This is a genomic window from Pseudomonas caspiana, from assembly GCF_002158995.1.
In the GTDB taxonomy this organism is placed as follows: Bacteria; Pseudomonadota; Gammaproteobacteria; order Pseudomonadales; family Pseudomonadaceae; genus Aquipseudomonas; species Aquipseudomonas caspiana.
The window spans coordinates 1-57671 of the sequence record NZ_LOHF01000003.1 but is presented as its reverse complement, the minus strand read 5'-3'; the positions used below and the strand labels follow the sequence as shown (position 1 = coordinate 57671).

At 57.0% G+C, this 57671-nt stretch carries 53 protein-coding genes and 1 tRNA gene (1 of these 54 running past the window's edge); 40 read left to right on the top strand and 14 right to left on the bottom strand.

Going from position 1 to position 57671, the window contains the following annotated elements:
* The 15 genes from thrS to AUC60_RS04995 form a co-directional block, all read left to right on the top strand.
* Positions 1–252, top strand: the 3' end of a protein-coding gene (gene thrS / locus AUC60_RS05075) for a threonine--tRNA ligase (protein ID WP_087265011.1). It extends 1671 nt beyond the left edge of the window; 252 of the gene's 1923 nt are visible here — the last part of the coding sequence; its start codon lies off the left edge, out of view; the stop codon is at positions 250–252.
* Positions 252–803: a translation initiation factor IF-3 gene (gene infC / locus AUC60_RS05070; protein WP_169857083.1), complete on the top strand. Its 552-nt coding sequence runs from the start codon at positions 252–254 to the stop codon at positions 801–803. Before thrS ends, infC begins: the two co-directional genes overlap by 1 nt.
* Positions 804–863: 60 nt before the next feature.
* Positions 864–1058: a 50S ribosomal protein L35 gene (rpmI, locus tag AUC60_RS05065; protein ID WP_002553160.1), complete on the top strand. Its 195-nt coding sequence runs from the start codon at positions 864–866 to the stop codon at positions 1056–1058.
* A gap of 28 nt (positions 1059–1086) precedes the next feature.
* Entirely contained in the window at positions 1087–1443 is a 357-nt protein-coding gene (gene rplT / locus AUC60_RS05060) for a 50S ribosomal protein L20 (protein ID WP_007905879.1), read from the top strand.
* 107 nt (positions 1444–1550) lie between these two features.
* On the top strand, positions 1551–2567 hold the full coding sequence (gene pheS / locus AUC60_RS05055) for a phenylalanine--tRNA ligase subunit alpha (RefSeq protein ID WP_087265010.1): 1017 nt from the start codon (positions 1551–1553) through the stop codon (positions 2565–2567).
* 79 nt (positions 2568–2646) lie between these two features.
* A complete protein-coding gene (gene pheT / locus AUC60_RS05050; RefSeq protein WP_087265009.1) occupies positions 2647–5025 on the top strand; it encodes a phenylalanine--tRNA ligase subunit beta in 2379 nt (792 codons plus the stop codon).
* A 3-nt stretch (positions 5026–5028) separates the two neighbouring features.
* The gene (ihfA, locus tag AUC60_RS05045; RefSeq protein ID WP_002553164.1) at positions 5029–5331 is read left to right on the top strand and encodes an integration host factor subunit alpha; all 303 of its coding nucleotides are present in this window, start codon (positions 5029–5031) and stop codon (positions 5329–5331) included.
* Positions 5312–5668: a MerR family transcriptional regulator gene (locus AUC60_RS05040; protein ID WP_087265008.1), complete on the top strand. Its 357-nt coding sequence runs from the start codon at positions 5312–5314 to the stop codon at positions 5666–5668. Before ihfA ends, AUC60_RS05040 begins: the two co-directional genes overlap by 20 nt.
* Positions 5669–5754: 86 nt before the next feature.
* Positions 5755–5831 (top strand) — tRNA-Pro (locus AUC60_RS05035).
* 538 nt (positions 5832–6369) lie between these two features.
* Entirely contained in the window at positions 6370–6594 is a 225-nt protein-coding gene (locus tag AUC60_RS05030; protein ID WP_087265007.1) for a hypothetical protein, read from the top strand.
* A gap of 3 nt (positions 6595–6597) precedes the next feature.
* Positions 6598–7197, top strand: coding sequence for an alpha/beta hydrolase (locus AUC60_RS05025; protein ID WP_087265006.1), 600 nt, complete (start codon positions 6598–6600; stop codon positions 7195–7197).
* A 102-nt stretch (positions 7198–7299) separates the two neighbouring features.
* The gene (locus tag AUC60_RS05020; protein WP_087265005.1) at positions 7300–9297 is read left to right on the top strand and encodes an acyltransferase family protein; all 1998 of its coding nucleotides are present in this window, start codon (positions 7300–7302) and stop codon (positions 9295–9297) included.
* A gap of 81 nt (positions 9298–9378) precedes the next feature.
* Positions 9379–10194 carry a hypothetical protein gene (locus AUC60_RS05015; protein ID WP_087265004.1) on the top strand — a complete coding sequence of 272 codons (816 nt, stop codon included), beginning with the start codon at positions 9379–9381 and terminating at the stop codon, positions 10192–10194.
* A 1104-nt stretch (positions 10195–11298) separates the two neighbouring features.
* Positions 11299–12540 (top strand): PrpF domain-containing protein, encoded by a 1242-nt coding sequence (locus AUC60_RS05005; RefSeq protein WP_087265002.1) that lies wholly within the window; start codon positions 11299–11301, stop codon positions 12538–12540.
* Between the two features lie 548 nt (positions 12541–13088).
* Complete coding sequence (locus tag AUC60_RS04995) at positions 13089–14168, top strand: polyamine ABC transporter substrate-binding protein (protein ID WP_087265000.1); 1080 nt, start codon at positions 13089–13091, stop codon at positions 14166–14168.
* A 9-nt stretch (positions 14169–14177) separates the two neighbouring features.
* On the opposite strand, the gene AUC60_RS04990 is transcribed toward AUC60_RS04995, so the two are convergent.
* Complete coding sequence (locus AUC60_RS04990) at positions 14178–15074, bottom strand: LysR substrate-binding domain-containing protein (protein ID WP_087264999.1); 897 nt, start codon at positions 15072–15074, stop codon at positions 14178–14180.
* A 366-nt stretch (positions 15075–15440) separates the two neighbouring features.
* Between AUC60_RS04990 and AUC60_RS04985 the strand changes: the two genes are divergently transcribed.
* The 7 genes from AUC60_RS04985 to AUC60_RS04955 all read left to right on the top strand — a co-directional run bounded on the left by AUC60_RS04985 (position 15441) and on the right by AUC60_RS04955 (position 22754).
* On the top strand, positions 15441–16274 hold the full coding sequence (locus AUC60_RS04985) for a transporter substrate-binding domain-containing protein (protein ID WP_087264998.1): 834 nt from the start codon (positions 15441–15443) through the stop codon (positions 16272–16274).
* A 71-nt stretch (positions 16275–16345) separates the two neighbouring features.
* Positions 16346–17008 carry an amino acid ABC transporter permease gene (locus AUC60_RS04980; RefSeq protein WP_087264997.1) on the top strand — a complete coding sequence of 221 codons (663 nt, stop codon included), beginning with the start codon at positions 16346–16348 and terminating at the stop codon, positions 17006–17008.
* The gene (locus tag AUC60_RS04975) at positions 17008–17784 is read left to right on the top strand and encodes an amino acid ABC transporter ATP-binding protein (protein WP_087264996.1); all 777 of its coding nucleotides are present in this window, start codon (positions 17008–17010) and stop codon (positions 17782–17784) included. The genes AUC60_RS04980 and AUC60_RS04975 overlap by 1 nt, the downstream gene beginning before the upstream one ends.
* A gap of 79 nt (positions 17785–17863) precedes the next feature.
* Positions 17864–18997, top strand: a complete 1134-nt coding sequence (locus AUC60_RS04970) for an enolase C-terminal domain-like protein (RefSeq protein WP_202973064.1) — start codon at positions 17864–17866, stop codon at positions 18995–18997.
* The gene (locus tag AUC60_RS04965) at positions 18994–20292 is read left to right on the top strand and encodes an NAD(P)/FAD-dependent oxidoreductase (RefSeq protein ID WP_202973063.1); all 1299 of its coding nucleotides are present in this window, start codon (positions 18994–18996) and stop codon (positions 20290–20292) included. Before AUC60_RS04970 ends, AUC60_RS04965 begins: the two co-directional genes overlap by 4 nt.
* A 159-nt stretch (positions 20293–20451) precedes the next feature.
* Positions 20452–21393, top strand: coding sequence for an aliphatic sulfonate ABC transporter substrate-binding protein (locus AUC60_RS04960; RefSeq protein ID WP_087264994.1), 942 nt, complete (start codon positions 20452–20454; stop codon positions 21391–21393).
* A gap of 32 nt (positions 21394–21425) precedes the next feature.
* Positions 21426–22754: an LLM class flavin-dependent oxidoreductase gene (locus AUC60_RS04955; RefSeq protein ID WP_087264993.1), complete on the top strand. Its 1329-nt coding sequence runs from the start codon at positions 21426–21428 to the stop codon at positions 22752–22754.
* A 98-nt stretch (positions 22755–22852) separates the two neighbouring features.
* On the opposite strand, the gene AUC60_RS04950 is transcribed toward AUC60_RS04955, so the two are convergent.
* From AUC60_RS04950 to AUC60_RS04940, 3 genes are all read right to left on the bottom strand, one after another.
* Entirely contained in the window at positions 22853–23599 is a 747-nt protein-coding gene (locus tag AUC60_RS04950; protein ID WP_087264992.1) for a FadR/GntR family transcriptional regulator, read from the bottom strand.
* Positions 23600–23716: 117 nt separating this feature from the next.
* Complete coding sequence (locus AUC60_RS04945; RefSeq protein WP_087264991.1) at positions 23717–25300, bottom strand: aldehyde dehydrogenase (NADP(+)); 1584 nt, start codon at positions 25298–25300, stop codon at positions 23717–23719.
* A 345-nt stretch (positions 25301–25645) separates the two neighbouring features.
* Positions 25646–26563 carry a LysR family transcriptional regulator gene (locus AUC60_RS04940; RefSeq protein ID WP_087264990.1) on the bottom strand — a complete coding sequence of 306 codons (918 nt, stop codon included), beginning with the start codon at positions 26561–26563 and terminating at the stop codon, positions 25646–25648.
* A gap of 100 nt (positions 26564–26663) precedes the next feature.
* Between AUC60_RS04940 and AUC60_RS04935 the strand changes: the two genes are divergently transcribed.
* From AUC60_RS04935 to AUC60_RS04920, 4 genes are all read left to right on the top strand, one after another.
* On the top strand, positions 26664–27200 hold the full coding sequence (locus tag AUC60_RS04935; protein ID WP_087264989.1) for a GNAT family N-acetyltransferase: 537 nt from the start codon (positions 26664–26666) through the stop codon (positions 27198–27200).
* 171 nt (positions 27201–27371) lie between these two features.
* Positions 27372–28445 (top strand): ABC transporter substrate-binding protein, encoded by a 1074-nt coding sequence (locus AUC60_RS04930; RefSeq protein WP_087264988.1) that lies wholly within the window; start codon positions 27372–27374, stop codon positions 28443–28445.
* Positions 28432–29430 carry an ABC transporter permease gene (locus tag AUC60_RS04925; RefSeq protein WP_087264987.1) on the top strand — a complete coding sequence of 333 codons (999 nt, stop codon included), beginning with the start codon at positions 28432–28434 and terminating at the stop codon, positions 29428–29430. The genes AUC60_RS04930 and AUC60_RS04925 overlap by 14 nt, the downstream gene beginning before the upstream one ends.
* The gene (locus AUC60_RS04920) at positions 29424–30218 is read left to right on the top strand and encodes an ABC transporter ATP-binding protein (protein WP_087264986.1); all 795 of its coding nucleotides are present in this window, start codon (positions 29424–29426) and stop codon (positions 30216–30218) included. Before AUC60_RS04925 ends, AUC60_RS04920 begins: the two co-directional genes overlap by 7 nt.
* 6 nt (positions 30219–30224) lie before the next feature.
* On the opposite strand, the gene AUC60_RS04915 is transcribed toward AUC60_RS04920, so the two are convergent.
* The 9 genes from AUC60_RS04915 to AUC60_RS04875 all read right to left on the bottom strand — a co-directional run bounded on the left by AUC60_RS04915 (position 30225) and on the right by AUC60_RS04875 (position 42154).
* Positions 30225–31817 (bottom strand): ABC transporter ATP-binding protein, encoded by a 1593-nt coding sequence (locus AUC60_RS04915; protein ID WP_087264985.1) that lies wholly within the window; start codon positions 31815–31817, stop codon positions 30225–30227.
* Between the two features lie 27 nt (positions 31818–31844).
* Positions 31845–32867: an ABC transporter permease gene (locus tag AUC60_RS04910; protein WP_087264984.1), complete on the bottom strand. Its 1023-nt coding sequence runs from the start codon at positions 32865–32867 to the stop codon at positions 31845–31847.
* Positions 32867–33934, bottom strand: coding sequence for a microcin C ABC transporter permease YejB (locus tag AUC60_RS04905; RefSeq protein WP_087264983.1), 1068 nt, complete (start codon positions 33932–33934; stop codon positions 32867–32869). The genes AUC60_RS04910 and AUC60_RS04905 overlap by 1 nt, the downstream gene beginning before the upstream one ends.
* A gap of 1 nt (position 33935) precedes the next feature.
* Positions 33936–35822 carry an extracellular solute-binding protein gene (locus AUC60_RS04900; protein ID WP_405623114.1) on the bottom strand — a complete coding sequence of 629 codons (1887 nt, stop codon included), beginning with the start codon at positions 35820–35822 and terminating at the stop codon, positions 33936–33938.
* A gap of 137 nt (positions 35823–35959) precedes the next feature.
* The gene (locus AUC60_RS04895) at positions 35960–38701 is read right to left on the bottom strand and encodes a TonB-dependent receptor (RefSeq protein ID WP_167384313.1); all 2742 of its coding nucleotides are present in this window, start codon (positions 38699–38701) and stop codon (positions 35960–35962) included.
* A gap of 185 nt (positions 38702–38886) precedes the next feature.
* Positions 38887–39288, bottom strand: a complete 402-nt coding sequence (locus AUC60_RS04890) for an ExbD/TolR family protein (protein WP_087264981.1) — start codon at positions 39286–39288, stop codon at positions 38887–38889.
* The gene (locus AUC60_RS04885; RefSeq protein ID WP_087264980.1) at positions 39288–39995 is read right to left on the bottom strand and encodes a MotA/TolQ/ExbB proton channel family protein; all 708 of its coding nucleotides are present in this window, start codon (positions 39993–39995) and stop codon (positions 39288–39290) included. The genes AUC60_RS04890 and AUC60_RS04885 overlap by 1 nt, the downstream gene beginning before the upstream one ends.
* Positions 39996–40046: 51 nt before the next feature.
* On the bottom strand, positions 40047–40874 hold the full coding sequence (locus tag AUC60_RS04880) for a TonB family protein (protein WP_087264979.1): 828 nt from the start codon (positions 40872–40874) through the stop codon (positions 40047–40049).
* A 944-nt stretch (positions 40875–41818) separates the two neighbouring features.
* Positions 41819–42154: a hypothetical protein gene (locus AUC60_RS04875; RefSeq protein ID WP_144443229.1), complete on the bottom strand. Its 336-nt coding sequence runs from the start codon at positions 42152–42154 to the stop codon at positions 41819–41821.
* A gap of 255 nt (positions 42155–42409) precedes the next feature.
* On the opposite strand from AUC60_RS04875, the gene AUC60_RS04870 reads away from it, so the two are divergent.
* Positions 42410–43063, top strand: coding sequence for a TetR/AcrR family transcriptional regulator (locus AUC60_RS04870; RefSeq protein WP_087264977.1), 654 nt, complete (start codon positions 42410–42412; stop codon positions 43061–43063).
* A gap of 49 nt (positions 43064–43112) precedes the next feature.
* On the opposite strand, the gene AUC60_RS04865 is transcribed toward AUC60_RS04870, so the two are convergent.
* Entirely contained in the window at positions 43113–45878 is a 2766-nt protein-coding gene (locus AUC60_RS04865) for a beta-glucosidase (RefSeq protein ID WP_087264976.1), read from the bottom strand.
* Positions 45879–46360: 482 nt separating this feature from the next.
* On the opposite strand from AUC60_RS04865, the gene AUC60_RS04860 reads away from it, so the two are divergent.
* The 13 genes from AUC60_RS04860 to AUC60_RS04800 all read left to right on the top strand — a co-directional run bounded on the left by AUC60_RS04860 (position 46361) and on the right by AUC60_RS04800 (position 57619).
* Positions 46361–46588, top strand: a complete 228-nt coding sequence (locus AUC60_RS04860; RefSeq protein ID WP_087264975.1) for a hypothetical protein — start codon at positions 46361–46363, stop codon at positions 46586–46588.
* A gap of 97 nt (positions 46589–46685) precedes the next feature.
* The gene (gspE, locus tag AUC60_RS04855; protein ID WP_167384319.1) at positions 46686–48422 is read left to right on the top strand and encodes a type II secretion system ATPase GspE; all 1737 of its coding nucleotides are present in this window, start codon (positions 46686–46688) and stop codon (positions 48420–48422) included.
* On the top strand, positions 48419–49621 hold the full coding sequence (gene gspF / locus AUC60_RS04850; protein WP_087264973.1) for a type II secretion system inner membrane protein GspF: 1203 nt from the start codon (positions 48419–48421) through the stop codon (positions 49619–49621). The genes gspE and gspF overlap by 4 nt, the downstream gene beginning before the upstream one ends.
* A 24-nt stretch (positions 49622–49645) precedes the next feature.
* Positions 49646–50077 carry a type II secretion system major pseudopilin GspG gene (gene gspG / locus AUC60_RS04845; protein ID WP_027900819.1) on the top strand — a complete coding sequence of 144 codons (432 nt, stop codon included), beginning with the start codon at positions 49646–49648 and terminating at the stop codon, positions 50075–50077.
* A gap of 9 nt (positions 50078–50086) precedes the next feature.
* On the top strand, positions 50087–50524 hold the full coding sequence (locus AUC60_RS04840) for a GspH/FimT family pseudopilin (protein ID WP_080238180.1): 438 nt from the start codon (positions 50087–50089) through the stop codon (positions 50522–50524).
* Positions 50521–50898 (top strand): type II secretion system protein, encoded by a 378-nt coding sequence (locus AUC60_RS04835; protein WP_087264972.1) that lies wholly within the window; start codon positions 50521–50523, stop codon positions 50896–50898. The genes AUC60_RS04840 and AUC60_RS04835 overlap by 4 nt, the downstream gene beginning before the upstream one ends.
* Positions 50895–51515: a prepilin-type N-terminal cleavage/methylation domain-containing protein gene (locus AUC60_RS04830; protein ID WP_087264971.1), complete on the top strand. Its 621-nt coding sequence runs from the start codon at positions 50895–50897 to the stop codon at positions 51513–51515. The genes AUC60_RS04835 and AUC60_RS04830 overlap by 4 nt, the downstream gene beginning before the upstream one ends.
* Positions 51512–52246, top strand: a complete 735-nt coding sequence (locus AUC60_RS04825; RefSeq protein WP_087264970.1) for a type II secretion system protein GspK — start codon at positions 51512–51514, stop codon at positions 52244–52246. Before AUC60_RS04830 ends, AUC60_RS04825 begins: the two co-directional genes overlap by 4 nt.
* Positions 52243–53316 carry a PilN domain-containing protein gene (locus AUC60_RS04820; protein ID WP_087264969.1) on the top strand — a complete coding sequence of 358 codons (1074 nt, stop codon included), beginning with the start codon at positions 52243–52245 and terminating at the stop codon, positions 53314–53316. The genes AUC60_RS04825 and AUC60_RS04820 overlap by 4 nt, the downstream gene beginning before the upstream one ends.
* Positions 53291–53956, top strand: a complete 666-nt coding sequence (gspM, locus tag AUC60_RS04815; RefSeq protein WP_087264968.1) for a type II secretion system protein GspM — start codon at positions 53291–53293, stop codon at positions 53954–53956. Before AUC60_RS04820 ends, gspM begins: the two co-directional genes overlap by 26 nt.
* Entirely contained in the window at positions 53953–54477 is a 525-nt protein-coding gene (locus AUC60_RS04810) for a general secretion pathway protein GspN (protein ID WP_087264967.1), read from the top strand. The genes gspM and AUC60_RS04810 overlap by 4 nt, the downstream gene beginning before the upstream one ends.
* Positions 54478–56829, top strand: coding sequence for a type II secretion system secretin GspD (gene gspD / locus AUC60_RS04805; RefSeq protein ID WP_158099098.1), 2352 nt, complete (start codon positions 54478–54480; stop codon positions 56827–56829).
* Positions 56830–56890: 61 nt separating this feature from the next.
* Positions 56891–57619: an alpha/beta hydrolase gene (locus tag AUC60_RS04800; protein ID WP_087264965.1), complete on the top strand. Its 729-nt coding sequence runs from the start codon at positions 56891–56893 to the stop codon at positions 57617–57619.
* Positions 57620–57671 lie beyond the last annotated feature (52 nt).

Sequence of the window (57671 nt, the reverse complement as noted above, 5' to 3'; positions counted from 1 at the left end):
GAAAAAATTCTTGCCGAAAGCGGGTTTCGTGCCAAGTCCGACTTGAGAAATGAAAAGATCGGCTTTAAAATCCGTGAGCATACTTTGCTCAAGGTCCCTTATCTCCTCGTGATTGGAGATCGGGAAGTTGAAATGCAAACTGTCGCTGTGCGTACACGCGAAGGTGCAGACCTCGGCTCGATGCCGGTCGCCCAGTTCGCTGAATTCCTCGCACAAGCGGTTTCCCGGCGTGGTCGCCAAGATTCGGAGTAATTACTATTAAGCGTGAAATGAGACAAGATAAACGAGCTGCACCGAAAGCCCCGATCAACGAGAATATCTCGGCACGCGAGGTTCGGTTAATTGGAGCTGAAGGCGAGCAGCTTGGGATTGTGTCAATTGAAGACGCGCTTCTTAAGGCTGAAGAGGCCAAACTGGATCTGGTGGAAATTTCCGCCGATGCAGTACCCCCTGTTTGCAAGCTGATGGACTACGGCAAATCGATCTTCGAAAAGAAGAAGCAGATTGCTGCCGCGAAGAAAAACCAGAAGCAGATTCAGGTTAAAGAAATCAAGTTTCGTCCAGGGACGGAGGAAGGGGATTACCAGGTAAAACTACGCAACCTGGTACGTTTCCTGAGTGACGGGGACAGGGCCAAGGTATCGTTAAGATTCCGCGGTCGTGAGATGGCCCACCAGGAGCTGGGCATGGAACTGTTGAAGCGGGTTGAAGGTGACCTTCTTGAATACGGTTCCGTTGAGCAGCATCCTAAGATGGAAGGACGCCAGCTGATTATGGTCATCGCCCCGAAAAAGAAGAAATAACCACCAGGGCACGGCAGGCCTTGCGGTTATGTTTATCAACTGAATGCGGAGTATCCGAACATGCCAAAGATGAAGACTAAAAGTGGTGCAGCTAAGCGGTTTTTGAAAACTGCTAACGGCATCAAGCACAAACACGCTTTCAAGAGCCACATCCTGACCAAAATGTCGACCAAGCGTAAGCGTCAACTGCGCGGTAGCAGCTTGCTGCATCCGTCTGACGTGGCAAAAGTCGAGCGCATGCTGCGCCTTCGTTAATTTTGATCAAGAATAGAGGAAGTAACTCATGGCTCGTGTAAAGCGTGGCGTCATTGCCCGTAAGCGTCACAAAAAAATTCTGAAACTTGCTAAAGGCTACTACGGCGCGCGTTCACGCGTATTCCGTGTTGCCAAGCAAGCGGTAATCAAGGCAGGCCAATACGCCTACCGTGACCGTCGTCAGAAAAAACGTCAGTTCCGCGCTCTGTGGATCGCTCGTATCAACGCTGGTGCTCGTATCAACGGTCTGTCCTACAGCCGTTTCATCGCCGGCCTGAAAAAAGCGTCCATCGAGATCGACCGTAAGGTTCTGGCTGATCTGGCAGTGAACGAAAAAGCGGCGTTTGCTGCGATTGTCGAGAAAGCTAAAGCCACTTTGGCCTAAGTCCCCGACAATCACTGGGCTCCAGTTTCTGGGGTTCGGTGTTAAACGTCATAAATAGGGGAAGAGCCTTAAAAGCTCTTCCCCTATTTCGTATCTGGAGTCTGTACATGGAAAACCTGGACGCGCTGGTCTCGCAAGCTCTTGAGGCTGTGCAGAGCGCTGAAGATATCAATGCCCTGGAGCAAATCCGGGTTCAATACCTTGGCAAGAAAGGTGAGTTGACTCAGGTGATGAAGACCCTGGGGAATTTGCCTGCAGAAGAGCGTCCGCAAGTTGGCGCCCTGATCAACGTCGCCAAGGAGCGTGTCACAGAGGTTCTCAATACTCGCAAGGCGCAGTTCGAGGAGGCGGATCTTGCCGCCAAACTTGCCGCCGAGTCCATTGACGTGACCCTGCCTGGCCGCGGTCAGACCTCAGGCGGTCTGCATCCTGTTACCCGTACTCTGGAACGCATCGAACAATTCTTCACTCACATTGGCTACGGCATTGCCGAAGGTCCTGAGGTGGAAGACGATTACCACAACTTCGAAGCGCTCAACATCCCAGGCCACCACCCGGCCCGGTCGATGCACGACACCTTCTACTTCAATGCGAACATGCTGCTGCGCACCCATACCTCCCCGGTACAGGTCCGCACCATGGAATCACAGCGTCCGCCGATCCGCATTGTCTGCCCGGGTCGCGTGTACCGCAGCGACTCCGATATTACTCACTCGCCGATGTTCCATCAGGTCGAAGGCCTGCTGGTCGATCGCGACATCAACTTCGCCGACCTTAAAGGAACGATCGAAGAGTTTCTGCGCGTGTTCTTCGAAAAAGAACTGGCCGTGCGTTTCCGTCCGTCTTACTTCCCGTTCACCGAGCCTTCCGCTGAAGTCGACATGGAATGTGTGATGTGCAGCGGCAAAGGCTGCCGTGTCTGCAAGCAGACTGGCTGGCTGGAAGTGATGGGCTGCGGCATGGTTCACCCGAACGTGCTGCGTATGTCTGGCATCGACCCTGAAGAGTTCTCGGGCTTTGCCTTCGGCATGGGCGTGGAGCGTCTGGCCATGCTGCGTTACGGCGTCAACGACTTGCGTCTGTTCTTCGACAACGACTTGCGGTTCCTCGCGCAATTTCGCTGAGGCGCTTCGCGACAGCCTGCCACTGGCCGCTGTCGCAGAGCACTGGAGTCGCCCGTAACGCATTTTTTTGGAGAGCAGGATGAAATTCAGTGAACAATGGTTGCGCGGCTGGGTAAGCCCGCAAGTATCCCGCGACGAGCTGGTTGCTCGTTTATCGATGGCCGGCCTTGAAGTCGACAGCGTCACTCCGGCTGCTGGTGTATTCAGCGGCGTAATCGTCGGCGAAGTGCTGAGCACCGAGCAACACCCCGATGCCGACAAGCTGCGCGTATGTCAGGTCAGCAACGGTTCGGAAACCTTTCAGGTCGTCTGCGGCGCGCCCAACGTGCGTCCGGGTCTGAAGATTCCATTCGCCATGATCGGTGCCGAGTTGCCGGGCGATTTCAAGATCAAGAAAGCCAAGCTGCGTGGCGTCGAATCCAACGGCATGCTGTGCTCTCAATCCGAGCTGCAAGTGGGTGAGGGCAATGACGGTTTGATGGAGCTGCCAGCCGATGCGCCGGTGGGTGAAGACTTCCGTGTGTACCTTGAGCTGGATGATGCCAGCATCGAAGTCGACCTGACGCCAAACCGTGGCGACTGCCTGTCGCTGGCGGGTCTGGCTCGTGAAGTCGGCGCGCTCTACGCGGCTCCGGTGACTGTCCCGGCTGTTGCCGCTGTTCCTGTGACACACGATGAAGTGCGTCCGGTCGAAGTCTTGGCCACTAACGCTTGCCCGCGTTACCTCGGTCGTGTGATTCGCAATGTAGACCTGTCGCGTCCTACCCCGTTGTGGATGGTTGAGCGTCTGCGCCGTTCCGACATTCGCAGCATCGATGCCGTGGTCGACATCACCAACTATGTGATGATCGAACTGGGTCAGCCGCTGCACGCGTTTGATCTGGCCGAAATCCACGGTGGCATTCGTGTGCGCATGGCAGAAGAGGGCGAGAAGCTCGTTCTGCTGGACGGTCAGGAAGTCAGCCTGCGTGCAGATACGCTGGTTATCGCTGACCACCAGCGTGCTCTGGCCATCGCCGGTGTGATGGGCGGGGAGCACAGCGGTGTTTCCAGCACGACTCGTGACGTATTCCTCGAAAGCGCGTTCTTCGACCAGATCGCCGTCGCGGGCAAAGCCCGGTCGTATGGTCTGCACACCGATGCTTCGCATCGCTATGAGCGCGGTGTTGACTGGCAACTGGCGCGCAAAGCCATGGAGCGGGCCACTGGCCTGCTGCTGGAAATCACTGGTGGCGAGGCTGGTCCCGTCATCGAGGCTGTCAGCGAAAAAGATCTGCCGTCGATCGCGCCTGTGACGCTGCGTGCCGAGCGTATCGAGCAGATGTTGGGCCTGAAAATGGACCCTGCTGAAGTTGAAGGTCTGTTGACCGGCCTGGGCTTGGCCGTTTCCTCTGAAGCGGCAGCACAGTGGCGCGTTGAAGTCCCAAGTCATCGCTTCGATATCAGCCTTGAAGTCGACCTGATCGAAGAGTTGGCCCGTTTGTACGGTTACAATCGCCTGCCGGTTCGTTATCCGCAGGCGCGTCTGGCACCACAAGCCAAAGCTGAGGCTCGTAGCAATCTGCCTGAGCTGCGTCGCCTGTTGGTCGCTCGCGGCTATCAGGAAGCGATCACTTATAGCTTCATCGATCCCAAGCAGTTCGAGCTGTTCAGCCCTGGCGCTGAGCCGTTGCTGCTGGCAAACCCGATCTCCAATGACATGGCTGCGATGCGCGCCTCGTTGTGGCCGGGTCTGGTCAAGTCTTTGCAACACAACCTCAACCGTCAGCAGGATCGTGTCCGTCTGTTCGAAAGCGGCCTGCGTTTTGTCGGTCAGCTGGATGGTTTGAAGCAGGAGCCGATGCTGGCCGGTGTTGTGTGTGGCAGTCGTATGCCGGAAGGATGGGCGCAGGGTCGTGATGTAGTCGACTTCTTCGACGTCAAGGCGGATGTTGAAGCCATTCTGGGCTTCGCCGGTGCGCTCAATGCATTCACTTTTGTGCCGGGCAAGCATCCTGCGTTGCACCCTGGCCAGACTGCTCGCATTGAGCGCGACGGTCGTGAAGCAGGTTACGTCGGTGCTATTCACCCTGAGTTGTCGAAAACATTGGGTCTGGATCGTCCAATCTTCGTATTCGAGCTGATTCTGGCTGAAGTGGCACTGGGTAAAATGCCTGAATTCCAGGAGTTATCGCGCTTTCCTGAAGTTCGGCGTGACTTGGCGTTGCTGGCTGATGAGTGTGTTCCAGCCACCGCAGTTCTTGACGTTATTCGAGAAAATGCAGGCGAATGGCTCACAGACCTCAGGCTATTTGACGTTTATCAGGGTAAAGGCATTGATCCGCATAGAAAAAGCCTTGCAGTTGGCTTGACCTGGCAGCATCCATCGCGCACTCTTAACGACGATGAGGTCAATGCGGCGACGCATAAAATCCTCACCTCACTCGAGGAAAGGTTAAACGCCACGTTAAGGAAGTAGCGTATGGGGGCTCTGACGAAAGCTGAGATGGCCGAACGTCTGTACGAAGAGCTGGGCCTGAATAAACGAGAAGCCAAGGAATTGGTGGAGCTGTTCTTCGAGGAAATCAGGCACGCTCTGGAAGATAACGAACAGGTCAAATTGTCCGGTTTCGGCAATTTTGACTTGCGAGATAAACGCCAGCGGCCTGGTAGAAATCCGAAGACCGGGGAAGAAATTCCTATCACGGCTCGCCGTGTTGTCACGTTCCGTCCAGGGCAGAAGTTGAAGGCCCGAGTTGAGGCTTATGCTGGAACCAAGTCATAACGACGAGTTACCGCCGATCCCAGGCAAACGCTACTTCACCATTGGCGAGGTAAGCGAACTCTGCGCGGTGAAACCGCACGTTTTGCGCTATTGGGAACAGGAATTTCCTCAGCTCAACCCCGTTAAACGACGCGGTAACCGCCGGTATTATCAACGCGAAGACGTGTTGATGATCCGGCAGATCCGCGGCTTGCTCTACGAGCAAGGCTTCACCATTGGTGGTGCGCGGTTGCGCATGACTAGCGGCGAACCCAAGGATGACGCCCAGGAATACAAGCAGTTGATCCAGCAAATGATCGTAGAGCTGGAAGACGTCCTGGTGGTTCTGGGCAAGTAGAAATCGCCCGGATACTTCCATAATTCAAAAGCTTAGGTTATATTCCTCGAAGTTTTCGCAGCATGGGAAACAGATACACGCCTAGTCGGGGCGTAGCGCAGCCCGGTAGCGCACTTGCATGGGGTGCAAGGGGTCGAGTGTTCGAATCACTCCGTCCCGACCATATTCTCTGAGTAAAATCAGACACTTAAGCCGGTTATCTCAACCGGCTTTTTTGTGCATGTGCAAAACTGGCGCAAAACTCAACGCCCCCCGGACCATTTACGATGCTCATGAGTGGCCATTTCTGTCCTCAATGCGTCTCACCCCCTGCTGATGACTGCCGCTCCAAGCAGCCGATTTCTTCCATAGCCCTCGTGATAGCGACGCCTTAATACTTTCAACCAACTGTGATCGAAGACTCATCGTCCGAGGGTGGGCCTCTCCACCAATATGCAGGATGACAACTGTTATGGATTTCGGCACAGGCAAATAACTCGCACTCCAGTGATTAACGTCAGTCTTGACCGAATGGCGGTGCAACATCGAGCTTTGGCATTGCTTCCCGGATTGTCTTGCGAGTGGGGAACAACTGTCGCGCCAATCAACTGACTAATGCTGGTTGTTGAAGGCGCGGATGAAAATGAATATTTCGATTGGTTCGCGTCTTCAGCGCTCAAGATGTCATCATTGCGCCTGAATGAATTTTGACAGGTGCAATGATGGGATTTATCAAGAAAGGGTTGCCACTGGTGTTGGCTTTGCTGGTAGTAACCAATACTGCAACTGCGGCAACACACGCCAAGCATTCAAACGGAGTTCCTGACAGCTTGATCACCGCTGATTATGTAGAGAGCAGCGCGGGCGATGAGCCCTATCTGATCAAGTGCAACCCGCACCCAAAGCGAATTATTCTGTTTTTGCATACATGGTCCGGCGACTACTAGCAGGTGAAGACCGCTTTCCCTGAACTGGCAAGCCTCGAAGGCGCGTGTATTGTCTCGCCAAATTTCAATGGCCCGAACACCACAGCCCAGGCTCTTGGCTCTAACGACACGCTGTCGCGTATTGACGCCGTGGTGAATAACGCTCAAGAGAAGACTGGTCTTAAGCGCGTCGACATCTCGGCGGTTTCTGGGGGCACAATGCAAGCCCTGAGTTACATGGGAAAATATCCGGGTAAGGTTCACGCGGCATCTATATGGCTGGTCATCTACGATCTCGCATCGCTCTACGACACGACCCAGGATCAACAGCTCAAGGACAATATGCTGGCCGTCCTTGGCGCAGCGCCGGCAGGGCCGGATGATCCTGCATACCTGGAGCGGTCGCCGCGCGCTCGGCTGTCCACTATCAAAGGGCCGTCGAAAATGATCATGAACGTTGGCACGTTGGATATCAGTACACCGGGTTTGCAGGCGCTGCTGGCGAAGAATCATATTAACTCGGTTTCAAAAGACATAAGCGTTACCATCAAGACATGGCCGATTACGCACGAGTTTGCCGCACCCATTCGGCAGGAAGCGCTCAAGCAGTTAATGTTTAAATGACCGTATTGTTCTAGACATAAACCCAAGCCAAGCCCGATCGGCTTGGCTTGTCGTGGCATCGGTTCATGTCTTTAAGTTTGCGATACAAAGGAAAAGTCCAGGATGCAATATCGGCGCGAGATAGACGGCTTAAGAGCGATAGCAGTAATTCCAGTAATACTGTTTCACGCTGGTTTCAGTTTTTTTTGTGGCGGCTTTGTTGGTGTTGACATATTTTTTGTAATTAGCGGGTACCTGATATCCTCGATAATATATCAAGACCTGAAGCAGGGCCGCTTTTCGTTTGTTGATTTTTACGAGCGCCGATCAAGGCGAATACTTCCTGCGCTATATTTTGTACTTCTCTCAACCGTGCCGTTCTCGATAGCTTGGCTACAAGCTTCCGATCTTAAAGATTACTTTGAAAGTCTTTCCGCCGTATCTGTATTTTCCTCGAATATTTTATTCTGGAGCGAAAGCGGTTATTTTGATACGGCAGCTGAATTAAAGCCTCTGCTTCATACATGGAGCCTCGCGGTTGAGGAGCAGTATTACCTCTTGGCTCCGTTGTTGATTTATTGCATCTGGAGAAGTAGAAAAAGCTTATATGTAGCCTTTTCATTGCTGTTGTTCCTAAGCCTGATCGGTGCGGAGTGGGCATCCGCACAAAGCCCATCAGCTGGATTTTTCTTGTTGCCCACGCGGGCATGGGAGCTTTTAATCGGGGGGCTCTGCGCTGTCTACCTAAGCTCGCCCAATCAGCGTGGCGTGTCGATGCGCTGGAGAGAGGCTGGCGCGTTGCTAGGCCTGATCCTGATCGGCGTAGCGACATTTACGTTCAGTAAGGACACCCCATTTCCGGGGCTTTATGCCTTGGTGCCTACACTTGGCGCTGCGCTGATAATCCTATGCGCTGAAAACACAATCGTAGGTAGGCTCCTGGCTGCAAAATACCTGGTTGGAGTGGGCTTGATCAGCTACAGCGCCTACCTGTGGCATCAACCGCTTTTCTCGTTTGCTAGACATCGAAGCATGAACGAGCCGTCCCAAGCGGTGTTCATTGGCTTTATCGGTTTGTCTATGTTCCTTGCCTATTTGAGTTGGCGCTATGTCGAGGCCCCATTCCGCGCAAGGGGGAACATATCCAGGTCTTGGATATTTATCATGGCCGCTGTCGGTCTGGTCGGGATATTTACGATGGGGCTTTATGGCCGTACTTATTTGGTGAAAGAAAACACCCCAGTACTGGCCTGGGCTACAAACGGTGGAGTGCCTCAGAAGCTTCGCGGGGTTTCAATGAATGGTTCTGACTGTTCAGGGCGCGATCCCGGGGAAGCATGCCGGATAACCAAAGGTCCGTATGATAGAACGTTCGTGATTGTCGGTGATTCGCATGCGCGCGGTATGACGCAATCAATCGAGCCTCTTCTCGAGCAGTACCGTGTAAGGATGGTAGATCTAACCTCAAGCGGCTGTCCGCTCCTGCCACGTCTCAGTGTTTTCGCCAATGGCGCGGTCTTCAACCGCTGCGATCCGGACTATCAGGAAAAACGGCTTGCCCAACTCAGATCACTTTCGCCGTCGACGGTGATTTTAATCTCACGGTTTACCTCCTACATTCGAGGTCAGGGGTTCAATAACACCGTTGGAGGTAACGAAATTGGCCTCTCGTATTACGCAGCAACAGCTCAAGGGGTAGGGGTTGAGCAAAGAACCGATGAGATTGGCGTGTCTTTTGATCGTGCCCTCAAGAAGCTGATTGAAATGGGGCACAGGGTTGTCGTGGTCGGGCCCGCTGCACCTCCTGGCTGGGATCCGTTGGCACGGCTTTATCGGATCGAGCGCCTTGGTGCTGCCAACTCGAACGAAGAAAGGCAAGCGCTTATGAGGGTTCCATATACCGCTGTCCAAGCATGGGATGTTCCAGCGAGGAAAGTAATTGATAAGGCAGTCAGAGATAATCCGGGCGTGATTTTTGTGGATCCAGACGAGATCACTTGCGCCGATGGGTATTGCACAAGCATCACAAGTGATTCGATTTTGTATTCTGACTCAAATCATTTGTCCTTGGTCGCGAACCAGGCGCTGTTTAAGCTAATAATGGAGTCGCTCGAAAAATAGAAGCGCTTCCCGTGCATGTGGCGCCTGGCTGCACCTTACAGGTACAATCAGCGCCCTATGCACAGCACGGATCGTTGCACAATGGACAGTCTGGTTAAAGAGTACGCTTACCGAGCCATAAAGAGTGCTCAGCTCGTCACAGCCCCATTCCCACACATCTACGTGGAGAAAGTTTTACCGGATGATTTTTATTCCGAACTTCTTCTCAAGCTTCCTCCTGATGATGATTACGATGTTTATCCCGCCCCCTACGAGCAGCGGCATTTTATCCAGCTTTCACCCAGCAGAACTCAGAAGCTAACAGACGCTGTGTCTTTATTCTGGAAAGAATTCGAAGCATGGATTCACTCGCAAGAGTTTCTAGATGTTTTAGTTGAGAAATTTGGCAGACGACTTAAAGTAAATCACAAGTACCGAGAGAAGGATCTTGTAAAGAACTCTGTGTCCGAAGATGATGTGCGAGTAAGTCCGCGCTCCTTGCTGGTTCGTGATTACCAAAACTTTGCGCTGGGTCCCCATACCGATAGCGAAAGCAAATTCATTGTGGGGGCATTTTACTTTCCTAAAGATGACACTCTTCGGGATTTTGGTACGAGCATCTACGTACCAAAGGATCCGGGGGTTACGTCTTGGTCTTCGCCTCATATGAAGCATGAGGATTTCCATCTGGTCAAGACGTTCGAGAACCGCCCGAACACCATGCTGGTATTCATGAAGACTGACCACTCGTGGCATGGTGTCGAGCGAAAACAACATTCAAATGTCGGGCGTGATGTTCTGTTCTGGATTCCGCAGATTGGTGCTGCGGCAGGAGCCGAGATTCCTCTTCAGCTTTCGAAAAAATGGTTTAGTAAACCATCATTTACTGATCGAGTTGCAACGAAGTTGAACTTGTAACCTACGTTGGATTAAACGAAACCCGTCAAGTGCGGGTTTTTTATTAGCTGCAGAAGAGCATGATCGTATCTAAAAAAACGCGACATCTTCGCCCGCATGCTATGAGGGAGAGGCTCGTTGTAAGGGTCTGAACGGCCAGATCGCCGTGGCTTGACCATTCGCAAGCATGTGGAGAAGTGGGTCTCGACTAGTTTTGTGCGAAGTGTATTTCGTTTGGCAGTGATGTCGCTGTGCATCTCGACAAGCTTGGCCGCGCTCGGCCTTTGGAGGGATAAGTCTTCTTGAAGCGGTCGGCGTTCGAATCTCTCCGTCCCGACCATTTAATTCAATGACTTAGCCACCTTCGGGTGGCTTTTTCATTTCTGTCCATAGAGCTCACAAGCCAACAGCGATTCCACAATGGCTTGAGCAGAGCAAGCATCCGCATATTCAACGCGTGGTCTGGCCCGCTACGGTTAAAGAAAGTGGAGATGGCCCGCTATGACCCCTCCGGGCTTGATAGAAAAGAACTAAATATCATGTCTGCCGTCGGGTCCGGCTAGCAACTATGCTGAAGATGGTGTTTCATGCGGTCGAATTTTCAGGATTGTCGGACAATGAGACTGGACGAGCAGTATTTCGAGGATTTTCGGTGCGTTGCCTGCAACTGCAATCCTTTTGACCCAAGCGATGGGACCACCAGTGGCCTGTTTGGAATTGAGGATCTGGTTGGCGAACAATGTGCAGGGTGCGGCCATTCAATGAGCCTTGATGACCTTGAGGCGATGACTCATGCGGCAGAACTTCACATGATCAGATCGCTGTTCTCTCCGGGCTGAAGGCTGCTTCACACGCCGCAGACTTGGTATGACCAGCATTTTTGCTCAATCTTGTCGCATAGCCTGAATCAGGCGATGCCGATCAAGATTGAAGGTCGTATTTTAAGATTTGTCTTAAATCCACAGCATGCTCTCCTTATTAAGATGTAAGCGTTCCCCCGGCGGCCAGGGCAACTCAACTCAATCCGTAAAGCAGTCTGGGTCGTCGGGGGAGCATCGATTTTTGGTTTTGTAAGTCTTAGGATGCGCTACAACGCTAATTCATCCTGAGGCTACGCAAACCTCCATGCACTCATCCAGACCCTTGCCCTCCAGTCAAACCACACTCCGTAACAGACTTCAAAGCGGCGTCATCGAATTGCCGGTGCATTACATGCGCGGTGGTACGTCGACGGGTGTTGTGATCTGGGAGCCGTTGTTACCCAGTGACGAAGGGTTGCGTGCGGAGTTGCTGCGTCACCTGATGGGTGTCCCCCAATCTGGAAATCAACCGGGTAATCGCCAGATCACCGGCTTGGGGCGAGGGCCTGCCACCAGTAATAAAGTATTCCTGGCAAGGATCGAAGAAACACCTACAGGTCCTCGGATTGTGAGCACGCTCGCGCAGTTAGCCAGCGATCACAGCGCCATCGACTGGAGTGTGAACTGCGGCAACATGTCGTCTGCTTTGCCGCTCTGGGCCATTGATAGCGGGCTGATAGAAGCACCCGCCAGCGGCGTGTTTGAGGTTGAAATCAAAAACACCAATACCGGCGTGGTGACGTTTGCGCGGATGTATCGCGACGACCAAGGGCGTTTCATAAATGCTGAAATTCCGGGCGTCCAGGGCGCATTCCCCAGTGTGGACCTGTTTCTCCAGTCTCCCGTAGGCAACAAGACCGGTGCGTTTTTACCGACGGGCAATGTGCTGGACACGATCAGTGGACACGACGTTTCCTGTGTCGATGTTGCGGTGCCAATGGTGATTGCCGACGCGGCCAGTTTCGGCAAGACCGGCCATGAACCCATCTCGGAGCTTGAAGCTGATTCGACATTCATGGCGCGGCTAAGGCAAGTCTGGATTGAGGCGGGTCTCAAAATGAAACTTCGCCGTCGCGACGGTGAGCTCATGAGCCTCACAGACCTCGAGCGAAGCGAGACCGTACCCAAGGTGTGTATCGTCGGCGCTCCGCGTCACGGCGGCAACATCGCCGTTCGTTACTTCACGCCTCAGACCGGCCATGCGTCGATGGCCGTTTCCGGCGGTTGCTGTCTGGCCGCAGCTTGCCTGCTTCCCGGGACCGTTGCCTCAAAAATCGCAGTGGGCATTGCTCAGCCTGGCGAGAGGTTTTCGGACATCGAAGTGAGTATCGAGAATCCGGCTGGCAAACTGGACACAACGGTCAGCGCAAGGACCGAAGGCCGTCGCATCGACATCAAAGCCGCTGCGTATCGCCGAAGCGCGCAAATACTGATGCGCGGATATGCACCGTTGTACAGAGCTTCTGCCGGGTTGATCGAAGCAATGGGGGAGAGGGCTCAGGACTAGAAGCAGCAAATTACAGGCAAAAGAAAAGCCCGCGATGGGGATCAACGGGCTTAAAGTCATGAAGGAGCTGGGTTAAACATACGGGGCAGGGCGTGAAAAAGTCGTGAATATTTTGTGCAGTGTTTTTCACATAACTTGCTTTGCCTTCGTGCGTCACCGACCCTCGCCATATATCCCGTTCAGGATCACAAGCTCAAACACTGCCACGATAATGCACAGGGTCACGAACCCGGCGCTGAAAACACGTTTTCGGTTCGATGAGTAATCGCCGGTCCACGATCCCTCTATGAAAAAGCTGACTATCAATAGACAGGCCAACAGTGCCCGGCTCTTGGTCTTTTCCGTGAATCCTCTGCGTTCCCATTGGGCCATCTGACCAATCCGTACCTGCTTCAATCTGGCGCAGATTCTACACCGTCAATACCGCGGTATGGATTAGCTATTACGCACCATGCGATAGTTAAAATATTGTCATCGTGAGAGAGGTCAATCGGTTAGCATCGCGACGATCAAACAGTGTGCTTCTCACATTGAGAAAGGACTATCAGATGTTCACCAGAGCCCTCGTTCCGCTGATGTTGGTTGCATCGATAAGCCAGGCGGCGCCAACTGTGAAAATTTTCAACTGGACGGATTATTTCGCGCCGGACACGCTGAAGAACTTCCAGAAAGAAACCGGTATTGCCTCCACTTATGACACTTACTCGCGTAACGAGGCGCTCGACGAAGTGCTCAAAGCCCGAAACTCCGGTTACGACATTGTGGTGCCGTCGAGTCATTTTCTGGCCCGGCAGATCCAGCGCGGGGACCTGCAGAAACTGGATAAAAGCCAACTGCCTAACTGGAAGAACCTGAATCCGGTTCTACTTCAGGCGTTGGCAGGGGTTGATCCAGGTAACGCCTATGCGTTCCCGTATCTGTGGGGCACGACGGGGATCGGTTACAACGCTGATAAGGTCCAGGCTGTGCTTGGTAAAGATGCACCGCTTACCTCTTGGGATGTGATCTTCAAGCCCGAAAACATCAAGAAGCTGTCCCAATGCGGGATCGCCATGGTCGACAGTGCCGCCAGTGTGGTGCCCATTGCACTTAACTATTTGAACCTGTCGCCAGACAGCAAAAATGTGGCTGATTATTCTGAGGCCAAAGCGGCTTTGCTCGCCATTCGCCCCTATGTACGCTATTTCAACTCGACGGATTACATCGCGGATCTGGCCAGCGGCAAGATTTGCGTCGCCGTCGGTTATTCAGGGGACGTCATGTTGGCGCAGCATCAGGCGCAGGATGCAGGCAAAGGGGTGGATATCCGATACGCATTGCCCAAGGAGGGTTCGCCGATGTGGTTTGACATGATGGCCATGCCTGCAGATGCACCCGATAAAAAGGCCGCTTATGCCTTCATGAACTACATACTCGATCCGAAGGTGATCAGTAGCGTTTCCAACTACCTGCATTATCCGAACGGCAATGATAAGTCCGAAGCATTGGTTGAGCCCTCGGTGCACAACAACATTGCCATCTACCCGGATGCGGATACGCTCAGCACCTTGTTCGCTCTGCAGGCAATACCTCCAGATATTGAGACGCTAAGGGCACGAGTCTGGGCTGAAGCTAAGGCCGGTCAGTGATCTTTGTGATCAGACGCGATTTTGCCGCACCTGCTGCATCAACCAGTCGCGAAAAAGCAGTGCGTGCTGTTGTCGGGATTTACGCTCTGGGCTGACCACCCAATATGATTCCCCCGAGCGTACCGGATTGCCAAATGGCATGTGAAGTTCGCCCCGTTGCAGTTCTCGTTCGACGTAATGAATGGGCACCACCGCAAGCCCCAGGCCGCTGACGGCGGCACTGATGAGCATCTCGCTCTGGGAAAATCGAACGCCCTGAATCAGCCCCGTGCCGACGCACCCCGAAGCGCGCAGCCACTGCAGCCACAGGCTGGGTCTGCTTGCGTTTTGCAGCGTGGGTATTTTGGAGAAGTCCAGTTGGTCCCGGGTTTCGCCCAGAGGAATCAATCTGGGTGATGCCACTACGACTAACTCCTCAGCAAACAACTCCTGTGCTCTGGCCTCGCTCCAAGCGCCTGTGCCGCGCATGATGGTGATATCGAAGCGGCAGGTCTTGAAGTCGATATCGGCCTCGATCGGGTTGACCTCAACGGGTATTTCCGGTGCTTGCCGAACGAAGTTTTCCAGCCGTGGCGCGAGCCAGCGGGACACGAAGGTCGGATTGGCGCCGATCATCAACGAAGCATCCGCTTTGCGGCCGCGCACCAGATCAATGGAGACTTCTTCGAGCCGGTTAAGCATTGGCACCACATCCTGAACATACTTGCTGCCTGCATCGGTGAGGATCAGACGGGAACCCGAGCGCTCGAACAGGCGCATGCCCAGGAACTGTTCGAGATTGGTGATCTGGCGACTGACACCGCTTTGCGTCACAGCCAGATCCTCCGCCGCCCGGGTGAAGTTCAAATGCCGTGCCGAGGCTTCAAAAGCCTGCAACGCAGAGAGCGAGGGTAAAAATCGGCGCATGGCATTGATCCTGAGTGTGGGCGCCATGATTTTTAGTCATGACGAAACCATTTTTCAAGGCTTCAGTTGTAAAAAGCTTTGTGTCATCAATAGGTCATGCAAATTTGTGCCCGGTCTGAAGGCTCGGTCGTACGCGACACCCGGCGCATCCCCGCATCGCAGACAGCCTGCGCCTGGATACAGATTGATTACGCAGCACTGAGCAGAAGTCATCTGCCAACAATAAGTCGAACAGCGCAGCGACACTGTCGAATGCGCCGTCCAATCGACAATTGCGTCACCTGTCTTTTTTCGACTGCCAGTCAGATTTTCGCGAGATGATGAGTTCAAAACATCACAAATGGCCCAGAAAAAGGAACGCTTTGCATGATTACGCGCAGAAGATTCACCAAGCTTTTTGGGGCTACCGTTATCAGCGCGTCGACGGGGCTTGTTTCACTGAGTGCCAAAGCAGACAGCTCACTTGAGCGCGTGAAATCCTCAGGCGTCTTGCGTATCGGCTCCATCGCCGATGGCGCGCCTTATTATCAGAAGAGCCTGACCGGCGGCCCATGGCGCGGCTTCTACATCGACATCTGTCAAAAGCTTGCCGATGATCTGGGCGTGAAGCTCTCGATTCTGGAAACCACCTGGGGTAACTCGGTGCTGGATTTGCAGGCCGACAAGATCGACGTGTTCTTCGGGCTGAACCCTACGCCAGAGCGACAGAAAGTCATCGACTTCTCCGGTCCTGTATTCAAGAACTCGTTCACGTTCATTGCCAAAAAATCGGTCACGGCAAAGACCTGGGATGAATTCAACACTGCCGATATGCGCATCAGCGTCGATGCAGGCTCCTCTCACGACAGTGCAGTGACCCGACTCGCGCCGAACGCTACGGTCTCACGCCTTAAAACCGCCAGTGACGCCACGGCAGCGCTGCAATCCGGCCGTGTGGATGCGCAATGCCTGGTGATGGTTCTGGCGCTTGCCCTGCGAGCGAAGAATCCGGCGATCGGTCAACTGATTGTGCCAACGCCCATTAACTCCACCACCTCCAACGCCGGCTTCCGTCGCGAAGAAGATACTTCCTGGCGCGAATTTGTTGATGCATGGATCACCGAGCATCGTGCCAACGGCTTCATCAAGGACGCGATCATGCGCAACATGGAACTGGTCAAAGTCACCGCGAAAGACTTCCCGGAAGGCTTTGAAATCTGAACTCCTTTCTTGGAGATCGGGCAGTTTTCAAACCTGTGTATTTGATGTGTTAGGTGACGTGGGGTTTTGACATGTACGAGTGGGATTTTTCCGCACTCTGGGAATATCGCTGGCTACTGCTTGAAGGCCTTGGCCTGACAGTGTCCTTTACCGCTGCCATCGTGGTGGGCGGGTTGGTCATTGGATTGTTGGCGGCAATGGGGCTGCTGTCTCGTTTTGCGCTGGTGCGGGCTTTCGCACTGATGTTCACAGAGGTCTTTCGCTGCACACCCGTGTTGGTGCAGCTGATCTGGTTCTACTACGCGCTGCCGATTCTGGCGGGTGTCGAGATGACGCCGATTACCGCCTCGCTACTGGCCTTGTCATGTTATGGCGGTGCGTTCTACGCCGAGATCATTCGCGGTGGCATTGTCTCCATCGAGGCAGGGCAGCGCGAGGCGGGCGGGGCGTTGGGCATGACGCCGATGCTGACCATGCGGCGGATTATTCTGCCCCAGGCAATCCGGCGCATGATTCCTGCGCTGATGAACCAGTCGATCATGCAATTCAAAAATACCTCGCTGGTGTCGGTGTTGGCCGTGCCCGACCTGGTGTACCAGGGGCAGATGATTGCCCACGACAGCTTTCGTCCGCTTGAGACGTATTCGGCGGTGGCCGTCGCTTACTTTCTGATCCTGTTTCCGCTCACCCTGATCGTGCGCTATCGCGAGAAGAAACACGGAGCCATCCAATAATGTCCGCGAAACCAAAGATCGAAATCACCGAGCTGCGCAAAAGTTTCGGTGCGCTGGAGGTGTTGAAGAACATCAATTTCAAGGTCGAGGAGGGCGGTGTTGTTTCTTTGATAGGCCCTTCCGGATCGGGCAAATCGACGCTCCTTCGCTCCATCAATTTGCTGGTTGAACCCGATGCGGGCGAAATCCGCGTGGGGGACACTACTTTTCTTTTTGGTCAGGGGCATCGGCCGCCGGGCACTAAAGAGCTTGCGGCTTTCAGGGCAAGAACCGGGATGGTCTTCCAGAACTTCAACCTTTTTCCGCACATGAGTGTGCTGGAAAATGTCATGGAAGCGCCGGTTCATGTGCGTCGCCTGAGCAAGGGCGTGGCACGTGATCTGGCCATGGCGCAGCTGGAAAAAGTGGGGCTGGCTGACCGCGCACAGCAAATGCCCAAGACCCTGTCTGGTGGCCAGATGCAGCGCGTGGCCATTGCCCGGGCGCTGGCGATGGAACCTGAGGTGATGCTGTTCGATGAGGCCACTTCAGCGCTGGACCCTGAATTGGTGGGCGAGGTGCTGGTCACGATGCAAAGGCTGGCGGCCGATGGCATGACCATGGTCATCGTCACCCACGAAATCGCTTTTGCTCGTGAGGTGGCTGACAGAGTGGTGTTCATGCGTGACGGCTACGTGGTCGAGGAAGGGCCAGCGCGCGAGACCATCGACAACCCGCGTGAAGACGCGACGCGTAATTTCCTCAACCATTTTCATAAAGGTAGCGGCGCCCGTTGATCAGGGCCTCACCGATTTAAACAGACATTAATCGTGCCCAGTCTCTGATTTTTCGGGCTGCGCTGCGGGCGGAGGAGTCATGACCATGACAAACGAAAGCATTCAAAGGCTGCGGGTCTTTTTGATTGAAAGCCCGATCAAAATGGCGCGGCTTCAGGGCGTGGGTAACGTCAAAGGCAGCGTGAAACGTGTGCTGGTGGAACTGACCTCGACCTCCGGCATTGTCGGCTGGGGAGAGGCTGCGCCCTGGGAGGTTTTCACCGGTACGGCCGAGGGGGCGTTTGCCGCCATCGACACTTATTTGCGCCCACTGGTAATAGGGGCAAACATCCGCTCGATTCGCGCCACAACATTGGCCATGGACACTGCGCTGGTCGGTCACGGTGAAGCCAAACTCGCCATTGAGACAGCGATGTTCGACATCCTCGGCAAATCCTGCGGGCTGTCGGTCGCCGATCTGTTGGGCGGCAGGGTACGCGACAGCATTCCCCTTTCGTTCTCGATTGCCGACCCCGATTTTGATGCTGACATGGAGCGCATGCGGGCGATGGTTCCTGCGGGTAACCGAATATTCAAGGTCAAGACCGGGGTCAAATCCCACGCTGAAGACATGGCCCACCTGGACGCCATGCGCAGCGAGTTCGGCAACTCCATTGATCTGCGCCTCGACTATAACCAGGCGCTGGCGCCCTTTGGTGCGATTAGTATCCTGCGTGACGTCGACCAGTTTCGTCCAACCTTCATTGAACAGCCTGTCCCTCGCAGTTGCCTGGCGGCCATGGCGTCTTTTGCCGACGCGCTGGACACGCCGATTCTCGCTGACGAGAGCTGCTTTGACGCGCGCGATCTGATGGAGATCATCCGTCTTGGCGCGGCCGATGCGATTTCGGTGAAACTGATGAAGGCCGGGGGAATACTCAAAGCACAAGGGATCATGGCCATTGCCGACACCGTGCATATTCCGGCTTATGGCGGCACCTTGTGGGAGGGTGGTATCGCGCTGGCCGCAGGCACTCAGTTCATCGCCGCGACACCGGGTATGTCGCTGGGCTGCGAGTTCTACATGCCTCACCACGTACTGACCGAGGATGTACTGGAGGAGCGCATTCCCAACCATGACGGTGCCGTGATCGTTCCGACCGGGCCCGGCCTTGGCATTTCGGTCTCAGAGTCATCACTGCGCGGCAATGCGCGCATCCTGGCTGAACGATGAGCAGCGCATCCGTCATGAATCAGAACGTGGCAGAACCAGCCCGGCATATCGTGGTTATTGGCGGCGGTATCGTCGGTGCGTGCACGGCCCTGGCGTTGCTGAAGGATGGCCACCGCGTGACGATTCTGGAGCCCGCAGAGCTTGGCGGTGAGCAAGCCGCGAGTTACGGCAATGGCGCGTTCCTGAGCCCGGCATCGATTATTCCGATGTCAATGCCGGGGCTCTGGAAAAAGGTCCCCGGTTTCCTGCTTGATCCTCAGGGGCCGTTCACGATTCGCTGGCAGTACCTATTGAAACTCGCGCCGTGGCTGATCCGCTTCGTCAAGGCAGGCGCAACGCCCGCCAAGGCTGCCCGAACAGCCGGTATCCTTTCTACGTTGTTGTCTGATGCGCCCGCGCGACATCTGGCGCTTGCCACTGCATGCGACGTGCCGGAACTCATTCGTCAGGATGGCTTGCTCTATGTCTATCCGGACCGTGACGCTTTTGCCCAGGAGGCTTTTTCATGGCAACTAAGGCGCGACAATGGCATTCAGTGGTGGGAACTGGACGCCGATGCCCTGCATGAATTCGAGCCTGCCCTGAGTCATCGGTATACCTTCGGCGTGTTGCTCGAAAGTGGCGGTCACTGTCTCGATCCGGGGGCATATGTGCGCGGCCTGGTTAACAGCTTCACCGCGCTGGGCGGCGAGCTGATTCAGGCGCGGGCCGAGGGGTTCAATATCAGCAACGCTCGCCTGCAAAGCGTGCGTACTGACAAGGGCGCCGTCGTCTGCGATGGCGCTGTTATCAGCGCAGGTATTCACTCCAAAGTGCTCGCGAGAAGTGTCGGCGATAAAGTTTCTCTGGAAAGCGAGCGCGGTTACCACGTGCAGATCGCTCAGCCTGCCAGTGGCCCGCGCATCCCGGTAATGCCCTCTGACGGCAAGATGGCCAATACCATGACGCTCAGCGGTTTGCGTGCTTCCGGTCAGGTGGAGTTGGCCGGTGTCGATTACCCGCCGGACTGGAAGCGTGCAGACATCTTGTTGCATCACTTGCTGAAGACCTATCCCGGACTGGGCGATGATCCCACGCAATTGAACATATCCCGCTGGCAGGGCAATCGTCCTTCAACACCGGATGGGCTGCCAGTTATCGCCAAGGCAAAAGCGACGCCTGACGTCGTGCATGCCTTCGGCCATGGCCATGTCGGCCTTGCTTCGGCGCCCATGACGGCTGAAATTGTCGCGAGTCTGTTTGCCGGAGAATCGCCGCCGATCGATATCACGCCTTTCGCGGCATCGCGTTTCTGATTCAAGGAGTTCGCAACGTCGGCGGACGTAAACTGCATAAGCTTATGTTTATACGTTTCTTCAATAGTTTTCGTAAATTATTATAATTAAATGGAATTTAAAAAACGTCGCTCATGGTTTGCAGAATGAGCGGCGCATCCTCGAAAGGCGAAGGATTCCATGACCCTACGAAAACTCATTCTTGCGGCAGGTTTGATGCTTGCGGCGGTAACGGCGCAGGCCGAACAGACCATCAATATCGGCTATCAGCGCTCGTCCACGCTGTGGATCCTGCTCAAGGAAAACGGCCAGTTGGAGGAACGCCTCAAGCCTCTGGGTTTCAACGTCAACTGGCATGAATTCAGCAGCGGCCTGCTCAGTGCATTGAACGCTGGCGCAGTGGATTTGCACGCCGATGTCGCCGACGCTTTTGCCCTGTTTACTCAGGCCGCCGATGCTCCGTTGACTTACTACGCACGTGAAGCGGCGTCACCCAGCGCTCAGGCAATCATCGTCGCGAAGGATTCACCGATCAAAAGCGTGGCGGACCTCAAGGGTAAAACCGTGGCGGTGTCCAAGGGCTCGGGGAGTCACTTTCTGTTGATTTCCGCGCTTAAGCAGGCCGGGCTGACCCTCAATGATATTACGCCGCGCTATCTGGAAGCGCCGGACGGTGTGGCTGCTTTTGCCAGTGGCAAGGTCGATGCCTGGGCAATCTGGGATCCGTTCCTGGCGACTCAGCAGCGTGAACATCAAGTACGCATCATTACCGACGGCAGCCAGGGGTTGGCCAACTACAACCGTTTCTATCTCGCCAATACCAGCTTTGCCAAGGCTCACCCAGAAGTCCTGCAGGTGGTGATCGACACCCTGCGTGATTCCGGCAAGTGGGTTAAATCGCATCCGCAGGAGGCGGCGAAAATCCTCGCGCCGGTGTGGGGCAATATCCCTGTCGAAACCGTGGAACTGGCTAACAGCCGTCGCAGCTACGACATCATCCCCGTCAAGCTGGATGAGCTAGCCGAGCAACAGCGCATCGCCGACACCTATTACGGCGCAAAGCTGATTCCCAAGCCGCTGAAGATTTCCGGCATCACTGTCTGGGCGCCTGAAAGTAAATAACGTCAGGCTTACCACTTCGACTGGAGCTGCACATGAGCCGTCAAATTCATCTGTCCGCGTTTCTGCTGACCGGTCCGGTCATTCACAGTCACGCGGTCTGGCGCCATCCCGAGACCATCGGCAATTACCTCGACCCCGAGTATTACGCACGCACGGCGCGAGTCGTGGAGGAGGGGCTGTTCGATTTTCTGTTCTTCGCTGACCGCCTCGCGGTCGGCGATCAAATGGGCGGTTCGCGGGATGTGGCGTTGCGTTACGGCGCACAGGACGCCACGCGTCTGGACCCGCTGCCGATCCTCTCGTACCTGGTTGGTCAGACTCGCAAACTTGGGCTGGGCGCAACACGTTCGACCACCTATTACGAGCCCGCTCATATCGCCCGAGAGTTTGCGACGCTTGATCATCTGTCCAAAGGTCGCGCCGCCTGGAATATCGTGACCTCAATGAATGACAGCGAAGGGCGTTTGTTCGGCAAGGACAAACACCTGGAGCACGACCTGCGTTACGACCGCGCCGATGAGTTTGTCGAAGTGGCGCTCAAACTCTGGCGCAGTTGGGAGCGGGATGCGCTGAAGCTGGACCGTGAAACCGGCGTGCTGGCTGATCCAGAGAAGATTCATCCGGTGCAGCATCACGGCGATTGGTTCAAGGTCGAGGGCCCGCTAAACATTCCTCGTACCCCTCAGGGCAGACCGGTGCTGATTCAGGCCGGCTCTTCAGGACGGGGCCGTCGTTTCGGCGCTCGGTGGGCGGAGGCAATTTTTACTATCCATCCGCATCTCAAGGCGATGCAGGCGTTTCGCGAAGACGTTCGGGGGCAGGTGGTGCAGCAGGGGCGCACGGCAGACAGCTGCAAGGTGCTGACGGCGGTAATGCCGTTCATTGGCGGCAGCGAAGCCGAGGCGAGAGCCAAGCGCGACAAACACAATGCGTTGGCGCGTCCTGAACTGGGCCTGGTGACGCTGGCCTCGCAACTGAATGTGGACCTGTCGCCATTCCCGCTGTCAGCGACGCTGGCAGACATTGCCCGGTCGCCGCTGATTCATCCGGCGGCTGCCGAGAAACTGCTGATGCAGGGCGCGGACACTACGCTGGAAGAGCTGGGACGGATCTTTGCCAGCAGCGTTCGCGTACCGCAATTAGTGGGTACCGGTGCGCAGATAGCGGATCAACTGGCGGATATTTTTCTGGCGGGTGGTAGCGACGGGTTTGTCATTTCCCCTGCTTATCTACCGGGCTCGTTCAGTGAGTTCGTCGAAAGCGTCATTCCGCACCTGCAGCGCAAGGGATTGTTTCGCAAGGCTTACGAAGGTTCGACGTTACGTGAGCATCTTGGGCTTGGGGACTTGCAAGACCGTTAAGGGGCTGTCGTTATATACCTGACGTCATGCGCGTTGCACGCAGAGCGGGTTGAACCCGGCAAGCCTTGAATTGCGCCTTTACTGGAGTAGGGCGCAACCTAAGCCCCCCGTTGCTTGTACGCCAGCCGCAGACGTTCGCGAATATTACTCAGGTGGCGGCGCATGGCGGCCTTGGCGCCGTCTGAATCGCGATTGGCGATGGTTGCGTAGATGTCATGATGTTCCTGGCGCAGCCGGGCGCTGTAATCCTCGATGGCGGTATTGGCCAGCGCCGCCGAGTTGAGGCGATTGCGGGGAATCAGGGTCAACCCCAGATGTTCGGTGATATCAGCGAAGTAGCGATTGTCGGTTGCCAAGGCTATTTGCTGATGAAAATCAAAATCCGCGGCTGCCGCTTCGGCTCGACTCACCGTTGGATCTTCAATGATTTTCAGCGCCTGTAGCATGCGCGCCAACTGGTCCTCGGTTCTGCGCAGAGCGGCAAGGCCAGCGGAGTCAACTTCAATACCAATGCGTAGCTCAATAACCGCCATCACATCGTTAAGGGTGCGATCTGCTTGTGGGTCGATCTGATCGACGCGCTGCCTGACTACAAACGTCCCGATACCGTGCCGGGTTTCAACCAGACCGTGGGATTGCAGGTGCGAAATGGCTTCACGCACCACGGTACGACTCACACCGTGCTCTTGGGTGATGTGTTTTTCCGGCGGGAGCTTGTCACCGATCTTCAACTGGCCGTCTTCAATCATGCTGGTCAGGATGTTGGCCAGTGCCAGTGTCAGATTACGCGGACGTCTTATGGACGAGTCGTTCTCTGCAGGTTCGGAAAGCGGGGTGGGATTCATGGTGTTCCACCTGATGAAGGTACGTGCTTTGGAGAGCGCCACCGCTCTTTGCATAAAGAAACGGCGCGGCTTTGGGGCCGCGCCATTTCTTGTGGAGAGAATTGACCGAGGTCAGTCTCAAGCGATTGGCTGATCGCTCCACTCGCTGTTCACCAGGCGCTTGAGGCCCAGCGGGTTAGCGTTTTGCAGTGCTTCTGGCAGCAGGCTGTCAGGGTAGTTCTGATAGCAGACAGGACGCAGGAAGCGATCGATCGCCAACGTGCCCACCGAAGTGCCGCGAGCATCGGAAGTGGCCGGGTAAGGACCACCGTGAACCATGGCTTCGCAGACTTCAACACCGGTCGGGTAGCCGTTGACCAGGATGCGGCCGACTTTCTCTTCCAGCACCGGCACCAGCCATTGGTACTTCTGCAGATCGCTCTGTTCGCCGATCAGGGTGGCGGTCAGTTGACCGCGCAGGCCCAGCAGGGCACTTTTCAGTTGCGCGTCATCAGCGACTTCGATAACCAGCGTGGTCGGGCCGAAAACTTCTTCCTGCAACAGCGGGTCGCCATTGAGCAGCAGGCTGACGTCAGCTTTGAACAACTGGGCCTGAGCCTGTTTGCCTTCTTGCGGCTTGCCTGCCAGATGGGTCACACCCGGATGCGACAGCAAGTGCTCTACACCTTTGCTGTAGCTGCGCAGGCCACCAGCATTGAGCATGGTTTGTGGAGCCTGGCCGCCCATGTGTTCCTGAAGTTGCTCAAGGAACTTGGTGAACGCTGGCGAGCTAATGCCGATAACGACGCCCGGGTTGGTGCAGAACTGGCCTGCGCCCATGACCACCGAAGCCGCCAGATCTTTGGCCACGGAATCGCCGCGCGCTGCCAAGGCTTCAGGCAGCAATACCAATGGGTTAATGCTCGACATTTCTGCGAACACCGGAATTGGCTCAGGACGTTCGGCAGCCATTTTGCACAGTGCGTCGCCACCGCTCAGGGAGCCCGTGAAGCCAACGGCTTTGATGGCCGGATGCTTGACCAGACCTTCACCAACACCGCTACCGAAAATCATGTTGAACACGCCTTTAGGCATGTTGGTTTTTTCTGCGGCGCGGATGATCGCGGAGCCGACCAGATCGGCAGTCGCCATATGGCCGCTGTGCGCTTTGAACACGACCGGGCAACCGGCAGCCAGTGCAGCGGCGGTATCGCCACCCGCAGTGGAGAACGCCAGTGGGAAGTTGCTTGCACCGAACACAGCAACCGGACCTACACCGATACGGTATTGGCGCAGGTCAACGCGTGGCAATGGCTTGCGATCCGGCAGGGCCAGGTCGATGCGGGCACCCAGGTAGTCACCGCGACGCAGGACTTTGGCGAACAGACGCATCTGGCCGCTGGTACGTCCGCGCTCGCCTTGGATACGGGCGGTTGGCAGGGCTGTTTCCTGGCAAACGATAGCGACGAAATCATCACCGAGCTGATCCAGCTCGTCGGCAATTGCATCAAGGAATTCTGCACGGCGAGCCGGGCTCAGCTGGCGGTATTCAACAAAGGCACCTTTGGCTGCCAAGGCTGCTGCGTCAATTTCCGCATCAGTGGCCTGGTAGAAGCTGTAGGGCAGGGCTTCACCGGTAGTGGCATCGAGACTTTTGTGTTGCGGCTCGCCAAGTGCGCTACGTGCGCCTGCGATGAAGTTGTGGCCGAGAACATTAGGCATCTGTGTCTCCTGTTTTTATTTGCGGGTTTTAATCAGGCTGGTGCCTGTCTTAGAGATCTGCCGACCGTTCGGTGACGGTGAAGGGAGCTTGCCATTTATCAGCGGCGCTCACAATATGTTGACAGTCATCGTACAACCAAGGGTAAAAGTGCGCAACCACGGAGATTCTATGTGGGTCTGCGACGGTGCTCGTGTGCCCTGAGCCGTATGGCTGGCTTTAGCCGGGAGGCTCCGGTGCATCCGCTGACATCCTTCGCCTGAAATACCGTCCTCCCGGCTAAAGCCGGTCCTACAGGATCAGGATCAAGCTTGCAGGCGAACATAGAATTTCCACAGGGCCGAATTTCAAGTCGATATTTTCCGGGCGCCGAGGTCCTTGACCTCTAACACCCGCAACGCATCCACGACCTCACGTAACGACCGGTTGACCGGCTTGTCCTGGCGCAGTACCAGGCTCAGGCTGCGACTCAAGGGCGGCGTCAGGCTGCGGATTTGCAGATTGCGCTGATGATGGGCGGTGGCTACCGCAATGCGTGGCACGATGCTGTAGCCCAACCCCGCAGAGACCATTTCCTTGATGGCTTCGATGCTGCCCAGCTCCATCACCGGCGTGGGCCGAACGCCTGCGTGCTGGAACCACTGGTTGATCAGCAATCGCGTACTGCTGCCCGCTTCGAATACCACCAGAGGCAGGCTGCTCAGTGTCTCGGCGTTGGTGGATGCTTTCAGGTCTGACTGGTCAGGGGCAAAGATCGCGACCATTTCGTCCTCCAGCAACGGCGTGACATGCAGGCTCCGGCCGGCCGCTGGCAAGGTCACCAGTGCCAGGTCAATACGATTCTCTTCGACGGCTTTGAGGATGGTCTCGGTATTGCCGGTGCAAACCCGTACGTCCAGTTTCGGGAAGGTCGTGCGCAGGTTTTTCAGGATGGGCGGTAATAGATGTATGCACGCTGTCGCACCGGTGCCAATCACCACTTGGCCTGCGACGCCTTGGGCGTGGCTCGCCAGATCCTGCAGCGCATCCTCAATGACTGAGTCAATGCGACCGATGTGGCTGAGCAGTGTGCGCCCGGCAGTCGTCGGTTTAAGGCGTTTACCCACGCGTTCGATCAGACGCAGGTTCAGGCGTTGTTCCAGCAGACGGATGTGCAGGCTGACTGCGGGTTGCGTCAGATTCAACGCTGTAGCAGCAGCCGAAAAGCTGCCGTGGCTTATGACCTGGGAGAAACTGTTCAGGTGATTCAGGTTCAACGGCTGCATGGCAAAGTTTTACTTATGCTGAGGATGATTAATCATAGCTTTATTAAGGTCGGCAGAGGCGGCATGATTGCCGCACTTGCAATCGTTACCGAGAACGAAGATGAACCCCGACCTGATCCTGCGCACCGCTCGTGAGGATGACATGCCCGCTGTACAGGCGATTTACGCTCACCATGTGCTGACCGGCATTGCCAGCTTCGAACTGCAGCCGCCGTCAGTTGAGCAGATGCTGCAACGTCGTGCCGAGGTGCTTTCGCGCAAGTTGCCGTACCTGGTCGCTGAACTGGCTGGAGCCGTCGTTGGCTATGGTTATGCCACGCTGTATCGACCGAGACCCGGCTACCGTTTTACTGCGGAAGACTCGGTGTATATGGCGGAGGGCATGGGCGGCAAGGGGATTGGTCAGTCGCTTCTCGGTGCGGTCATCGACCACTGCGTACAAGGTGGCTGGCGGCAAATGGTGGCGGTGATCGGCAACAGTGAAAACCATGGTTCTCTGCGGCTTCATGAAAAACTGGGTTTTCGCCGGGTCGGGGTTTTTGAGTCGGTAGGCTTCAAACACGGGCGCTGGGTTGACACCGTGTTGATGCAGCGAGCGTTGGGCGATGGCAGCGGTAGCCTGCCGGATGATCAGTAAGGTAGGAGTTTCCGATAGACTATTTGCATATTAGTTTATAATTTAAATGCATTTTCGGAATAAATAAGCCGGTGATATGGTTTTAACCAGTCACTGGAAACCTTGAGAATAGTTATAAAAAAGGATTTCGGGTGACGACCTGACCTCATTTTTTTCTCAAGGAATATCTGCATGGCAGCATTTGATCATCTCACCCGCCGTCGTCTGTTGGGCCTGACCGGCGTCGTGCTGGCAAGCCCGATACTGGCCTCTGTTCCCGGTTTCGCCTGGGCGGCCGATGAGCATGCTGGCCACCACGCCGGTGGTGACGCAGAGCCAGCAGGCACCGGGGAATTCATCAAACTTGCCGAAACACGCAAACTCAAGCTGGCGGTCAATCTCAACGCGGTGTGCCTGGCGCCCGTGGTGATTGCCCATGGGCAGGGCTTTTTCACCAAACACAATCTGGACGTCGAGCTGGTCAACTTCGGCAACTCTACAGAAGTGCTGCTGGAAGCCATTGCCACTGGTAAGGCCGATGCGGGTGTCGGCATGGCGTTGCGCTGGCTCAAAGCGCTGGAGCAGGGGTTCGACGTCAAACTCACCGCGGGCACCCACGGCGGTTGCTTGCGATTGCTCAGCGCCGTCGACAGCCCGGTGCAGAAACTCGAAGACCTCAAGGGCAAGGCCATCGGCGTCACCGACATGGCCAGCCCGGACCGTAACTTCTTTTCCATTTTGCTCAAGAAACACGGCGTCGACCCGGTGCGCGATGTGGAATGGCGGTTGTATCCGGCCGACTTGCTGGGCACAGCGCTGGAGCGCGGTGAGGTGCAGGCAGTGAGCGGCAGTGACCCGTTCATGTATCGCCTGATCAAAGGCGGCAAGGCTCGCGAGCTTTCCAACAACCTCGTCGAGGAGTACGCCAACCTCAGTTGCTGCGTGGTCGGCGTGACCGGCAAGCTGGTACGTGAAGAGAAGCGCGTCGCTGCGGCATTGACTCAAGCGATTCTCGAAGCTCACGACTATTCCGTGAAACACCCTGAAGTCGTCGCTAAAGGATTCCAGGCTCACGCGCTCAATACCTCGGTCGGAGAAGTGCAGGCGATTCTTCATGACCACACCCACGGTCACCATGCGGTTGGTGCAGCCTTGACCAAGGAAATCGTCACCTATGTGACCGATTTGCAGACGGTTGAAGTGATTCGCAAGAGCACCGACGCCGTGGCCTTCTCCAAGGAGATTACCGCCGATGTCTTCAATTGACGCTGCACCGCAGATCGCTGCACTTGAGCGTACTCCAGCCAGGTTCTGGCGGCAGGGTGCGGTGGCCGTTGTCGCCTGGGTGGGCGTGGCGCTGCTGATCGCTTACTTCCCCAATGCCACCCGTAACTGGCCCATGACTCAGGGCCTGGCCAATTTGTGCCTCGCGGTCGCGGCACTGATTGGACTGGCAGGCATTTTGGGGCGTTGGTTCCCGGCCGTGCAGCGTCGAGCCCGCCCTGCGGGAGCCTGGCTGATTGCCTTGCCGCTGCTGCTGGGGATCTGGGAGCTGCTCACTGCCAAACTGGCGTTGTTGCCAGTACCGTTTTTTGCGCCGCCACAGGCATTGCTGGATGTATACGTTGAAGACTGGCCACGGCTGGCGGACAGCTTGCTGAACTCGGCATTGCTGTTGGGCACGGGTGTGGCCTTGGGTGCAGTGACCGGTTTTGTCGCGGGTGTCGCGATTGGCTGGTCGACCAGCATCGGCTACTGGCTGCATCCGGTCTTGCGTATTCTGGGACCGGTGCCGTCAACAGCGTTGCTGCCGTTGTGCTTCTTTCTGTTTCCCAGCAGTTGGAGTGCCAGTGTGTTTCTCATCGCATTGGCCACCTGGTTCCCGGTCACAGTGCTGACCTGGTCGGGGGTTGCCAGTGTCGACAAAGCCTATTACGACGTAGCTCGCACCTTGGGCGCTAAGCCGGGCTTTCTGATTTTCAACGTGGCGATTCCAGCTGCGTTGCCTCATGTGTTTGTCGGCCTGTTCATGGGGCTGGGCGCATCGTTCTCGACCCTGGTCGTTGCCGAAATGATGGGGGTGAAATCGGGTATTGGCTGGTACTTGCAATGGGCTCAAGGCTGGGCCGCCTACGCCAATATGTACGCCGCTTTGTTGATCATGGCGCTGGCCTGTTCCGGATTGATCTCCGGGTTGTTTTTGATTCGTGATCGCCTGCTGGCCTGGCAACAAGGAGCCATGAAATGGTAGCCACCGCATCTGTATCAACGGTTTCGTCGTCAGCGGGGCTGGCGCTGCGCATCGAAAACCTGAGTCACGGTTTTGCTCTGGACGGGCAACGCCTGCCTGTTCTGGAAAACGTTTCGCTGGACGTGGCGCCGGGCGAGTTCGTCGCTTTGTTGGGGCCGTCAGGCTGCGGTAAATCGACCTTGTTGCGACTGGTTGCCGGGCTGGAGCCCGCAGACGGTGGTGCGCTGCTGGCTGACGGCTTGTCGATTGCAGGCCCCGATCCGAGTCGCGTCGTGGTCTTTCAAGACCCGACGCTGTATCCGTGGAGGCGAGTCTGGGACAACGTCGCGTTAGGGCTGCAAGCTCAGGGTCTGCTGAAGGCCCACGCAGGTAAAGTCGATGCGGCACTGGCCACAGTGGGCCTCAGCAGTTTTGCTCGCGCTTACCCGCGACAGTTATCGGGCGGCATGGCCCAGCGTGTGGCGCTGGCAAGAGCGCTGGTCAACGAACCCCGGCTGCTGATCCTCGACGAACCACTGGGTAAACTCGATTCGCTGACCCGCATCACCATGCAGAAGGAATTGATCGACCTGTGGCAACGCCAGGGTTATACGGCGCTACTGGTGACGCATGACGTAGAAGAAGCCTTGCTGCTGGCCAATCGCGTGATCGTCTTCAGCGACCGCCCGGCCAGCATCGAGGCGCAATTGACCATCGAGCGGCCTTATCCGCGCCATCGTGACGATCCGTATCTGGTCGACCTGCGCAAGCAGATTCTGGGGCTGCTCGGGCTGGCTGAGAGTTGGTGACTGGCTTCAGGACGCATGACGGGCGTGCAGCGCCGATGCGTCCAGTAACTCACGGGTGTAGGGGTGTTGCGGGGCCTGGAAGATAGCTTGTGCCGGACCTTGCTCCACGACTTTTCCATCCTTGATCACGATAAGGTCATGGGCCAGTGCCTTGACGACGGCCAGATCGTGGCTGATGAACAGGTAGGTCAGGCCGCGACGGACTTGCAACTCCCTTAACAACGCAACGATCTGTTTCTGTACGGTGCGATCCAGTGCCGAAGTCGGTTCGTCGAGCAAGATGAGCGCGGGTTCCAGCACCAAGGCCCGCGCTATGGAAATGCGCTGGCGCTGACCGCCGGAAAACTCGTGGGGGTAACGATGCCTGCTCTGGGGATCCAGACCGACCTCCTCAAGCACGCGTATAACGGCAGCGTCACGTTCCGTGCGGCTGCCGATACCGTGGGTGTTCAAGCCTTCTGCGATGATCTGCCCCACTGACATACGCGGGCTGAGGCTGCCAAAAGGATCCTGAAACACCACCTGCATCTGGCGCCGCAAGGGTCGAATCTTATCCTGGCTGTAGAGGCTCAGTTCTTTGTTGCCGAAGCGAATCGCGCCCTCGGAATCCACCAGTCGCAGAATCGCCTGGCCGAGTGTTGATTTGCCCGAGCCGGACTCGCCGACAATGCCCAGTGTTTTGCCACGCTGCAGTTCCAGGCTGATGCCATCCACGGCCTTGATATGCTCGCGATGGCGGCTGAACAGTGGCTTAGGCAGCGCGAACCAGACTTTCAGGTCGTCAACCGTGAGCAGGTTATGCTCGCGAGTATGAGGGGCGGGCGAGCCGTCGGGTTCGGCTTCGATCAATAAACGGCTGTAAGGGTGCTGCGGACTTTCGAACAGCGTCTGGCATTCAGCCTGTTCGACAATTTCTCCTGCGCGCATGACGCAAACGCGTTGCGCCACCCGGCGGACCAGATTGAGGTCATGGCTGATCAGCAACAGTGACATGCCCAGCCGCGCTTGCAGGGATCTGAGCAGTTCCAGAATCTTCAACTGCACGGTTACATCCAGCGCGGTGGTCGGCTCGTCGGCGATCAGCAGTTCAGGCTCATTGGCCAGCGCCATGGCAATCATGACACGCTGGCGCTGTCCGCCGGACAGTTGGTGTGGATAGGCTTTCAGGCGCCTGAGAGGTTGCTGGATGCCGACCAGCTCGAGTAATTCCAGCGTGCGATTGCGCGCGGCTTTGCCTTTGAGACCCTTGTGCAAAGCCAGGACTTCACTGACCTGTTGCTCTACGGTGTGCAGCGGATTCAGCGAGGTCATGGGCTCCTGAAATATCATCGCAATGCGATTGCCGCGCAGTCCTCGCAACTGCTGTTCGCTGGCACGCACCAGGTCGATGCCGCTGTAGGTGATGCTGCCTTGGGTCTGGACGTGTTTGCCCGGTAACAACCGCAGAATCGAATGCGCCGTCACCGATTTTCCCGAGCCGGACTCACCCACCAGCGCCAGGCATTCGCCGCGTTTGATGTCGAGGTTGATGCCGTGAACCACTTCTGCGCCTTTGAAGGCAACTCGCAGATTGCGGATTTCTATCAGATGGTCGTTCATTTCAGTTCCTTGAATGAAAATCGCGGATCAAGATCGCGGATCAAACGCATCGCGGCAGGCCTCGCCGATGAACACCAGCAGCGAGAGGATCAGCGCCAGCGAGAAAAAAGCCGAGAGCCCAAGCCAAGGGGCTTGCAGGTTACGTTTGGCCTGCCCGATCAATTCACCCAGCGAGGCTGTTCCGGCTGGCATGCCGAAACCCAGAAAGTCCAGCGCCGTCAGGGTGGAGATCGCTCCGGTCACGATAAAGGGCAGGTAGGTCAGGGTACTGGTCATGGCGTTGGGCAAGATGTGCTGACGCATGAGCGCGCCGTTGGTAAGGCCCAGTGCGCGAGCAGCTTTCACGTACTCCAGATTTCTGCCGCGGAGAAACTCGGCGCGCACCACGTCGACCAGCGCCAGCCATGAAAATAGCGCCATGATCCCCAGTAACCACCAGAAGCTGGGGGCCACAAAGCCGGAAAGAATGATCAGCAGATAGAGCACGGGCAGCCCTGACCAGACCTCCTGCAGGCGTTGACCCAGCAAGTCCGCCAACCCTCCGTAGAACCCTTGGATGGCACCGGCACAGATGCCGATCACAGCGCTGATTGCGGTCAACAGCAGGGCGAACAGGATTGAAATCCTGACCCCGAACAACACGCGCGCCAGCACGTCGCGTGCCTGGTCATCGGTGCCTAGCCAGTTAACCCGGCTTGGAGGGCTGGGCGAGGGCGTTTTCAGGTCGTAGTTGACCGTGTCATAACTGAACGGGATCGGAGGGAAGAGCATCCAGCCTTGCCTGGCCGCGATCAGCTCGCGGACATAAGTGCTGGAATAGTCAGGCTCAAATGGCATTTCCCCGCCGAAGTCGGTTTCCAGGTATTGATGCAGTACGGGGTAGTACATCTTGCCGTCGTAACGGATCAGCAGCGGTTTGTCGTTGGCAATCAATTCGCCGCACAGGCAGATCAGCAACAAACCGCACAGCAGCCACAGTGACCACCAGCCTCGCCGGTTAGCGCGAAAACTGGCCATGCGACGCCGGGTCTGGGGAGAGCATTCGAACATCAGGCGTTCCTCGCAGCAAAATCGATGCGCGGGTCGACCAGGGTGTAGCACAGGTCGCCCACCAGCTTGATCAACAGGCCGAACAGGGTGAAGAGGAAGAGGGTGCCGAAGACCACCGGGTAATCCCGGGATACTGCGGCTTCGTAGCTCATACGCCCGAGCCCGTCGAGACCGAATATCGACTCGATCAACAGCGAACCGGCGAAAAACACATCGATCAACGCCTGAGGTATCCCCGCGATGACCAACAGCATCGCGTTGCGGAACACGTGTCCATAGAGCACCCGGTGTTCGCTCAATCCCTTGGCCCGTGCCGTAATGACGTATTGACGGCTAATCTCGTTGAGGAAGCTGTTTTTGGTGAGGATGGTCAGAGTGGCGAATCCGCCGATGACCAGTGCGCTGACCGGCAGCACCAGATGCCAGAGGTAATCGCCGAGCTTGCCCAATAGGGACAGGCTGGCGAAGTTTTCCGAAACCAGCCCTTGAGCCGGAAACCAGCTCAAATAGCTGCCTCCCGAAAACACCACGATCAGCAGAATGGCGAATAAAAAGGCTGGCGTGGCGTAACCGATGATCACCAGTGTGCTGGTCCAGATATCAAATGCGCTGCCGTTGTGCACCGCTTTGCGAATGCCGAGGGGGATTGAAATCAGGTAAGTGATCAAGGTTGCCCATAGCCCCAGAGAAATCGTGGTCGGCAGCTTTTCGGCGATCAGATCGGTGACTTTCGCGCCGCGAAAGAAACTGTTGCCGAAATCCAGCTGGGCATAATTCTTGAGCATCAACAACAGTCTTTCGTGCATGGGTTTGTCGAAGCCGTAATGCTCCTTGATCTCCTCGATCAGGGCCGGGTCCAGGCCGCGACTGCTGCGGTTTGTGCCTCCGACTGCAGCGACCTCACCGCCGCCGCCCCCTATCGCGCCCGTACTGAACCCTTGTATACGCGCAATGGCCTGTTCAACCGGCCCACCGGGTGCGGCCTGCACAATCAGGAAGTTGACTACCAGGATGCACAGCAAGGTCGGGACAATGAGCAGCACGCGTCGAAGCAGATAGCTCAGCATGTTATTGAACCCCTGGCGCGTATTGGGTGACGGCCTGCGCAGATGCAGCCTGAGCGTTGGTGAGAGGCGTCGGGCTGATCTGCCACCAGGTTTCCAGACCCACGTCGTAAACCGGCTTGATCCTGGGCATGCCAAAGCGATTGGCGTACACCACCGGTGTGCCCTTGGAGTAGTAATTCGGGATCATGTAGTAGCCCCAGAGCAGCACCCGGTCGAGGGCTCGGGCATAACGAATCATTTGCTCGCGGTTGTTAGCTGCTACCAGGCCGTCAATCAGCTGGTCTACGGCCGGGTTGCGCAGCACCATGGCATTGGAGCTGCCCACTTGCGTTGCGCTTTGTGAACCGTAAAGGTTGTACAGTTCGCGGCCCGGAGAAATCAGCGGGTTGCCGTTTTTCGGGAAGGTCACCACGATCATGTCGTAGTCCCTGGCGTTCAGACGGTTAATGTATTGGGCCGAGTCAACGCGGCGAAAATCCAGGGTGATGCCCATCTGTGCCAAGGTGCGTTTGTAGGGCAGCACCAAGCGGTCGAAGCCGCCCTGGCCGTCGAGAAAACTGAACGTCAGCGGCTCTTCTGCAGCATTGACCAGTCGGTTGTTTTTCGGGTGCCAGCCTGCCTCCGCCAACAGTTTCAGGGCCTGCATCTGCTTGTCGCGAATGTAGCCGCTGCCATCGGTTTTCGGTGCTTGATAGACCTTGCTGAACACCTCTTCGGGGATCTGGCCGCGTAACGGTTCAAGAATCTTCAGCTCTTCAGCGTCGGGTAGCTGAGTGGCGGCCATCTCGCTCTTGGGAAAAAAGCTCTGCTCACGGACATAAAAACCGCGCATGATCTGATTATTGAGCCACTCGAAATCCCACAGTAGCGACAGTGCTTCCCGAACCCGGCGATCCTGGAACAACGGCTTGTCCAGGTTGAAGACAAAGCCTTGGGCAGCCACCGGGCGAGCCTGCGCCAGAATGTTTTTTTGCAGTCTGCCGTCGTCGATGGCCGGCCCCGAGTAGCCGACGACATAGCCCGCCGAGGAAAACTCGCGGTTGTAATCGAAGCTTCCGGATTGAATCAACTGACGGGCAATTTCCGTGTCGCCATAGAAATTGACTTTCAGGCTGTCGAAGTTGTACAGCCCGCGACTTACCGGCAGGTCACTGGCCCACCAGTCCTTGACGCGCTCAAAACTGACGCTGCGCCCTGCATCGACTTGAGAAACACGATAGGGACCGCTGCCCAGCGGGGCTTCGAAGCCACCACCGTTGCTCAGATCACGTGACTTCCACCAGTGTTCGGGCAGCACGCGCATACTGGCCAGATCCAGCGCCAGTGTGCGATTGAGATTGTTCTTGAAATTGAAGCGAATCTGCAAAGGGCCTTCGATTTGCACATCCTTGACGTCCCCATACAGCGGCCGATAACTGAAACTGCCTTTGCTCATCAGCAGCTCGAAGGTATAGCGCACATCTTCGGCAGTGATCGAGGTGCCATCGTCAAAACGGGCCTTGGGATTGAGGAAAAAGCGCACCCACAACCCGTCCGGATCACGCTCCATTTTTTCGGCAATCAGGCCATAGACCGTATAGGGTTCGTCCAGTGAGCGATACGCCAGGGGCGAGTACACCCAACTGTCGATCTGACTGACGGAGATACCCTGATCGACGTAGGGAACCAGGTAGTTGAATGCACCGATTTCTTCTGCCGAGCGGCTTAGCGAACCGCCTTTGGGCGCGCCAGGGTCTACGTAGTCAAAGTGCGTGAAGTCGGCGGCATACTTCGGCGCCTCGCCGTACACGGTCAACGCGTGAGCGGGTGATGCATGGCTCAGCGGGGACACGCACAGAAACGCGGTGCCGAGCAGTACGCGTCTTAATGAAAAACGGTCACAACACATCATTGGGCGATCCTTTGTTCGCGGTTCAACATTTCGATGAGTCTCGAGGGTGGCGCAAAAAAGGCCCCCGCCCTTGCAGGCCGGGGGCATCAGGCGCAAATCCGGGGCGCGTGGAGTGGCGCTCCCCGGGGTTCGACTCAGAAGTGATAGGTGGCGCGTGCGAACAGGGTCCGGCCCATAGGGTCGGCATAACGAGGGTCGTAACCGCTCTGGAAGTTGTAGGCCTGGTTGGTGAATGGCGGGTTACGGTCGAACAGGTTTTTAACCCCCGCATCAATGTCCAGTACCTTGTCGAAGGTGTGACCTACAGACAGATCCCAAAGCGTGTATGACGCTACTTTGTCGTGGGTGGTACGGTCATAGTCGTTGTAACCGCTGGTGAAACGGTTGCTCAGCGACGCTCGGCTGTCACCCAGGTTCCAGGTGCCGGTCAGTACATGCTTCCAGCGAGCGATGACGCCATCACCCTGGAAGTCACCGACTTTATCGGTATACGGGCCGTCGATGATGTTCTGGAAGTCATACCGATTGACGTAGGTGCCTTGCAAGCCCAGGCCGAATTGGCCGATTGGTGTGTTGGGGAAGCGATAGTCCAGCGACACGTCGACACCGCTGGTCTTGACGATCCCCAGGTTGGCGTTGCCGGTGACGATGTTGGCAATGGAGCCGTCGGGGTTGCGGATGAAGCGGTCAGCGTAGGTACCGGCTTCATCAAAAACAGTCGACTCCGGGAACGACTGGATCTGATTGGAGATATGAATCCACCAGAAATCCAGACCCATGGACAGGTTTTGAACCGGCTGATAGACGAATCCAACTGTGACGTTACGCGCTTTTTCAGGCGCCAGGTCCTGGTTGCCGCCGCTGCGGTTCAAGAACTGCTGGCCACAGTCGCGCCCGCCATTGCCGCCCGGTTGTACCACGCCGCCAGCGCACAGGATCGGGTCGTTATAGTAGCCCTGGGAGTATGTCAGGTTGCTGGGGGCGTAGAGTTCATACAGCGTAGGGGCGCGGAACCCCTCGCTATATGCACCGCGCATGACCAGTTCCTTGAATGGCTGGAAACGGAACGAGTACTTGGGGTTGGTGGTGCTGCCGAAGTCGCTGTATTTGTCGTGGCGGATAGCGGCAGACAATTCCAGGCTATCGAGCACGGGCACGTTCAACTCGGCGTATTGCGCCTGAACGCTGCGATCGCCTTCAACACTACCGGCGGAATCCACACCCAGGCTGCTGATGTCATCGGCGAATGCTTCGTAGTTCTGATGCAGTTTTTCCTTGCGGTACTCACCACCCAGGGCGAGGCCGGCAGGGCCTGCGCCGAACCAGTCACCGACCTCCCGGCTAACCCTGCCATCCAGACCCACCACGCGGCCTACTGCGGTTGAATAAGCCCCGTGGTAAGCAGCGTTTTCGATGTATTGCTGACCGGCTGCCGTCTGCGGTCCGAACGGGTTGAGCAGCCCGCTGGCCAGGCCGTTCCTCATTGCTTCGTCGCTGACATAGCCGCCGGTGACTCTGGAAATGACTTTGTTCTGGTTGTAGGACGCGCCGACGTTGTAGTCCCAGCCCGCTACCAGCCCGTCAAAACTGAGGAGGAAGCGCTGGCTGGTGTTCTGATCCTTTGAGCTGCGCCCGCCAGCAGCGGTTTCCCGCCAGTTGACGTCCACCGGCTGCGTGGGGTCGATCACGAAATCTGTCGGCGCGGGGGTAATGCCGTTACCTGGAAAATACGGCGATGAGGGGTCAAGCGTCAGACCGGTCAACGGTGCCGGGGCAATAGACGTCGCGTTGTTGTTACGCGCCCAGAAATACTCCAGATTGACGTTGTGATCGTCAGCAAGCTTGCCGGTAGCTTTGCCGAATACCGACGTCTTTTCGGTCTCTGGCATCAAGTCGATATATTGCCGCGTGCTGAAGCGGCAGACACCGTCCCGGCTCAGCAGGTTCGGGCCGCTGCAATTACTGGGGGAGAGCGGATTGGTGCTGTTGCCGTTCTGTGAATAGTTGCCGGGGAAGGCTGTACCCGAGGTCTGATCCAGGCCTCGGCCGGGGGCGAAGTCTGTAGCGAAGGAGCGATCCTTGGCGGCCAGGCTTTCCTGCTTGTTGTAGTTGAAGACACCCATCACGTTGAAGCGATCCTCTTCAAGATCACCAAACCCCCAACTGGCGCTCATGTCTTTACTGTTGCCGCCGCCATCTTCGGTGGGCGTCTCGCCGCCCAGGCTCAAGCTGCCGTCGGTCAGTGATTTTTTTGTGATGAAGTTGATGACACCGCCGATGGCATCGGTCCCGTACAGCGCAGACGCTCCGTCACGCAATACTTCGATCCGGTCGATTGCTGCAAAGGGAATCATGTTCAGATCGATGGCACTGCCATTGGGCGTGCCCACCCCAGACATAGCGTTGTTGGCCAGACGACGTCCGTTGAGCAGAACCAGCGTCTTGTTGGCACCAATACCGCGCATATCCGCATAAGACGCGCCGCCTGTAGCGGCACCGACCGAACCCGCACTGTTGTTGATCGACTGGCTGCCGGTGATCCTCTGGACCATTTCCGCCGTCGTCGTGACACCTTCTTTGCGCAGCGCATCGGCACGCAGAATAGTGATGGGCACTGCCGTTTCCGCGTCAACCCGGCGGATCGCCGAACCAGTCACTTCTACCCGTTGCAGTTGAGTGGTGGAGGGCGCAACCACAGCCGCAGTCGTCGCAGTGGCCGGGGCGACTACGCTGCTGGTGCTCTCTTCGGAGCTCTCGGCTGCGTGCACCTGGCCTGCCGTCATGCCCATGGCGACCAGGTAGAAAGGAACGAACCGGTGCCGCTGTATCGAGGCAACCATGGGTTTGAGGGTAAAACTGGGAAACTTCATCAGCATGGTAATTTCCGACTTTACATTTATTGGATTGGCCTTTTGGGCCCCGATTGCTCCGGTTGGGTTGTGCCGGCCCCGGAATACCCTTCTTCAAGCAAGCCGCTCCCCACCACGAATTTGCTCATTCATGGGCGGCTGGTTACGACGGGATCAGTGCTCGGTGCCTGGCGGGGTCGCCAGGCACCGATTTATCGGGAGGTCATCACGGAAATCTTCGTGATGCCGGAGCGCTCAATGGAGGCCATGGCTTTTGCAACCTGGCCGTAATTGACGTCAGTGTCGGCTTGCAATTGCACGCGTACTTCCGGGTCCTTGGCCTTGACGTCCATCAAGCTTTTCTCCAGTGATTCGGGGGCCACTTCTTCCTTGGCCAGGAAAAACTTACCGTCCTTGTCGACGCTGACTACCACCGGATCTTTTTTCTCGGCAGCCGCCACCGCATCGGTTTTCGGCAGGTTGACCTTGATCGCGTTGGTCATCAGTGGCGCGCAGACAATGAACACCACTAACAGAACCAGCATCACGTCAACGAGCGGGGTGACGTTCATTTCGCTGACGACTTCATCGCTCTCTTGAGTGGAAAATGACATTAGCTGGCCTCCTGCACGGGGCTGGCTTGCTTGTTGACGATGGGCTGGCGGGTCACAGTGAAGGCACTGCGTTGAGCGAGGGCATCGAAGTCATGGGCGAAATCGTCCATGTCGGCGCTGGCGAGCTTCAGGCGACGCAGGAAGAAGTTGTAAATCAACACTGCGGGCACTGCGACCGCAATTCCCACACCCGTGGCTACAAGGGCATGTCCGATAGGACCTGCGACAGTTTCCAGGCTGGCGGAGCCGGTAACGCCGATGCTTTGCAGGGCCTCCATGATCCCCCAAACCGTCCCGAACAGACCGATGAACGGGGCGGTGCTGCCGATGCTGGCGAGGATCGCCTGACCATTCTCCAATGAGCGCCGCTCGCGCTGTATTTGCTGGCGCAGGTTGCGTTCGAGCCGGTCGGCCCGGTTGATGGTATGGGCCAGTTGTTGAGTCGTGCGCGGTACGTCCGGGGTCGCCATGGCTTCAAAGCCGCTGTTGGCGATGCGTGCGAGCGACCCTGGGTATTGGCTCGCGTGCTCGGCAGCGGTCAACAGGTCCGGAGCACTCCAGAATGCTTTGGTGAATTGTTTGTTCTGGGTTTTCTGCCGCAGGTACTGAGCGGACTTGATCATCAGCAACGCCCAGCTCAGGACCGAAAACAACACGAGTGCCCAGAGCACGCCAGGGACAATAAGGGATGAGATCGATTCGTTCATAACTACACCTCGCACACTTGAATTTAGGGATGACTTGTCAGTGGGTGGCCGTCATTGCGGCAACTTGAAATCAATGGTCTGGGTTGCAAAACCTTCAATCGGCGTGTCGCCTCGCTTGGCCGGAATAAACTTCCAGTTACGCACTGCCTCGACGGCAGCTTCGTCCAGTTGCTGTTTACCGCTGGAACGCGTGACCTCTACGGCACCCGCACGGCCGTTGGGCAGAACCTTGATGCGCAGCACAACGGTGCCTTCCCAGTTACGACGCAATGCCAGCGATGGATATTCCGGAGGCGGGTTGCCAAGGCTTGCCAGGCCTGATATCGCTGCAGACTCCTTGACCGGACCAGGCGCAGCGGCAGGTGCCGCGGGGGCTGGTGACGGTGCAGCGGGCGCTGCCGCAGGAGCTGGAGTCGGTGGCGTCACTGGCGCTGGCTTTTTCGCAGGCTCGACTTTCTTCACGGGCTTGGGCTTCTCCACCGGTTTAGGTTTTTCCACCGGTTTGGGCGGTGGTGTCACTGCATCCGGATCTTCCTCGGGCGGTTGCTCGGGTTCCGGTGGCGGAGGCGGCGGTGGTTCGGGAGGTGGCGGCGGCGGTGGCTCCGGAGTTGGCGGCGCTGGTGGCACGGGACTACTCAGCTCGACCGTCATCTCTGGCACTTCGGGCGGTACTTCGAGCGGTGCGGGTTGTGCACGATGCATGAACCACCACAGCGCGCCATGAACCACCAGTGAGGCCGCCACCAACAATAGAATCTGACGCTTTCCCAGGCCGCCAGGCGTGGAGGTATTGCGGACAAATGCAACGCCTGGAGCATCCTCGAACCGGTCAACCTCGACAGGTAACAGCCGCTTCTTTTTCGTTACCGCATCATTCATCAAAGCTCCCTCGTCTAGATGAAGGGCAATAAAGTCCGATCAAATATTCAGAAAATATTCGACTATTAGTGTTCAGGTTGAGGGCAGGTTGTCACCTGCAAGCAATAAGCGCGTCAGAGCTTATTGCGGATAGTGGCTCAATGCCTTTTACAGAAACAGTGCATCGTTACTTCCTTATATAGGTACCGTTGGGCGGCGTTAGATAATCAAAAGGGCTCACGGTAGATCATGTTCGAATGTGTTTCTCATTTGTTACAAAGCAATACATATGCCAGTTATTTGAATGGGGAGGCTAATCGATAGGCACTTAAAAAGATGTCGCATTACTGTAAGTTTTGAGGGGTTTTTACTATTTAACGGGCGACAAGTTTCATCCGGTGGCCTTGATCTCGATAAAATCAAGGCGAGCGGATCCATCCCTTTAATTGGGCGCTGTAAGAAAGTGCCGATACTCTTAAGGTGACGGTTGTTGCACCATTGAGGAGAGGATTGTCTCGTTTTGGTGCTTATTTAAGTTATTGATTTACATAGATTTTATCTCTTTGTTGTAGGCGAGAGTCACGGTTTGCTGGTGTGCCCTGCACGCCAAAGAAAATACGCTGGTGACACTTGGGGTGCAGAAGTGGCCGAGTGCGCTAAATCACGTTTCCACTGTGCTATCTCTATTGAAGACTCCGGTGGAATAGGGGGCGGCCCTGGTTTTTTTTCGTAGTACACCACGACTGTACATGGGTGGATTGACGGGTTGTGCTCGATAGCAATAACAAACGACTAACTTGCCGTTGGATGAAAAAAATAAATGGCTGTGCTTAACCTGCTAGTGCGCAGAGGGGCGTGAATTATTTTGCCGGGCGCAGAATAACCCTTGCGGTCGAGCAAGTTTAATAACTAAAGCAGTGGGCAGATGATCAGGCGCAATAACGCTCTGAGTTTAAGTTACAAACTCAGGTGACCATAGAGGAGGGCGCGTGCGTGTAGCACGCCAGGTCAATCAGCGTAAGTTCTTTCGGCATGCTTTCAAGGAAGTCATCGAGGTAGGCATCACACGCTTGCATATCGTGAGAGGAGAAAGAAGAGGACGGAGAATGAGTGACGGAAATGGCGCTCGTTGCTGACGCCTGCCCATCGCCCAGTGGCGTATTGTCAGGGCAACGCCAAGGGGTTAGAGCGTTCACCAGGGATGACAGGTTAAACATAGGTAAGACTTCCTTTTCTGCCGCATTGAAACCGCAAAATTTTGCTTCGCGATCTGCACTGTTTAAGAACGGGGTGCCGTTCAACGTTTGTCATTGGTGCGTTGTACGCCGCCTGAATGGGTTATTTCAGGCTTAGCCAATGGCAGGGCTTTGTGCTAGAAAAAAACGTGCCAACTTGGTACGGGCGTACGAATCAGGCGCCGCTCCAGGCTGGCCGTGCTGACGCTGCAATGATCTTCGTGTGCGAGCATCCAGTGTCGCGCGCTCATGCGGGCAGTAGCAATTGCGGCCTGCGGTCTTTGCCGGTAGGGTGACTGGCTGTCTGGCAAGGAGCTTGAAATGACTCAGTTAACCCCGCCCGGAGTGGCGGATGCAGCACCCGATCGACCTAAGCAGCGTCGCGCGCCGAAAGGTGAAAAACGCCGTGAAGAACTGTTGGATGCGGCCTTGCAGGTGTTTTCTCTGGAGGGTTACAGCGGAGCATCGGTGGCCCAGGTGGCTGCAATCGTGGGGATCTCGGTCGCCGGTCTGTTGCACCACTTCCCCAGCAAGATTTCGCTGTTGATGGGCGTGCTGGATCGGCGGGACAAGGCCAACAGCCGTATCGCTGAGGAGGTTCGTACAGACAAGAGCCTGTCCGGTTTGCTGGGAAGCCTGCGTGCGATCAATCGCTCAAATGCCACAGCGCCCGGAGTGGTGCGTGCATTTACCATTCTCAACGCGGAAAGTCTGGTGGAAGGGCATCCTGCCTGGGACTGGTTCCAGGAGCGCTATCAGATCATTCACGAGCGTCTGATCGGGCAGTTCACGGATCTTGTCGAAGCGGGAGAGGTGCGGGCCGATGTCGACCTGCCGGGCCTGGTCCAGGAAATCCTGGCGATGATGGATGGCTTGCAGATTCAGTGGCTGCGCTTTCCGGAGAAAGTTGATCTTGTCGAGCGTTTCGACAGCTACATCGCACGGGTCGATGAAGCGATAAGGGTTCGTCCCTGAACCTGTCCGGACCTCGTCAAAGGTCCGGCTCTATCCCTGAATCAGCGTCTTAGTTACCGCTTGCGCTGCCTTGAGTGGTGGTGTCATCGGTGGTGTCGTAGCCATCACCTTCGCTGGTGTCGCTATCGCCGGTGCCTTGATCAAGCACACCGCCGGTTTTGACTGCCGAATCACGCAGCGTCGAGTTCAGCGCCGAGCGTGGCAGCGGGTTGCTGGTAGTGGTCGACAGTTCCTGACGGAACGGGTTGACCAGCTTGGCGTTCAGGCGGATATCCTGAGACGACGCGCCCACCGACAGGTTGAAGCTGTCTGCGTCCACGACCCATTGCTTGCTGTCCACATCGTAGTAAGCCAGCGAGCGATCGTTGAGCTCGATGGTGACACGCTTGCTTTCGCCCGGCTTCAAGAACACTTTCTTGTAGCCTTTCAGCTCCTTGATAGCGCGCTCGACTTTCGGGTTCTGCTGGCCAACATACAGCTCGGCCACTTCGGAGCCACCTACCTTGCCGGTGTTGGTCAGGTCGAACGACACCTTGATTGGCGTGTTGCCTACCGCGACACCTGGAGTAACGGTGATGTTGCTGTAGCCGAAGGTGGTGTACGACAGGCCGTAACCGAACGGATAGAGCGGCTTGATGCCTTTCTTCTCGTAACCGCGATAGCCAAGGAGCAGGTCGTCCTTGTAGCTCATCGTCTTCAACGTTTCTTCGTTGTCGAATTTCGGGAACGTCGCGTAGATCGGGTTATCTTCGATGTTGCGTTCGATACTGATCGGCAGCTTGCCCGACGGGTTGACCTTGCCGAACAGGATTTCAGCCAGAGCCTGACCGCCGTTCTGACCCGGGTAGAACGCGTGCAGCGCAGCCGGAACCTGATCGATCCAGTCGCTCATCTTCAAACCGGTACCGCCATGCATGGTCACCACGGTGTTCGGGTTGACCTTGGCGATGTTCTGAATCAGCTCGTTCTGGAATTCAGGCAAATCGAAGCTGTGGTCGAAACCTTCACCTTCGTATTCGTTGCTGTTACCCACTGCAACCAGCACGGCATCGTACTGAGACAGGTCCTGCGGAGCAGTCAGCGAAGCCCAGCTCATTTGCACGCCAACCAGGCCGCCCATGGTCGAGAGGTAGCCGTTGCGACGCGAATATTCCAGCTTGATGTCGTAAGCCTTGCCTGCTTCCAGGTTGACTTTGGCGAACACCGGAATGGTCGGCGGGATGCTGTTGTTCGGCAGTGGCTTGCCGTCACCGTTGTCGAGGATCTTCTTGCCGTTCACGTACAGACGTACTGCGCCGTCGGCACGGACCTTGAACACTTGCTCGCCGCTGGTGGTCGGTGTGATCTGACCGGTGTAGCGGATCGAAGTGTTCGACGTGTCACCGTTGACCGGCAGAGAGTCGGTGGACCAGTCCAGATCGACGTGTTTGTCGGTACGGGTCGCGGCAGCATCACCGGACCAGTTGGCGTTGGTGAAGAACTCGGTTTTCAGGCCGTTGACGCTTTTGCCATCGCTGTCTGCGTGGCTCCAGGTCGTGGTGCTTGGATCCAGCGACAAGCCGTCGATGAACTCGACCTTGGCGTTAGGTGCCAGTTGCTGCAGACCGCTCAGCTCGCTGATGTAGTGAGCAGCCATGACGTTGGCGCTACCGAACCCGGTAGGCGGCGCGTACTTGGCCAGGGTGCCGACCACAGCGATTTTCTTGACTGTCTGCTTGTTCAGCGGCAGCAGGTTGTTATCGTTTTTCAGCAGCACGATGCCTTCACGCGCAGCGTTCAGGGCTACCTTGTTGCTGGTGGCGCTGTTCATGTTGTGCGCGGTCAGCGGTGCTTTGCTGTCGAACTTGTACAGGTAGATCTGTTTGAGAATGCGGCGGACCTTGTCATCGATGGTCGCTACGTCCAGCTCACCGCTGTCCAGGTAAGGCTTGAGGATGGTGCTATTCATCTGATAGCCCATCATGTCCAGGTCGGTGCCTGCCTGAGCGGCGTTCAGACCGTGGACTACAGCGTTGTAGTCGCTCTGTACGAAACCTGGATAGCCCCATTCTGTTTTCAGAATGTCGCGCATCAGGTGTTCGTTTTCGCAAGCGAACTCACCGTTCACTTTCTGGAAGGCGCACATCATCATCGCGACCTTACTGTTCTTCGAAGCGGATTCGAAGGCAGGCAGGGTCATTTCGCGCAATACGCGCTCGCTGATGGTTTCGTCCAGGTTGAAGCGGTTGCTTTCCTGATCGTTGGCCGCGTAGTGCTTGGCGTTCGCCCATACACCGCGGGACTGAATACCGTTGATTACAGCCGGGCTGAGGCTTGCACCCAGGAACGGATCTTCACCGGAGAGGTACTCGAAGGCACGACCACTGTAAGGCATGCGGTACAGGTTGACACCTGGGCCAGTCACGAACTGGTAGCCGCCGGTGGCAGTGTCATAACCCAGTGCACGACCCAGATCGATAGCGCGACGCGGGTTCCAGGTAGCTGCCAGGTTAGGACCGGACGGATAAACCACGCCCTGAGCGTTGCCTTCGCTGGTGTAACGCACGCCGACGCCGCCGTCAGCGCCGTGAATCTGCGGGATGCCATATTGAGTCAATGGCTTCACATCCCAACCACCGGTGCCGCCGATATAGGCCAGCTTTTCTTCCAGGGTCATTTTTTTCAGGGTTTTTTCTGCGGCCTTCTCGGCACGGCTTACCTTGCCTTCATCCAGGGATGGGCTGGTGGCCGCGCTGGTGGCTGCGTGGACCTGTGATACTGCCAGCGCCAGCAAAGCAAGTGCAGACTTCGCACCGATCATTTTCCGTTTGTTCATGTATTTCTCCGACTACCAATTTTCAAGTTTTATGCTGTTAAAGGCTGCTCAAGTCTGATTGCTCACGAACTTTTATTCGGGCAATACTTCACCTTCTTCGCGACTTTCCGAGTATTAATCTCAGTGCGATAGTTAGTGTTTTAACGTGTATTTATATTGTAAGAATTATGTGTTGCATGTTTTTACTTGATATCTAAATGCCATCAAAAGATGGCACTTTGATTCGCGTTGGCGGCATAATTAAGGCAATTCTTGCTAGGAAAAGTCAAACAAAAGCTGGTTTTCAGTGAATTTTGTTTTTTTTGCTTACAAATTTGAACCTCTGCTAAACCTACTGGTCGATTGGTTTAAGAATTTTCGGCGTGCGAGCTAATCTTGGTTGCTGGCACAACGCCGAGGTTCTCCTTAGTTGCGATCTCACTGGCCTTTGTTGATGGGGGATAGTGCGCGGCTGGTTATTATTATTTGCTGGGAGATAGTTTATGAAGTTGCCTCTGATTGGTGCAGGTGTCGTTCTGGGTTTTGCACTTAGTGGTGCTGCAATTGCTGCCGAAGCTACCGATGCCGATGCGAAATCGGGTGCTACCGATTCCACGGTGCTGACCCAGACTCAAGACGCCAAAGCGTTGAAAAAACAGCAAGCCCAGACCACCAAAGGTGGTCGTCCGCTCGACAGCACAAAAAACAATTCGCAAAAAACCTCGAATTGATGGTCTAACCGTTTTTCTGCCTGCCTCCTGATCCGATCCCGATTTGGTCAAGAGGCTGGTAACCTTGCCCCTTCGATCTGTACAGATGCCCGCACCTATGTTGTCCGCCCCCGTCGATACCTCCCGATTAGTGATCCCCGATGCCGAGCAGGTCTGCGCCTGGCTGATGGAAAATGCCGGTCTGAAGACCGTTGATCTGGAACGTGCCCGGCGTTTGGCTCAGGAGTCGGCGCAAGAGTCTGAAGCTGCTGAGCTGTTGGGCCTGCTGACCCGGTTGGGTCTGGTCTCCGAATTTGAATTGGCCCGTGCCTGGGCGGCCTTGCTTGATGCGCCGCTGGTGCTGGCAGAGTCCGCGCCACCGATACTGGACCCGTTGCCGCCACTGACTGAACGCTTCATGCGTCACTATCAGATCGTGCCGCTGGGCTGGAGTGATGGTGGCTTGCGCGTACTGGCGGCCAATCCACACTTGCTATACCCGTTTCAGGCCGTGGCCTACGCTTGCGATGTGCCGGTCTGGCTATCGGTCGGCCCGCGCAACGAAGTCGAAACCCTTATCGAGCGTTATTACGGCCAGGGTCGCTCAGCCATGGGCACCCTGATCGAGAACCTCGACGAAGAGGGCGGCTCGCTGGAAGACATCGAACACCTGAAAGACATGGCGTCCGAAGCGCCGGTGATTCGTCTGGTCAATCTGATCCTGCAACGCGCTGTCGAGCATCGAGCCTCCGACATCCATATCGAACCGTTTGAAAGCCAGCTCAAAGTCCGCTATCGCATTGACGGTGTCCTGCACGAGGCCGAAGCGCCGCCGTCCAGTTCATCGGCGGCAGTGATCTCCCGGGTGAAGATCATGGCCCGGCTTGATATTGCCGAGCGTCGTCTGCCTCAGGACGGGCGGATCATGCTGCGTATTCAAGGTAAAGAGCTGGATTTGCGGGTCTCTACCGTTCCTACCAGTTTTGGTGAGTCGGTGGTCATGCGTTTGCTGGATCGGCAGACCATCAACTTCGACTTCCCGAGCCTGGGTTTCGATGGCGAGCGTCTCGACGAATTTCTTGAAGTGCTCGAACGCCCTCACGGCATCTTGCTGGTGACCGGTCCGACCGGCTCCGGTAAAACCACCACGCTCTATACCGCGCTGTCCCGGCTCAATACCGCCGAGCGCAAGATCATCACCGTCGAAGACCCGGTGGAATACCAGCTCGAAGGCATTAACCAGATTCAGGTCAAACCGGCTATCGGTCTGGACTTCGCCGGGGCGCTGCGTTCTATCGTGCGTCAAGACCCGGACGTGATCATGATCGGTGAGATGCGTGACCTGGAAACCTGCCGCATCGCGATTCAATCCTCGCTCACCGGTCACCTGGTGCTCTCGACCCTGCACACCAACAGCGCAGCGGCGAGTATCACTCGTCTACTGGACATGGGCGTCGAGAGTTATCTGATTGCGTCCACCGTGAACGGCATCCTTGCCCAGCGTCTGGTGCGTCGTCTCGATCCAGCGACCCGCGAAGCGTTCGAAGCGCCTCCTGAGTTAATAGAAGAGCACGGACTTGATCGTTTTACTGACGAACGTCCGATCATGCTGTACCGTCCACGCCCCGATGCGCCGGGCGGCGGTTATCGCGGACGAAGCGCGATTACCGAATTGCTGGTCATGAATGAAGAACTGCGAAGCCTGCTGATGCGTCACGCGGACGCGTCAACCCTTGAACAGGCCGCACGCCGTGGCGGTTTGCGTACCTTGCATGAAGAAGGTCTGCGTCAGGCCGTCGCCGGTGTCACCTCTCTTGAAGAAGTGCTGCGTGTGACTCGCGGTGACGGCAATTGAGTCTGTTCAAGTTCCGCGCTCTCGACAGCCAGGGCGTTGCCCAGAACGGCACCCTGGACGCCAAGGATCAGGACGCAGCAGTTGCTGTTTTGCAAAAGCGCGGTTTGCTGGTGCTGCAAATCGACCCGGCGGGTATGGGCGGCCTGCGTAATGCCTTGGGGCGCGGCATGCTCAATGGCGCGGCGCTGGTCAGCTTTACCCAGCAATTGGCGACGTTGCTCGGTGCCGGTCAGCCTCTGGAACGATCATTGGGAATCCTGCTCAAACAGCCCGGCCAGCCGCAGACCCGGGCGTTGATTGAGCGCATTCGTGAACAGGTCAAGGCGGGTAAGCCGCTGTCGGCAGCGCTGGAAGAAGAGGGCACGCAGTTTTCTTCTCTTTATATAAGCATGGTCCGTGCAGGCGAGGCGGGCGGTGCGCTGGAAAGTACCCTGCGTCAGCTCAGCGATTATCTGGAACGCAGTCAGTTGCTGCGCGGTGAAGTGATCAACGCGCTGATTTACCCGGCATTTCTGGTGGTGGGTGTTTTAGGTTCCCTGGCTTTGCTGCTGGCTTATGTGGTGCCGCAGTTCGTGCCTATCTTCAAGGATCTGGGTGTGCCGATCCCGATGATCACTGAAGTGATTCTTGGGCTGGGCGAGTTTTTAAGCGCGTATGGGCTGGCGGTGTTGGCCGGGCTGATCGCGTTGATCTGGCTGTTGGTGTTGCGTCGCAAGGACCCTGCGCGCCGTGAGCGTCACGACCGGCGTGTGCTGGGAATTCGCATCATCGGCCCACTGTTGCAACGGATCGAAGCAGCGCGTCTGGCTCGGACCTTGGGCACGCTTCTTAATAACGGCGTTGCTTTGTTGCAAGCCTTGGTCATCGCCCGTCAGGTCTGCACCAACCGCGCGCTGCAGGCGCAGGTTGCGCAAGCCGCCGAGTCGGTAAAGGGCGGCGGTACGCTGGCCAGTGCCTTTGGCGCCGAGCCGCTGTTGCCCGACCTTGCGTTACAAATGATTGAAGTCGGCGAACAGGCCGGCGAACTGGACAGCATGCTGCTCAAGGTCGCCGATGTGTTCGACGTCGAGGCCAAACGCGGTATCGACCGCATGCTCGCCGCGCTGGTGCCTGCGCTGACCGTGGTCATGGCCGGGATGGTGGCGGTGATCATGCTGGCGATCATGCTGCCGCTGATGAGCCTGACCAGCAATATCTGAATTTCGAAAGAGGAAACGATTGTGATGAGTTTCAGCCGTAAACGCTTCAAACCAGGCCGCAGACAAAACGGCTTCACCTTGCTGGAAATGCTCGCGGTTATCGTGCTGCTGGGTATCGTGGCGACCATTGTTGTGCGTCAGGTCGGCGGTAACGTCGACAAGGGCAAATACGGCGCGGGCAAGGCGCAACTGGCCAGCCTGTCGATGAAAATTGAAAGCTATGCGCTGGACGTCGGGTCGCCGCCTAAAACCCTTCAGCAGTTGGTGGAAAAATCCGGCAATGCTTCCGGCTGGGCAGGCCCGTACGCCAAACCTTCGGACCTCAAAGACCCGTTTGGTCACGCGTTCGGTTATCGCTTCCCGGGTCAGCACGGCACGTTTGATCTGATCTTTTTCGGCCAGGACGGCCAGGCGGGCGGCGAAGGTTACAGCGCTGACCTGGGCAACTGGGAATAATCACCGATCATGAACAGTCGTGCTGCAAGCCGTGGTTTTACCCTGATGGAAATGCTGGTGGTCATCGTCTTGATGAGCATCGCCATTGGCCTCGTAGGGTTCGGTTTACAGCAGGGCCTGAGCGCGGCGAAAGAGCGCCAGACCGTGGGGCAGATGGTCAACGCGTTACGCGCGACCCGGGTCAAGGCGATCGTCACCGGGCAGCCTGCGCGGACTGTTTTTGACCTCCGGTCGAAAGCCTTCCAGGCCCCGGACCAGCGTATTCACCACTGGCCGCCGGAATTGCAGGTGACTTTGCAGACGGCTGCGGAGATGGGCTCGACTGTCGAGTTCTACCCGGACGGCGGTTCCACCGGCGGCAACCTGACTCTGGTTAATGGTGACCGGCGCTGGCGCATCGATATCGGCTGGCTGACTGGCAGTGTGCAATCCAAGGCGTTGCCATGAGCGGCGGCAGCCAGGGTGGTTTCACCTTGCTGGAAATGCTTGCAGCGCTGACCGTGATGGCGGTGTGTAGCAGCGTGCTGTTGGTGGCTTTTGGGCAAAGTGCGCGCTCGTTGCAGCAAGTTTCGCACAGCGACCGGCTGACACATGCCGCGCGTACGATTCTGGATCAGGAAGCTGCGGGGCCGTTGGAAAACGGCACCCGGCAAGGTGTTCTGGCGGGCGATATCAATTGGCAACTGGATATTCAGCAGATGCCCGGGCGCAATGGTCAGGCGCGGATGTTTCGCCTGGACCTTAGCGTCAGTGAACATCAGCGCCGGGCACAGTTCAGCACGCTCAGGTTACGTGGCGCAGTCACCGGAGCCGGATCTTGAGACCGGCCCAGCGTGGTTTCACGCTGCTGGAAATCATGTTGGTGCTGAGCCTGCTGGGTGTATTACTCGTCCTGGTCGGTGGAGCGATGCTCGGCGCCAACCGCGCTGTGCTCAAAGCCCAGCGTTACACCACCAGCCTGGACGAGATGCGTGCAGCGCAGAATTTTTTGCGAGATTCCATCGGGCAGGCTTTACCGCTGGACAGTTCGGAAGACGACAGCGAAAGTAGCGGCTTTTTTGTCGGCTCCAGCCAACGGTTGCAGTTTGTTGCCACCTTGCCGGGCGAGTTGGGCGGCGGGATTCAATTGCACACCCTTGAGGTAAAGGATCGGGAGTTGCAGGTCGCCTTCGCGCAGATTCTGAGCACCGCCGATGGCACGACTTCCAGACCGTGGGGCGACCCGCAGGTGCTGGCGCGCAACGTCGAGTCGCTGAGTTTGAGTTACCGAGGGGTCACACCCAAAGGTGAGCCGACTGGCTGGCTGGCCGACTGGCCCTGGCCAACGCGCTTGCCGCGAGCGGTTCGTATCGACGCGAAGCTCAACGGTCCGGTGCCATGGCTGACTGAAGTGGTCGCGCTGCGGCTGGATCTGTCGGGTGGAGCGGGCGGCCAATGAGGCCTTCATCCAACAGGCAGCGCGGTGTCGCATTGCTGCTGGTGCTATGGGCTTTGGCACTGCTTAGCCTGTTGCTTGGCAGTTTGGCCAGTTGGGTGCAGCTGGAAAGTCGTCAGGCATTGTGGGCTCGGCAGCATACTCAGGCGCAGTTGGCAGCTGAGGCCGGTCTGGCCATGGCCGTGCAGGGTTTGAGTGACCCGCTGGAACGTAAGCGCTGGATCGCCGATGGCCGGGAAGTTGCATTGCGCTTCGATGATGCGCAACTGCGAATCAAGGTCCGCAGCGAGCGCGGCAAGCTGGATTTGAACAGCGCCGTGGCGGGCGACATTGCCCGTCTGGCCCAGGCCTGCGGTGCCGGGAAAGATCAGGCTGCGGCCATGGCCCAGGAAATTGAAAGTCGTCGCGGCTCGGGCTCACCGCCGCTGCGGGTGATTGAAGAGGTCAGGCAGTTACCGGGCATGACCCAGGCGTTGTATAGCCGGATGCTCCCGGAAGTGACCTTATGGAGCGGGCTGGATCGACCGGAACCTGCATTTGCCTCGCCTTTGTTGCGCCGGGCCTTGAACCTGCCAAACCAGAGTGCAGTGGGCAGTGATCCGGGTGAAGTATTGATGATTGAAAGTTACGCGCAACGCCCCGGCGGTTTTTATGCCGAGCTGCAAACCACTGTTTTGTTGAGCCCATCGGAGGGAAGCGCACAGCCTTATCGGGTCCTGCGTTGGCAAGAATGAATCGACTATTTTCAGCGCGGCAGATGACATTGCCTGCGCCCTTACTGGCTCTGGCCGAGCGCATCGCCCAGCAGTGGCGCGGCAGCCTGCTGCAACGCGGCTGGCAACTGTGGCTGGCGGAACTGCGGGCCTGCATGCCCGAGAAACTGCAGCGGCTGTTGATTCACGACACGCCGGAGCACCTGCATGCCTGGCCATTGGTGGAATCCTTGCCGGTTCTGCCTGCCAACGTACAACAGATTTTGTTGCTGCCGCCCTCGATGGTATTGGTGCAAACCCTGCAACTGCCACTTGCTGCGGCTCGTGACTTGAACACCGTGGTCGGTTACGAGTTGGATCGTTTTACCCCGTACGATGCCTCACAGCTGTATTTTGTCGCCCGACAGGACAAGCGCAGCGGGGCGTTTATTCACGTCACTCTTGTGGCGATTTTGCGTGAGCGCCTGGATGCGATTCTCACTGAATGTGCGACCTTCGGTCTGCAGCCACACGCCGTGGATGTAGGCAGTGATCAAGCGTCACGACTGGGAGTTGACCTGTTGCCTGCTCCGTTGCGTCCGCGACAGAAAAGCAACGGTCTGGGCCTGCAACGCAAACTCCTCTGGCTATGCGGCGGCCTGTTGATCGTCGCCATGTTTCTCTGGCTCGACAGTCGCCAGCAGCTATTGGAAGAAATGCAAAGTACCGTTCAGGCGCAAAGAGCCCAGGTCGCGCAGATCCAGAAAATCCGCCAGCAACTGACCAATACTCGCGGCGCTGCGAGCTACCTGATCCAGCGCAAAGCCGCGCAACCAACGTTCGCCTCTCTGCTCAACGAACTGACGGCTTGCCTGCCGCGCGACACCTGGATCGACCAACTGGAAATCAATGACAGTGCCGAAGTTTCGTTTTCCGGGCAAAGCGCCAAGGCCAGCGCCCTGATCGCCCGGGTGAAAGATTGCCACAGTCTGGACAACGCTCAATTCCAGGGTGTCATCCAGCCTGACCCACAAACCGGCAAGGATCGCTTCTCGTTGCGCGCTCATTTGCATCAGGAGGCCGCCAATGCGCCGACCACTGACCAGCCGTGAACGTCGCGGTGCTGCGCTGATCGTACTGGCGCTGGTGCTGTGCTTCGCCTATTGGCTGCTGATCGACAGCTGGTTTGCCGGGCCGCTGCGTGACATCGATGCTCAGGCCGACCAGCTACGTGAACAGCAACAGCGCTATGCGGGCTTGCTGAGCCAGGGCAACACGCTGAAAAAACAACTGGAACAGGCCCGCAATGATCCTGCCAGCAGCACCAGCCTGTTGCCCGGCGATGATCCCAGCGCCGTGGCTGCCGATTTGATGCAGCGCATCGCCGATTTGATCAACAGTCACGCGACTACCGGTGGCGGCTGTGCCTTGACCCAGCGTATGCCGATCACGCCGGAACAGGACAGCGCCGAGCCGTATCGCCAGGTCAAAGTCAGCCTGACGCTGGAGTGCGCCATCGAACCATTGACAGCAATCCTGCATGAGCTGGAGTACCAGCGGCCGTTTCTGTTCATCGATGAAATGAGCGTGCGCCGTGGTGCCGATGCTCCGAGCAAAGGCGGGGCTGGCAAGCTGGTCGCGCATTTGCTGGTCCGTGGTTATCTGCAACCGGCAGGCGTTGAAGACACGCCTGAAGCTGACGAGCCGCCCGACGCTCAAGAAGCGCCTGAAACTGAAGAGGATGCCCAATGATCGGTTCATTGCGCTCCACCGAATGGGGCTTGCTCGGTCTGGCGGCCGTTCTCGGTCTGGTCATCACCGCCATTGTCAGCGGCGCAGCCAATTCACCAGACTGGTTGCCCGCGCAAGCTCCGCGCTCGCAAAACGACAACGCCGGAAAAGCCCATGTCGCCCCGAGTGCGACGCTGCAAAGCCTTGCGCAAACCTGGCAAGCCCCGCTGTTCAGTACCGACCGCACGCCGGATCGCTCGGTTGGCAAAGCCCAGGCGTCCAGCCTCGCAGGACTGACGTTGACCGGTATCATGATCGACGGCGAACTGCGTGTTGCCTTGATCAAGCGCGCTGACGGACCGCCGCTGAAAGTGCACCAGGGCGAGTCACTGCCCAACGGCTGGAAGCTGGAAAAGCTGACCCCGATGCAAGCCGATTTTTCTTCCGACGGTCGCACTCAAAGCCTGGCGCTACGTGCGCTGCGTTTGCCGCCGCCGTCCAAAACACCACCGATTTCTCTTCCTCGCGAGTCCACCCAGTAAATGGCTACTTCTTCAGGCGTTCGTCAATTCCCTCGCTTGCGCACTCCCATGTTGTGCCTGGCCACAGCTGTCGCCCTCGGCGGTTGTGCCTCCACGCCCAACAATTACGATCAAGACAGCGACATGTTGCGCGAGGCCCTGAACGGCACCGGCTCGCAACGTCCACCTGTCGATCCGCGCAGTGAGCAGGCGACCCTCGACACTCAACAAGGCCAAGCGTCACAGCCTCAACCCGCCACAGCGCCCACCAGGCAGTTGATCCGTGGCAACCAGCAATTCGTGCGCAAGCCGACGGCCGCTTCATCATCTTCAGCACCTGCCGGTCGTGATTCCGAAGTCGGTGATATCGTCTTCAACTTCACCAATCAGCCCATTGAAGCCGTGATCAACAGCATCATGGGCGACCTGCTGCACGAGAACTACAGCATTGCCCAGGGCGTTAAAGGTGATGTGAGCTTTTCGACCTCCAAGCCAGTCAACAAGCGGCAAGCGCTGTCGATCCTCGAGACGCTGCTCTCCTGGACTGACAACGCGATGATCAAGCAGGGCGATCGCTACGTGATCCTGCCTGCCAATCAGGCCGTGGCGGGCAAGCTGGTGCCTGAGATGACCGTCTCCCAGCCAGCGGCGGGTATGTCCGCACGTCTGTTCCCGCTGCGCTATATCTCCGCTACCGAGATGCAGAAACTGCTCAAGCCGTTCGCCCGTGAAAACGCGTTCCTGCTGGTTGATCCGGCACGCAACGTATTGAGCATGTCGGGTACGCCGGATGAACTGGCCAATTACCAAGACACCATCGACACCTTCGACGTTGACTGGCTCAAGGGCATGTCGGTAGGCGTGTTTGGCTTGCAGCGCGCCTCGGTCGGCGAGCTGATGCCGGAACTGCAAAAAATGTTCGGCCCTGACAGCGGCATGCCGTTGGCGGGCATGGTGCGTTTCCTGCCCATCGAACGGACCAACTCGGTGGTGGCGATTTCTTCGCAGCCGGAATACCTGCGTGAAGTCGGTGACTGGATTCGCACCATCGACGAAGGTGGCGGCAACGAGCCGCAGATGTACGTCTACGACGTGCGCAACATGAAAGCCACCGACCTCGCCAAGTACCTGCGCCAGATCTACGGTAACGGCGCGATCAAGGACGACTCGGCGGCCAAGGTTGCACCGGGCCTGCGTACCCGCACTCTCTCTTCGTTGAGCTCTGGCGGTACCTCCAATGGCATGAATAACAGCAGCGGCGGCTTCGGCGGCATGGGCGGCAACAGCAGCGGCATGGGCATGGGGATGAGCAATAATCAGAACCAGAGCATGGGCAGCGGCGACGAAGAGCAGGACAGCGAGGGCAGCGAAGAAAACCTCGACAGCGAAGCCGACAGCGGCGCGGAGCAGGGCGGTGGCACCGGCAACACGCCCAAGGGCATCGACGCCAGCACCCGCATCACCGCGCAGAAGAGCAGCAACCAGTTGCTGGTGCGTACCCGCCCGGCGCAGTGGAAGGAAATCGAAGCGGCCATCAAGCGCCTCGACAACGCTCCGTTGCAAGTGCAGATCGAGACGCGAATTCTCGAAGTCAATCTGACCGGCGAACTCGACCTCGGCGTGCAGTGGTATCTGGGCCGTCTGGCGGGTAACTCTGGCACCACCAATATTTCCGATGTCGCCGGTAGCCAGGGCGCACTGGGCGGCGGCGGCCTGGGGGTTCAGAATTCCTCGCTGTTCTACTCGTTCGTCAGCAGCAACCTGCAGGTCGCCTTGCGTGCGCTGGAAACCAACGGCCGCACTCAGGTGCTGTCGGCACCGTCCCTGGTAGTGATGAACAACCAGCAGGCGCAGATTCAGGTCGGTGACAACATCCCGATCAGCCAGACCACGGTCAACACCAACAACTCCGATACCACCCTGAGCAGCGTCGAGTACGTGCAGACCGGTGTGATTCTGGATGTCGTGCCACGGATCAATCCGGGCGGCCTGGTGTACATGGACATCCAGCAGCAGGTCAGTAATGCGGACACGTCTACTATCACCGATACGCAGGCCAATCCGAGCATTTCCACCCGTTCGGTCTCGACTCAAGTTGCGGTACAAAGCGGCCAGACAGTGCTGCTGGGCGGTCTGATCAATCAGAACAATGCCGAGTCCTCCAGCTCGATACCGTATCTGGGCAAGATTCCCGGCCTGCGCTGGTTGTTCGGCACCACCAGCAAATCCAAGGCGCGCACCGAGCTGATCGTGCTGATCACGCCACGGGTGATCACCAGCAGTAGCCAGTCGCGTCAGGTGACCGATGACTATCGCCAGCAAATGCAGCTGCTGCGTCCTGAAAAGGTCAGCCGTACAGGTGTGAGCGACTGACGCGCGTAATCCACTCAGCGCTGACCTGAAGAGCGGCGGCGCTCATTCGAGGTGATGAACCATGCTCAAAGTGTTTGCCTTCTTGTTGTTCGCCGTGTGCGGGCTGGCTCAAGCCGAACAGCCGCTGTTGCGCGATCTGCCACTGGCTTACGTGGCGCAGGCCAGCACCGAAGTAAAAGGCAAGCCGCTAGTCATCTTTCTGCATGGTTATGGCGGCGACGAAACCAACCTGCTCAGCTTCACGTCGCTGATGCCGGATGACTACAACTACCTGGCGGTGCGTGCCCCCATGAACGCCAGGCAAGAAGGTTATCAATGGTTCACGCCACGTCGGGACTCGGCCTATTACGACGGTGTAACCTCGGACCTGAAAAGCAGCGGGCAATTGCTGGAGCAGTTCATCGAGCAGGCGACACGTAAATACCAGACTCAGCCGTCGAAGGTGTTCCTGGTGGGCTTCAGCCAAGGCGCGATGATGAGCTACGAAGTGGCCTTGCGTCATCCGCAACTGGTGGGCGGATTCGCAGCATTGAGCGGCCACATGCTGTCGGTGCTCAAAGCCGAGTTGAAGCCTGACCCGGCGCGGCAGAAACTGGCGATCTTCATCGGCCACGGCACAGCCGACTCACTGATCCCGGTCCAGGGCGCGAGCGACGCCGAGGCCTACCTGAAAGCTCAGGGGCTCAAGCCGCAATACCACGCCTATGCCGGGTTGCCTCATGGTGTGAATGAGACTGAGGTCAAGGATCTGGCGGGTTGGCTGGAGAGGGCGGTGAAGTCTGCCCGTTAGTAAACCGTTCTTTGTCCCTGACACCGCGCTGTTGCATGGCAAGTATCGGACT

Bases quoted from the DNA above. Each gene is read 5' to 3' on its own strand.
- AUC60_RS04990 (WP_087264999.1), bottom strand. From the start codon at position 15,074: ATGCGCCGATTTTTACCCTCGCTCTCTGCGTTGCAGGCTTTTGAAGCC.
- AUC60_RS04820 (WP_087264969.1), top strand. From the start codon at position 52,243: ATGAATCGACTATTTTCAGCGCGGCAGATGACATTGCCTGCGCCCTTA.
- ihfA (WP_002553164.1), top strand. From the start codon at position 5,029: ATGGGGGCTCTGACGAAAGCTGAGATGGCCGAACGTCTGTACGAAGAG.
- pheT (WP_087265009.1), top strand. From the start codon at position 2,647: ATGAAATTCAGTGAACAATGGTTGCGCGGCTGGGTAAGCCCGCAAGTA.
- AUC60_RS04885 (WP_087264980.1), bottom strand. From the start codon at position 39,995: ATGAACGAATCGATCTCATCCCTTATTGTCCCTGGCGTGCTCTGGGCA.
- rpmI (WP_002553160.1), top strand. From the start codon at position 864: ATGCCAAAGATGAAGACTAAAAGTGGTGCAGCTAAGCGGTTTTTGAAA.
- AUC60_RS04835 (WP_087264972.1), top strand. From the start codon at position 50,521: ATGAGCGGCGGCAGCCAGGGTGGTTTCACCTTGCTGGAAATGCTTGCA.
- AUC60_RS04880 (WP_087264979.1), bottom strand. From the start codon at position 40,874: ATGAATGATGCGGTAACGAAAAAGAAGCGGCTGTTACCTGTCGAGGTT.
- AUC60_RS04930 (WP_087264988.1), top strand. From the start codon at position 27,372: ATGGCAGCATTTGATCATCTCACCCGCCGTCGTCTGTTGGGCCTGACC.
- AUC60_RS04810 (WP_087264967.1), top strand. From the start codon at position 53,953: ATGATCGGTTCATTGCGCTCCACCGAATGGGGCTTGCTCGGTCTGGCG.
- AUC60_RS04825 (WP_087264970.1), top strand. From the start codon at position 51,512: ATGAGGCCTTCATCCAACAGGCAGCGCGGTGTCGCATTGCTGCTGGTG.
- AUC60_RS04800 (WP_087264965.1), top strand. From the start codon at position 56,891: ATGCTCAAAGTGTTTGCCTTCTTGTTGTTCGCCGTGTGCGGGCTGGCT.
- AUC60_RS04925 (WP_087264987.1), top strand. From the start codon at position 28,432: ATGTCTTCAATTGACGCTGCACCGCAGATCGCTGCACTTGAGCGTACT.
- AUC60_RS05030 (WP_087265007.1), top strand. From the start codon at position 6,370: ATGGGATTTATCAAGAAAGGGTTGCCACTGGTGTTGGCTTTGCTGGTA.
- AUC60_RS04980 (WP_087264997.1), top strand. From the start codon at position 16,346: ATGTACGAGTGGGATTTTTCCGCACTCTGGGAATATCGCTGGCTACTG.
- gspM (WP_087264968.1), top strand. From the start codon at position 53,291: ATGCGCCGACCACTGACCAGCCGTGAACGTCGCGGTGCTGCGCTGATC.
- AUC60_RS04910 (WP_087264984.1), bottom strand. From the start codon at position 32,867: ATGTTCGAATGCTCTCCCCAGACCCGGCGTCGCATGGCCAGTTTTCGC.
- AUC60_RS04965 (WP_202973063.1), top strand. From the start codon at position 18,994: ATGAGCAGCGCATCCGTCATGAATCAGAACGTGGCAGAACCAGCCCGG.
- AUC60_RS04940 (WP_087264990.1), bottom strand. From the start codon at position 26,563: ATGCAGCCGTTGAACCTGAATCACCTGAACAGTTTCTCCCAGGTCATA.
- AUC60_RS04915 (WP_087264985.1), bottom strand. From the start codon at position 31,817: ATGAACGACCATCTGATAGAAATCCGCAATCTGCGAGTTGCCTTCAAA.
- AUC60_RS04970 (WP_202973064.1), top strand. From the start codon at position 17,864: ATGACCATGACAAACGAAAGCATTCAAAGGCTGCGGGTCTTTTTGATT.
- AUC60_RS05020 (WP_087265005.1), top strand. From the start codon at position 7,300: ATGCAATATCGGCGCGAGATAGACGGCTTAAGAGCGATAGCAGTAATT.
- gspD (WP_158099098.1), top strand. From the start codon at position 54,478: ATGGCTACTTCTTCAGGCGTTCGTCAATTCCCTCGCTTGCGCACTCCC.
- pheS (WP_087265010.1), top strand. From the start codon at position 1,551: ATGGAAAACCTGGACGCGCTGGTCTCGCAAGCTCTTGAGGCTGTGCAG.
- AUC60_RS05040 (WP_087265008.1), top strand. From the start codon at position 5,312: ATGCTGGAACCAAGTCATAACGACGAGTTACCGCCGATCCCAGGCAAA.
- gspE (WP_167384319.1), top strand. From the start codon at position 46,686: ATGTTGTCCGCCCCCGTCGATACCTCCCGATTAGTGATCCCCGATGCC.
- AUC60_RS04975 (WP_087264996.1), top strand. From the start codon at position 17,008: ATGTCCGCGAAACCAAAGATCGAAATCACCGAGCTGCGCAAAAGTTTC.
- AUC60_RS04995 (WP_087265000.1), top strand. From the start codon at position 13,089: ATGTTCACCAGAGCCCTCGTTCCGCTGATGTTGGTTGCATCGATAAGC.
- AUC60_RS04945 (WP_087264991.1), bottom strand. From the start codon at position 25,300: ATGCCTAATGTTCTCGGCCACAACTTCATCGCAGGCGCACGTAGCGCA.
- AUC60_RS04840 (WP_080238180.1), top strand. From the start codon at position 50,087: ATGAACAGTCGTGCTGCAAGCCGTGGTTTTACCCTGATGGAAATGCTG.
- AUC60_RS04985 (WP_087264998.1), top strand. From the start codon at position 15,441: ATGATTACGCGCAGAAGATTCACCAAGCTTTTTGGGGCTACCGTTATC.
- AUC60_RS04900 (WP_405623114.1), bottom strand. From the start codon at position 35,822: ATGTGTTGTGACCGTTTTTCATTAAGACGCGTACTGCTCGGCACCGCG.
- gspG (WP_027900819.1), top strand. From the start codon at position 49,646: ATGAGTTTCAGCCGTAAACGCTTCAAACCAGGCCGCAGACAAAACGGC.
- AUC60_RS04905 (WP_087264983.1), bottom strand. From the start codon at position 33,934: ATGCTGAGCTATCTGCTTCGACGCGTGCTGCTCATTGTCCCGACCTTG.
- AUC60_RS05015 (WP_087265004.1), top strand. From the start codon at position 9,379: ATGGACAGTCTGGTTAAAGAGTACGCTTACCGAGCCATAAAGAGTGCT.
- AUC60_RS04895 (WP_167384313.1), bottom strand. From the start codon at position 38,701: ATGCTGATGAAGTTTCCCAGTTTTACCCTCAAACCCATGGTTGCCTCG.
- AUC60_RS04950 (WP_087264992.1), bottom strand. From the start codon at position 23,599: ATGAATCCCACCCCGCTTTCCGAACCTGCAGAGAACGACTCGTCCATA.
- AUC60_RS05005 (WP_087265002.1), top strand. From the start codon at position 11,299: ATGCACTCATCCAGACCCTTGCCCTCCAGTCAAACCACACTCCGTAAC.
- AUC60_RS04955 (WP_087264993.1), top strand. From the start codon at position 21,426: ATGAGCCGTCAAATTCATCTGTCCGCGTTTCTGCTGACCGGTCCGGTC.
- AUC60_RS04960 (WP_087264994.1), top strand. From the start codon at position 20,452: ATGACCCTACGAAAACTCATTCTTGCGGCAGGTTTGATGCTTGCGGCG.
- AUC60_RS04870 (WP_087264977.1), top strand. From the start codon at position 42,410: ATGACTCAGTTAACCCCGCCCGGAGTGGCGGATGCAGCACCCGATCGA.
- AUC60_RS04860 (WP_087264975.1), top strand. From the start codon at position 46,361: ATGAAGTTGCCTCTGATTGGTGCAGGTGTCGTTCTGGGTTTTGCACTT.
- AUC60_RS04890 (WP_087264981.1), bottom strand. From the start codon at position 39,288: ATGTCATTTTCCACTCAAGAGAGCGATGAAGTCGTCAGCGAAATGAAC.
- AUC60_RS04865 (WP_087264976.1), bottom strand. From the start codon at position 45,878: ATGAACAAACGGAAAATGATCGGTGCGAAGTCTGCACTTGCTTTGCTG.
- AUC60_RS04920 (WP_087264986.1), top strand. From the start codon at position 29,424: ATGGTAGCCACCGCATCTGTATCAACGGTTTCGTCGTCAGCGGGGCTG.
- AUC60_RS04935 (WP_087264989.1), top strand. From the start codon at position 26,664: ATGAACCCCGACCTGATCCTGCGCACCGCTCGTGAGGATGACATGCCC.
- rplT (WP_007905879.1), top strand. From the start codon at position 1,087: ATGGCTCGTGTAAAGCGTGGCGTCATTGCCCGTAAGCGTCACAAAAAA.